Genomic DNA, 57,671 nt, shown 5'->3' with positions numbered 1-57,671 from the left:
AGTTGTATTGCCACCGTTTACAAAGTTTACAGTATCAAATGGTTTCACAAAATCACGAGCTTCGCCATTATTTTGTAAATTCCAACCAGCATTTAATACATCAGATACTGTAGCTGCATTGTTACCAGCAAAGTTAGGGTTAGGTTTTCCATCTTTTGTTGGTTTCAATAAGTCAGCTGCTTCCGTTGCTGTCAATGGAGCTTTGTTGATATTGTTTACATCTCCTGCAGTTCCTTTTTCTGTACCATCAGGGTTTGTAACTTTTTTATCAGCATCATTCACTGCTGGGATATTGTTTTTCACATTATTCAATGTTGTTGGAGTGGTTGTACCTTCAGGACCATTTAGAGATGTATTCACATCACCTGCTGGTACTGTTTCATCTCCTTTACCTTTTCCATCCGGAGTTGTATGGTAAGTTACATTGCCATTTTCATCTTTTACTGGATATACTTTTTTACCATCTTTATTAGTATAGTTCACAGGTGTTTGTGCATTATTCGTAGATACTTGGTCATCCACTTTTACAGTGATAGTACGTACACCGTTCTCATCTGTTTTACCAGTAACACTCGCTGTACCTTCACCTACGAATTTCACTTCGTTAGCATTACGCACTTGATCAGAGTATTTATTACCTTCTGCAGATACAATCCAACCTAAGTTTTGTAAATCACCTACCGTAGCTGCATTATTAGGGTTAGACTTGCTGAAGTCAATCAAACCTGCTTTACCAATGTTAGCTGGTACCTCTACTGGTGCTGCCCCTGTTTTAGGTTGACCATTAGGTTCAACTTGGTCAGCTGGATACCATTTACCATCATTAGCCATTTTTTTGCCATCTACTGGAGCAAATGTGTTAGCACCATTCGCTACATTACCCAATTGTGTTGGACTTGTAGTTTGGTTATTTGGCTTCTCTTTTGTATTTTCTACATTAGGGTTCACCAAATTGGATTGTAATGGATTTGCTTTTGTATCGATTGGTTCAATAACAGTACCATCTTCTGTAACTGGTTTACCTTCTGCATTAGTTTTTACAGCTGGTTTACCATCTGGAGTAATAGGTTGACCTTTTTCATTCACTGGATAGTATTTATCACCAATTTTAGATACTGGTTTACCATCTTTATCTGTGAACGTTACAGGCAATCCTGTTACATTGTAGGTAACATTGCTTGTTGTGCCATCTTCATTAGTAGTTACTACTGCTGTTGTATTCGCACCATCCACAAAGTTTACAGTGTCATATGGTTTTACAAAGTCTTTCGCAGTACCGTTGTTTTGTAAGTTCCAACCAGCATTCAATACATCAGATACTGTAGCTGCATTGTTACCAGCAAATTTTGGATTTGGTTTTCCATCTTTTGTTGGCTTCAATAAGTCAGCTGCATCTGCTGCTGTAATAGGCGCTGCTGTATTGTTTTTACCGCAATTGGATTACCATCTACATCAGATGCTTTTTTATCAGCATCGTTTACAGTTGGTAAATTACTTTTCACATTACCCAACTGTGTTGGAGTCGTAGTTTGATTATTTGGTGCATCTGCTGTATTAGCAACATTCGGGTTAACCATATTAGATTTCAATGGATCTTTTGCTGTATCGATTGGTTCAATAACAGTACCATCTTCTGTAACTGGTTTACCTTCTGCATTAGTTTTTACAGCTGGTTTACCATCTGGAGTAATAGGTTGACCTTTTTCATTCACTGGATAGTATTTATCACCAATTTTAGATACTGGCTTACCATCTTTATCTGTAAACGTCACAGGCAATCCTGTTACATTGTATGTAACATTGCTTGTTGTGCCATCTTCATTAGTAGTTACTACTGCTGTTGTATTCGCACCATCTACAAAGTTTACAGTGTCATATGGTTTTACAAAGTCTTTTGCAGTACCGTTGTTTTGTAAGTTCCAACCTACATTTAATACATCAGATACTGTAGCTGCATTGTTACCAACAAAGTTAGGGTTAGGTTTTCCATCTTTTGTTGGGTTCAATAAGTCAGCTGCTTCCGTTGCTGTCAATGGAGCTTTGTTGATATTGTTTACATCTCCTGCAGTTCCTTTTTCTGTACCATCAGGGTTTGTAACTTTTTTATCAGCATCATTCACTGCTGGAATGTTGTTTTTCACATTTTTCAATTCTGTTGGAGATGTTGTACCTTCAGGACCATTGATAGATGTAACAACATTATTATTTGGTACAACTTCATCATTATCACCTTTTCCATCTGGAGTTGTGTGATATGTTACAGTACCGTCATCACCTTTAATTGGATATACTTTCTTACCATCTTTATCTGTGTAGACTACAGGTGTTTGTGCATTATTTGTAGACACTTGGTCATCTACTTTTACAGTGATTGTACGTACACCTTTATCATCTGTTTTACCAGTGACTGTAGCTGTACCTTCACCTACGAATTTCACTTCGTTAGCATTACGTACTTGATCAGAGTAGCTATTACCTTCTGCAGATACAATCCAACCTAAGTTTTGTAAATCACCTACAGTAGCTGCATTATTAGGATTAGAATTGCTGAAGTCAATCAAACCTGCTTTACCAACAGTATCTGGTTTAGCTACTGGTTGTACATTCTCTTTCGGTTGACCATTTGGAAGTACGTCCGCTGCATTATACCATTTACCATCATTACCTAATTTTTTATCCTCTACTGGATCAAATGTGTTAGCACCATTCGCTACATTGCCCAATTGAGTTGGACTTGTCGTTTGGTTATTTGGTTTCTCTGTTGTATTAGCAACATTAGGGTTAACCATATTAGATTTCAATGGATCTTTTGCTGTATCAATTGGTTTAATTACATTTCCATCTTTATCTACCAAATCACCATCATTATTTGTACCTACAGCTGGATTACCTTTTTCACTTACCGGTTGACCTTTTTCATTCACTGGATAGTATTTATCACCAATTTTAGATACTGGTTTACCATCTTTATCTGTGAACGTCACAGGTAATCCTGTTACATTGTATGTTACATCACTTGTTGTGCCATCTGCTGCTGTAGTTACTACTGCTGTTGTATTAGCACCATTCACGAAGTTTACAGTGTCATATGGTTTTACAAAATCACGAGCTTCGCCGTTATTTTGTAAGTTCCAACCAGCATTCAATACATCAGATACTGTAGCTGCGTTGTTACCAGCAAATTTAGGGTTTGGTTGTCCATCTTTTGTTGGGTTCAATAAATCAGCTGCATCTGCTGCTGTAATAGGAGCTGCTGTATTGTTTTTACCGTCAATTGGATTACCATCTACATCAGATGCCTTTTTATCAGTATCATTTACAGTTGGTAAATTATGTTTCACATTGTCCAACGTAGCTGGAGTTTTTGTACCTTTTGGTCCGTTAATGCTTGTTTTCACTGGACCAGTTACAGTATCGCCAGTACCATCTGGATTTTTCTTGAAGATTGGGTTACCTTGTGGATCTTTTTCACCAGTAGGATATACACGATCACCATTTTCATCTGTGTATACTACAGGAGATACCGCATTATTTGCAGATGCTTGATCATCCACTTTTACAGTGATAGTACGTACACCTTTCTCATCTGTTTTACCAGATACTGTTGCTGTACCTTCTCCTACGAATTTCACTTCGTTAGCATTTTTTACAGCCTCAGAGTATGGATTTCCTAAGTTACCTGTTGTTTTATCAGAAGATACAATCCAACCCATATTACGTAAATCACCTACAGTAGCCGCTGTGTTATCGCTAACTTTTGGCTCACTACCATCTGCTGGTTTAGATAAATCTACTAATCCATTATTCGCCGGTGTAGATCCTGGTACTTGTGCACCATCAACTGTATCACCATATTTATTCAAACCAGATGTTACATTATTTAGTGCTGTTGGATCTGTTGTGTTTGTTTTATCTCCTGCTGGAGTTGGATTTACTAAGGCAGTTTTTAATGGTTTTGTAGTATCTACTGGCTCAATAACAGTTCCATCTTCTGCAACTGGTTTACCTTCTGCATTAGTTTTTACAGCTGGTTTACCATCTGGAGTAATAGGTTGACCTTTTTCATTCACTGGATAGTATTTATCACCAATTTTAGATACTGGTTTACCATCTTTATCTGTGAACGTCACAGGTAATCCTGTTACATTGTATGTTACATCACTTGTTGTGCCATCTGCAGATGTAGTTACTACAGCTGTTGTATTCGCACCATTTACGAAGTTTACAGTGTCATATGGTTTTACAAAATCACGAGCTTCGCCGTTATTTTGTAAGTTCCAACCTGCATTCAATACATCAGATACTGTAGCTGCATTGTTACCAACAAAGTTAGGGTTAGGTTGTCCATCTTTTGTTGGGTTCAATAAGTCAGCTGCTTCTTTTGCTGTAATAGGCGCTGCTGTATTCTTTTTACCATCAATTGGAGCACCATTTACATCGTATGCTTTTTTATCAGCATCGTTCACAGTTGGAATATTATTTTTCACATTATTTAACGATGTCGGGCTTGTAGTGCTTGTTTTATCAGCTTCCGGTGTTGGATTTACTAAAGCTGTTTTTAACGGTTTTGTTGTATCAACAGGGTCAATTACATTGCCTTGTGCATCTAATGGTTGACCTTTGTCATTCACTTTAGTACTTGGATTACCATCAGCATCTACTGGTTGACCTTTATCATTTACTTTGTAATACTTGTCGCCTACTTTTGCTACTGGGTTACCTTCTGCATCTGTGTATGTCACAGGCAATCCTGTTACATTGTATGTAACATTGCTTGTTGTACCATCTTCATTAGTAGTTACTACTGCTGTTGTATTAGCACCATTCACGAAGTTTACAGTGTCATATGGTTTTACAAAGTCTTTCGCAGTGCTATTATTTTGTAAATTCCAACCTGCATTTAATACGTCACCTACAGTAGCCGCATTATTAGGATTTACATAGTTAGGACCTGCTGCATCTGTCGTATTAACAGGAGCATGTTCCGTAGTTGGCGCTTTTGTATCTTTTTTAGCACCATCCAAGTTACCTGCTACATTGGATAATGTAGTTGGTGCCTTAGTACCTTCTGGACCATTGATAGATGCAATTACATTCTCTTTAGGGATCTCAGTGCCTTTTCCATTTGGCTCAGAATAGTATTTAACTTCTTTAGTACCATCTTCTTTTGTTACAGTTTTAGGATATACTTTTGTACCATCTGCAGTTGTATAACTTACAGGTTGCTCAGGCATTTCTTGAGCCTCTGCTTTCACAGTGATTGTACGAATACCATTCTCTGTTTTACCAGATACAGTAACGCCACCTTCTCCTACGAATTTTACTTCGTCAGCATTTTTTACTTGGTCTGTGTAGGCTTTTGTTAATTCACCTGTCGTTTTGTCCGAAGATACAACCCAACCCATATTACGTAAATCACCTACAGTAGCCGCTGTAGTATCAGGAACTGGAGTACCTGTAGCTGGTTTACTTAAATCTACAAGGCCTTCTTTTGGTGTTCCTGCTGAGTAATTTATCAAACCAGATGTAACATTTTTAATTGTTTTGCCACCATTATCTAAGCCCTCTTTTGTTAAAGATACTGGATTTGCTGGCGCATCTTTTGACGTGATTGTCATACCATTGCCATCAATCACAGTTGTGTCACCAGCAGCATTTTTGAAACCAGCACTCGTTAAACCTGTCAATTCAGGTTTTAGGGAATAGATAAAGTTTTTACCATCTTGTTTAATAGCAAGGTTGTCACCAGCTTTGAAAGTAACTACATCGCCAGCTTTAATTTTTTCTTCTGATTTACCTGTTTCTGTACCAGAATCAACGCTTCCAGCAGTTGCTTTCCAAGCAGCATTATTCACAGCATTTACCACTGTATCTACAGTGGCTAATTTATTTCCATCTCCTGTATTAGGAGCTGCTTTTCCATCATTACCAGTATTAATAGTACCAGTATTAGCTTTTAGTTTGCCATCTGCTGTTTTGCCAATTGTATCACCATCTGTATTCACAGAAATACCATTTGCATCTGATGTAATAGATCCATCTGCAGCTTTAACATCGAATTTTACATTCGCACCTTTAGCTGTGGTTATAGTATTACCATTTTTTACTTCTTCTTGTTTCGTAACAGTCACAGTAGTACCATTACCATTTACAAAGTTTACTTGGTCGTCTGTACCAATACCAGCCACTTTAGTTTTAGGATCACCAGCAATATTCCAGCCTGTAGCTAATTTTTTAGAAATAGCGTTTAACTGAGAACCATTGATTGCATCCGTGGAATCTTCTGCTACACGACCAGCTGCTACGTTTTTCAATTGACGTTCTGATCCAGAGCTACCAAAGGATACTACGTCACCTTCAGCTGTGTTTGTGCCACCAGCCCAGTTGAAAGTATACGCCTTATTTGGTGAGTTATCGTCAACAACATTGCCATCTTTATCATAGCTTACACTTAATTGACGTGTACCTACTAAATCAGTAGTAGAACCAGTACCAATAGCTACCGCATTTTGACGTGTTGCATGAGCACCTACACCTAAGGCTACAGAACCAATTGCCTCAGAACGAGAACCAGCACCAATAGCCGTACTTAAGTCACCTTTGGACAACGCATGAACCCCTAATGATGTAGATGCATGACCATTTTTATTTTTAGCAAAATCAAGTGCAGCTGTTTCCATAGTCAGTCCAGTTAACTCTTTATACGCTTCAGCTACAGTACCATTCGTACTAGTTGTACCAGCAAATGTGTATTCTCGGTTTACATTTTTACCATTGATTTTTTCAATAACTGTTTTTTAGTTACTGCGCCATTGCTTTTTTCAAAGCTTGTACTTTGAGCCGCTGCAGAGGCAATATTCGCACCACCGATCATGATGGAGGAGTCACCTTGTGCATTTGTAGCACGACCCATAGCAATCGCCCCATCTTTACCGCTTGCTTTCGCTTGGTAACCTAAGGCAATATCACCATATTCCGCCCAAGATGCTGTACCACCTGCTAAGGCATAGGCACCATTCGCTACGGAACCCATACCGACAGCTACTGCGGCTTCTGCATTTGCTTGTACCGTAGAACCCGCACCGATAGCTGTGGCACCGAAAGCACCCATACGTACTACGGAGTTAGTACCGATAGCTGTACCCAAAGCCGTTGTGGAATGGGCTTCCATACCGATAACTACGGAACCAGATTGACCATACGTGGATCGATATCCAGTTGGCATATCACGATTTACAAGTTTTTTGAATTGTCCTGCTACTGTTGTAGTGCTTTCAGTATAGGCTAAATTATAGTCATCAATGGTATTTACATTCGTTCTGTTCACTGCATCGTCTGTTACCACCTGGTATTTATTATTACGCAATTGATCTGTATCATTACCACCTAAGGCAACAACACCGTCACCAGCAACCACTTGTCCACCGATAGCAATAGATTGGTCACCGATGGCACGAGCCTCCGCACCTATGGCAGTCGCTTCATTGATATCACTTTTACGATAGAAACTTAAACCGTTTGCTATATCAGTGCTTTTTCCACTATCCCCCGTTTTATCAAGTCCATTATGTGCAAATCCAGCTTGTAAAAAGGCTTTGGTTTTATCCATCTCAACCTTTTGAGCTGCATCTTTAATATCTTGAAGCCCATAGCCTGCTTTTACCAATACATTTTCATTACTATCGGCATTTGTATTATTGTCAACTAGTTTATTATTAGCTTTACTATCCACACGAATACCTGAACCGGCTTGGAAACCAAGAGCTGTAGACGCGTTCATACGATACGACCCATTTGCACCAAATGCTGTGTAGGCACCACGACCCACTACTGTATTAGGGCGATCCGCTTTACCAGATCCTTCACTGAATGCATCACGGCCGATAACCACAGTACCTTCCGCATTATTTGTGGTTTTAGCATTTTTACCGATGACAATACTAGTGTTACCTTGTGCCTTAGTCTCAGTACCAATCGCAATGGTATCTTGACCACTACTAATTGTTGCCCCTTTACCTATAGCGACAGCACGTGCCTGATTTGCATTTGCCGCTTCACCAAGGGCTACAGCGTTATCAGAACCTGTACCAGCCTGATTCAGAGCTGCACCTACTGTACTTGTTAAAATAGGGCTTACTGCCATAGCCATGGCCGCTGTAGTCATCACAATCGCTTTAGCTTTATTGCGCCCTACACGCTTTGCTAATTCAGATACTACTACATAGCATCCCTTAGTTTTGTTCCAAACTACTTTATAAATCCGATTTAATCCCATATAAATCTCCTTTACAACATTACTTATAAACTAAGTCCTATACATCGACTACATAGAATAACTTATATTCCTCTCACCCAGTATTCTTCTACTATCAAAATAAACCTTCAGCTTCCTAAAGGTTCTTTCGTGGAAAGTAATATTTATACACGAACCATACACTCTACATATACTTGTTAGCCACGACCTAGCAAATAATCTGTTGTGTAAATCTAGTTCAAATTATTTCGATATCATTATACATGAATTTGTATACATTATCAACAACTAATTAAAAAAACTTTCACAATTTATCTGTAATCTATAGAATAACAATATTCTTACTATCTACCATTATCTTCATATACTATTTATTTATTACATATTAATTCATTTAAGTTTTAATTTTATGTATAAATAATCAATTTTAAGCAATAGTTCGCATTTTTATTCCTAAGTAAAATTAGACATCAACAGATATGTATTATTACATCCTAAGCTAACAATTTTACACCATTTATTCAAAATGTTTATAATTGAATTATTGTGTATATTATTGTAGAAGAATTTAGATATTATGTTTCTATTTTGCTGAAATTTCTTCATCAATTTACACGATTAAAATTTGCACAATATATTGTATATTGCATTCAAAAAAACTGTGTATTTATATAGTATAACTAGAGAAAACATTTATTGTCTTCCCTGAGAAACGCCATTACGAGTAATAGCCTTTATGGCATTCCTTTCTACCTAAATCACACAAACGCAAAAGACCGCAACATGCTCCTGAACAAACCTAACCACTGTATCAGTTTGAGAAGGAGTATGTTGCGGTCTTCCCTTTTCCCTATTTAGTTACGAACGCCACAAGCCTGCATAGCGGAACAAATGACGATTGTATTATACCTATAACCTATGCTATAATTAAGTCAATAAAAGAAGAGCCATCAACGTCTGCTAGCGTTAGGCTCATCTCTGGGAATTACAAATAAGAAATGGCCTAACGTGCTAAGGTGTATAAGACCTTATACGTTAGGCTTTTTCATTGTCTATATTACTAGATCAATGAGCTGAATTACTAAACTAGTAATAGAAATAATCAATGAGATTGCTTCATACTTAGTCATAGCAACCACCTCCTCCCAAACTAGGAAGAGATGAGCCTAACAACACGTCAATGACTCTTACAATTTCAATTATAGCACAATCTATTCGTACTGTTTATATGAACTAAATACTCTGAGGAACGCCGTTATGAGTAGCAGCCTATGTGGCGTTCCTACTACCTAAATCACACAAACGCAAAAGACCGCAACATGCTCCTGAATAAACCTAACCACTGTATCAGTTTGAGAAGGAGTATGTTGCGGTCTTCCCTTTATCTTATTTAGTTACGAATGACACAGACTGAATAGCATCACAAGTGACGATACATAGCGAAACAATTGACAATTGTATTTAACTCTGAACTATGCTATACTTGGGGTATCAAAAAGAGAGCCATTAACGTGCGGTTAGCGTTAGGCTCATCTCAAAACAACAAAATGTGATGATGCCTAACGTGTATAAGTACTGGTTATACTTATCTTTACGTTAGGCATTTTCATTATCTATTTAAATAGATCTTTAAACAGGTCAATGATACTTACTATTACAGAAATTAGATAAAGCAATAAAGTATACTTTTCATACTTTCTCATAGTATCACCTCCTCCTAAATTAGGAAGAGACAAGCCTAACTCACATTAGTGACTCTCATACCACCATTATACACCTAGATATACATTATGCGAATTAACAATATTATGAATATCATCTTAAGGAACGCCGTTACGCGTAGTAGCCTTTGTGGCATTTGTAATACTCCTATTAACTGTGCTATAATTAAACCAACAAAAGAAGAGCCATCGACGTCTGCTGGCGTTAGGCTCATCTCAGAAATTCAAAAGTGAAATTTGCCTAACGTGTTAAGGTGTGCTAGACCTTATACGTTAGGCTTTTTCATTGTCTATTTTGCTAGATCAATGAGCTGAATTACTAAACTAAAAATAGAAATAATCAATGAGATTGCTTCATACTTAGTCATAGCAACCACCTCCTCCCATAATAGGAAGAGATGAGCCTAACAACACGTCAATGACTCTTACAATTTTAATTATAGCACAATCTATTCGCACTGTTTATATGAACTTATTACCAATCCGAACAGGAAACCAAGCAAAGCACAAGTTTGTAAATGATACCGCCAGCAAGTAACAATTGTATTTAACTCTGAACTATGCTATACTTGGGGTATCAAAAAGAGAGCCATTAACGTGCGGTTAGCGTTAGGCTCATCTCAGAAGAATAAAGAGAAATGGCCTAACGTGTATAAGTACTGCGAATACTTATTGTTACGTTAGGCTTTTTCATTTCTATTGAAATGTGGCGTTCCCTTACTACCTAAATCATACAAACACAAGAAGAGCACGGTGTGCCTCGAACAAACATTATGAAATACCGTTTGTGAGAGGTATACCGTGCTCTTCCCTTTGCTTCTATTTAGTTACGAACGCCACAAACTGCATAGCGTCACAAGTTCCGTCACAAAAAGCACGCAACATGCTCCTGAGCAAACATTATGAAATACCGTTTGTGAAGGAGTGTGTTGCGTGCTTTCCTTATACTACTTCATGATTTATATGAAGGCTATTTACTTTTACTTTTTGATCCAAGGCATCAATTTACGTAATTCGCCGCCCACTTCTTCTACTTGATGTGCTGCAGATTGTTTACGTTGTTCGTTAAGGTATGGGTAACCTGCTGCATAGTCACTAAGGAATTGATCAGCAAATTTGCCATCTTGGATATCTTTTAATACACCACGCATTGCTTCTTTTGCAGATGCTGGGATTACTTTTGGTCCTGTAATATAGTCACCGAACTCAGCTGTGTTGGAGATGGATTTACGCATTGTTTCGAAACCACCTTCGTAGATCAAGTCGATGATTAATTTCATTTCATGAACACATTCAAAGTATGCGTTAACTGGGTTATAACCAGCTTCTACCAATACTTCAAAACCAGTTTGCATCAATGCACATACACCACCGCAAAGTACTGCTTGTTCACCGAATAAGTCCGTTTCAGTTTCTTGACGGAAGTCAGTTTCCAAAATACCGGAGCGGCCACCGCCTACACCAGATGCCCATGCTAAGGCCACTTCTTTAGTGTCTCCGCTTGGATCTGCATATACAGCGTACAAGCAAGGAACGCCAGAACCTTCTTGGAATGTACGACGTACTAAGTGACCAGGTCCTTTAGGAGCTACCATGAATACGTTTACATCAGCAGCTGGTTTAATTTTACCGAAATGAATGTTGAAACCATGAGCAAATGCCAAGTACGCACCTTTTTTAAGATTAGGAGCGATGGATTTTTCGTAAGTTTCTGCTTGCAATTCATCTGGAATCAAGATCATCACAACGTCTGCACCTTTTACAGCATCCCCTGTTTCTTTTACTACGAAACCAGCTTCTTCCGCTTCTTTCCAGGATTTGGAACCTTCACGAAGACCGATTTGTACGTCCATGCCGCTTTCTTTCAAGTTCAATGCATGCGCATGACCTTGGGAACCGTAGCCAAGAACTGTAATTTTTTTACCTACTAATGCTTGTAGATTGCAATCTGCATCATAAAATACTTGTGTGCCTAAAATGTTACCTGCCATTGTGATAACCTCCTACTTTGTAATACATGTGTTAATGTTTATAATTTACTAGATTTTCTAGTGAAATTCAACTGATTTTCAACCTTTCGGCTTACTGATTTACCATACTTAGTATGATAAATTGGTATAATTAAAAATATCTTTGTACACTCTATAAAAACATTTTATAAAAGTACTTGTAGCCAAGGTCGATCTTGGACCCAAGTCACTTTCACAGACAAACCATAGAGCGCCGATAAAATATCATCGGTAATGACCTCATATTTCGGCCCCGATTGAAAGATTTTACCTTCTTTTAATAGTGCCACATGGGTCACTGTGGGAAGGATTTCCTCGATTTGGTGCGTCACATAGATAAACGGACAAGGACTGTCCTGAGTCCCTCGTTGATTGAGATGACGGAGCAATTGTTCTCGGCTCGGTACGTCTAACCCATTGCATGGTTCGTCTAAGATGAGCAAATCTGGTCTCGTCATCAAAGCACGACCGATTAAAACACGACGTTGCTCCCCTGTGGAAAGTACCCCAAAGTGGCGATGTTGTAAATGTTGTAATCCCATACTTGCTAGGACCATATCACAGCATTGTTCTTCTTCCTCTGTCACTTCTCGATACACACCGATGGTACCATGCGCTCCAGATAGCAAAATTTGTCGCACCGTTTCATCTCGCATAGTACGTTCAAATTGCCCCAAGGTAGAGCTGACAAATCCAATACGATCTTTCACATCTTTCCAGACGCATTGTCCAAAGGTATGTCCTAGGACACGCACCTCACCGCGGGTGGCACAGGTGTAGGCCATAATCATGCCTAGCAAGGTGGACTTGCCTGCTCCATTAAGGCCGAGTAATGCCCAGTTTTCCCCTGTGTTCACATGCCAGTCCACACCTTGCAAAATCGCTTCCCCATTGCGGACAAAGGTAACTCCTTCATAATGTAACAACTCACCTTGCTTTGGTATAACCATTACATTTTTTCTCCACGACTCATAGCGGTGCAACCTGTTTTTGCAATTTCCAGAATACCATATTCTTTCATAATTTCTATGAAAGCATCTAGTTTCTGCGTTTCTCCTGTAATTTCCATCATGATAGAGTTAGGACCTACATCGAGTACATTACCACGATACACATCTGCTAATTGGATAATCTGCGGTCGCACAGACACATCTGCTTTCACCTTAATAAGCATCAATTCACGGCGCACCACTTGTTCTGGAGAGAAAATTTTGACCTTAATGACGTCAATCAATTTATAGATTTGTTTTTGAATTTGGTCTAATTGCACTTCGTCTGTTTCTACGGTCAATGTGATCCGTGCATGATGATTAGGAATAGATATGCCAGATGTCATTTGTGTAACGGAGTACCCACGACGATTAAAGAGGGACAGGATACGAGCCCCGATACCTGGTTTATTTTTTGTAATGACTAGCACTTGGTGTTGTCGTACTTTACTCATTGTCAGGGCCTCCTTTCAATCCAATCATATCTTTGGCACTGCAACCTGCTGGAATCATTGGGAACACATTTTCTTCTTTTTCCACAATGCAGTTAATCACCACTGGCTCATCGGATAAGATAAGGTCTCGTAATTGACTACGCAAGTCTTCGATGGTGGACAGTGTCACCCCTCGCACGCCATACGCTTGTGCCAACACTTCAAAGTCTGGACTAATGGATAAATCCACGAAGGAATAGCGATGGTTATTAAAGAGTTCTTGCCATTGGCGAACCATGCCCAAGAAACCATTGTTGATGATGACCACTTTCACAGGGATATTGTAAGCTTTTAATAGGAGCAATTCTTGGCTATTCATCTGTAGGCCCCCATCCCCTGTGATGAGCACTACTTTTGTATCTGGTTGTGCTACTTGCGCACCGATAGCTGCTGGCAAACCAAAGCCCATCGTACCAGCTCCACCAGATGTAATGATGGTATTCGGTTTCGAATAGGTGATGAATTGAGATGCCCACATTTGATGTTGCCCTACGTCTGTGACCACGATGGCATTGCCCTTCACAATATTATCGATTTCTTGAATTACTTTTTGTGGTAATAAAGACTCTCCCTCATGAGGACGAACGCGAATTGGGTATTCCTCACGCCATTCACGGATGCGTTCCAACCAATCTTCATGGGTTTGTGGTATTAGTTCATGATTCATTTCATTCAACACATGTTTCAAGTCCCCTACGATAGGTACGTCGATTAATTTATTTTTTTCAATTTCTGCTGGGTCAATGTCTACATGTACAATTGTTGCCTGTGGGCAAAATTCTTTTGGCACTCCTGCAATACGATCATCAAATCGTATACCCAATGCCAAAATTACATCCGCTTCATTGGTAGCATAGTTCGCATATACGGTGCCATGCATACCTAGCATTCCTAAGGATAATTGATGTTCTCCTGGGAAAGACCCCAATCCTAGTAAAGTATTTGTGACTGGAATTTGACAGGTAGTGGCTAATTTATATAACTCTTCTGTAGCGCCTGATATTAACACCCCATGGCCAGCGATAATCAACGGTCGTTTCGCTGCTTTTACAATTTCGATAGCCTTTTTGATTTGCTTTTTATGTCCAATATAATTTGGATCATAGCCTTCTAGGGAAATCGGTTCATTAAAGATTGCTTCAAATTCTTCATAAGAGATTTCTGCTAATTGCGCATCTCGTGTGATATCTACTAGCACAGGGCCTGGACGACCGGTTGTGGCCAAATAGTAAGCTTCTTTCACCGTTCTCGCAATATCTCGGATATCCTGTACCAAGTAATTATTTTTCGTCACTGGCATGGTAATCCCAATGATATCGGATTCTTGGAACGCATCTTTTCCTAGCAAGTGGCTAGCCACCTGACCTGTTATGGCCAAGAGAGGAATAGAATCCATATGCGCCGTCATAATGCCTGTCACAAGGTTCGTCGCCCCTGGGCCAGAGGTAGCTAAGCACACACCACATTTGCCAGAAGCACGAGCATAGCCGTCTGCCTCATGAGCCGCCCCTTGTTCATGGCGTGCTAAGTAATGGTTGATTCCCTCAAAATCATAAATTTCATTGTATATAGGAATTACGGCGCCGCCGGGATAACCAAATATGTCTGTCACTCCCAAGCGCTTCAATGTTTCTAGGAGTATGCGAGCTCCTCGAATCATCTTCTGTTCACTCATAGTTTATCCTCTTTCTATATCCATCTCATCCATTAGTCATGTTCACTAAATTCATTAGAACTGATACGGTGAATCGTATATCCACGGTCCGCCATGGCAGCCGTAATTTTTTTTATATGATCTTCCCCATTCGTTTCTACAGTCACCACCAACTCCACTTCATGGAAGCGATCTAGATTCTTAAACTGATTATGTTCTAGTTTAATGACATTCGCATTTTGTTCTGCTAAGATTTCAGATACTGCCACTAATTGACCTGGTTTATCTGATAAATTCACAGCAAATGTAAAAATACGACCTCGTACGACTAAGCCTTTAGTAATCATGGACGCAATGGTCAATACGTCGATGTTACCACCGCTCAAAATACTAACCACAGTTTTGCCTCGCACCCGTAATTTTTTCAAACCTGCCACTGAAAGTAAGCCAGCATTTTCACCGATGATTTTATGTTTTTCCGCCAATAATAGGAAAGCTTCCATCAATTCATAGTCCGATACGGTTACGATTTCATCCACATAATTTTGGATGTATTCCAAATTCTTGGAACCAATTAATTTTACGGCTGCCCCATCTGCAATTGTACTCACCGATGGAAGTGCTACTGGTTTTCCCTCTTCTACAGCAGCTCTTGCACTGGCTGCGCCCTCTGGTTCTACGCCTATAATCTTTACTTGTGGATTTTTTAGCTTAGCTGCTGCTGCCACGCCGGAGATCAATCCGCCACCACCAACTGGTACTAAAATAATATCTGCATTTGGTAATTCTTCTAAAATTTCTAAGGCAATGGTCCCTTGCCCTTCAATGACATCTTCATCATCGAAAGGATGGACGAACACATAGCCGTGCTTCTCTTGTAGTTCACAAGCCTTTTCATAAGCTTCGTCATAGACTTCGCCAGCGAGCACTACTTCTGCTCCGTATTGGCGCGTCGCCTCTACTTTAATGAGCGGTGTATGGCGTGGCATAACTATAACTGCTTTAATGCCCAATCGTTGTGCTGCTAGCGCCACACCTTGCGCATGGTTACCTGCAGAGGCGGCGATAACGCCACAGGCTTTTTCTGCTTCTGTTAATTTGGAAATTTTATTGTATGCGCCCCGTAATTTGAAAGACCCTGTGCGCTGTAAATTTTCCGGTTTAATATATACATGATTGCCTGTTTCTTGCGAGTACACAGAGCTATGAATTAATTTTGTTTTCACGGCGATAGTAGCCAATCGCTCCCTAGCCTCCATGAAATCGTATAATTTATGCATATAAATGTCCTTTCCTAAGTATGTATTCTATCTACGGACCTGTACTTCCCTCATAGATATGTATCCTGACTACATTCCCTCTTATGCTTCGTCTAGGATTTCGATGGCACCTTGTGCAGCAGAGGATACATGCATAGCATATTTTTTCAAGTATCCTGTGACATCTGATTTGTACGGTGCTAAGTTTGCTTTTCTTCGTGCAATTTCTTCCTCTGAAAGTTTCACATTCAAGGAACGATTTGGAATGTCGATTTCGATGATATCTCCATCTTCTACGATGGCAATAGTGCCACCAGATGCTGCTTCTGGAGATACGTGACCAATGGATGCGCCACGAGTAGCACCAGAGAAACGACCATCTGTAATCAAGGCTACGTCTTTACCAAGACCCATACCTGTGATCGTCGCTGTTGGTGTCAACATTTCACGCATACCTGGACCACCTTTTGGACCTTCGTAGCGAATGATGACTACATCGCCTTTCACAATTTTATGACCCATGATTGCTTCTACTGCTTCTTCTTCACTGTTGAAAACTTTTGCTGGACCAGAGTGAACCAGCATTTCTGGATCTACAGCACCTTCTTTGACCACGGAACCGTCCGGAGCTAAGTTACCTTTCAATACAGCAATACCACCTGTGGTGTACACTGGGTCACTCCAAGGATGAATCACATCTTCGTCTAGGACTTTCATAGTTTTAGCAATCGTACCTTGATCCACTAGGCTCACAGATTTTGCACTTTCATGTAAATGTCCTTGTTCTTGTAAACGATGCATTACCGCATACACACCGCCTGCGGCATGTAAATCTTCGATGAAATATTTACCAGATGGAGACAATTTAGCCAATTGTGGTGTATCACCTGCAATGCGGTTGAAATCATCCAATGTTAAGGACACACCCGCTTCATGAGCGATAGCTGGTAAATGTAGCGCCGTATTGGAAGAGCCCCCCAATGCCATATCTACAGCTACCGCATTTTCAAAGGCCTCTTTCGTCAATACATCTTTTGGACGTAAGCCTTCTTGTAACACTTCCATCACTTGCATACCCGCACGTTTTGCTAGACGTAAACGCTCGGAGTAAACCGCTGGGATCGTACCATTACCCGGCAATGCCATACCCAATGCTTCTGTTAAACAGTTCATCGTGTTCGCTGTATACATACCGGAGCAAGATCCGCAAGTTGGGCATGCTACGTTTTCAATATGTTCTAATTCTTCTTCGGAAATGAGGCCTGCTTCAAATTTACCTACTGCCTCAAATACATCGGATAAACCAATTTTTTTACCATTGTGCACGCCTGCTAGCATCGCACCACCAGAGACGAATACAGATGGTAAGTTCAAACGAGCCGCCGCAATCAACATACCTGGCACGACTTTATCACAGTTAGGAATGAATACCATCGCATCGAATGGTGTGGCCATAGCAGAGGCCTCGATGGAGTCAGCAATAATATTTCGTGTCACCAAGGAATATTTCATACCGATATGATTCATCGCCAATCCGTCACAAATACCGATAGTATTAAATTCCATAGGAATACCACCAGCCTCGCGAATACCATCTTTTACAGATTGAACGAGATTTTTCAAATGTACATGACCTGGAATGATTTCATTGAAAGAATTGGCAATCCCGATGATTGGTTTTCCAATTTCCTCGTTAATAAATCCTAATGCTTTTAATAATGAACGATGTGGAGCTCTTGTTGCTCCTTTTGCTACTCTATCACTGCGTACCATATAATGATCCTTTCTACTTATATAAACATGATTTATAACACTTGTTATAGTTATATATTGTTGTCTATATACTATGTGCATAACACTGAAATAATTGAATGGGATTTCTATTGGATAGTTCTATGATTTTATATCCAACAGGTTCCCAATCCACATCTAGTATTCTGACATACTATATTAGACATAAAAAAGGGCGATCCCTGAGGAATCGCCTTTTCATATATATGTATGCACGTTAATCAAATAGACTACAACAACCTAGATTCCTTATGTTGTACACAAAGAAACCTAAGATGGTAGCTCTACCGAAGAAAAGGCGACCTCTATGGAATTGTTAGTTCTAATGACGTTCACTAAAATGAACAGGACGAGCACGAGAATTGCTAACAATGCCATGATAATCTCCTTTCTGTACGATATGCGTACGAATCTTAACTATAAGTGTAATACTTTAAAAATAAAATAACTGTCTACTATTGTAACACCTTTGTCCACTGTGCGCAAGTAGATATCTATATTTTTTTACTCTTTCAGATGTATTATTTTCCACAATTTGTTATACTATAAGTGTTACTTCCCCTATACTGGTAACAGAAAGGGGGTGAACCTAGTGTTAACATTAATTATTACACTTTTTATCTCGATTACGGCAAATGTTCTCGCTTATTACATTTGTAAATGGTTAGATCGAGTATATAAGAAGTAACTAGCCTAGCCTTGTCAGCTATATAGACAAATAAAAACACCCAGGTCTCGCCACCTGGGTGTTTTTTGTGAACCTAATGTTAACTATTTTCACACTTTTTTCGCTTGCCAACATTATATCATAATTACAAAAAATTAAAACCCCACGGTTGGCAGACCGTGGGGTTTCTTTTGTTTGCAATTAGAAAATCCTCAAATTTATTCCAAATCCATTATATCACTTTCCTAGTATATTTTCTAGTATATAAGAAACACCCAAGTCTCGCCACCTGGGTGTTTTTTTTGGTGAGCTTTATGGAATCACCATTACTCTTTTTCGCTTGTCTTTATTATAGCATAGTTAAGTAAAGAATAAAACCCTATTCCCCTAAAAAGCGTTTTGCCTCGCAGTAGTTTACGATACCTTCTACTACTTTTTTAGCTTCACGCATAGCCAATACTACGGTAGCTGGTTTATGCACTACGTCACCGCCTGCGAATACACCTTGACGGCTTGTCATACCATATGGCATATCTCGTGTCACCACATAGCCAGACTCATTCACTTCAATACCATTACCAGGACCCACTAAGCGTGTGTTTGGTTTGTGACCGATGGCCACGATGATTTTATCCCCTGGTAACGTAAAGTCTTCGCCAGTGCTTTTCACAGATCCATCTTCTTGTAATTCTTGTCGTGTAAATGTCAACCCTTCCACGATATCTGAACCAGTTACTTCTTTTGGAGCGGCTAAGAATTCAAAATGAACGCCTTCTTCTTTTGCTTCTTCAAATTCAGATGGGTTTGCTGGCATTTGTTCTTCTCCACGGCGATACGTCACTGTTACACTTTCAGCACCAAGACGAACACAAGTACGAGCCGCATCCATCGCCACATTACCAGCACCGATGATGAGAACTTTATCACCTTTATATACAGGAATTAATGATTCTTCAGCTCTACCATTTTGTACTAATTGTACAGATGTCAATAATGCCATCGCCTGTAACATACCTGCTTTGTCATCACCTGGTAAAGAAATTTCCATTGGCACATGAGTACCGGTAGCAATAAAGATAGCATCAAAACCTTCTTCAAACAGAGCATCTAAGTTACGATCTGGACCGATAGTGACATTACATTCAAAAGTAACACCTAATGTTTCTAAACGCTTCACTTCACGACGTACAATTTCTTTGCCTAAACGGAACTCCGGAATCCCAAACAATAGGATACCACCTGGCTCATCTTGGCGTTCAAATACTGTCACATCATAGCCTAATTTTGCCATATCTCCAGCCACTGTTAATCCAGCAGGGCCAGAACCAATAATAGCGATTTTACCTTGGTCTTTACGATTTGGTTTTATCTTGCGAAGATTATTATTGCTTTCAAAATCTGCAGCAAAGCGCTCTAATTTACCGATATTAATGGGTTTGTTCGCACGATTTAAAATACATGCCCCTTCACATTGTTTTTCACGAGCACACACACGGCCGCACACCGCTGGCAAGCTGCTACGCTCTGCAATAATATCGTTGGCTAATCCAAAATTACCATGTGCAATAGCTTGGATGAAACGAGGAATTTCATTTTCAATAGGACAACCTGTACGGCACAATGGCTTCGCACAGTTCAAACAACGCTTTGCCTCTGCAAAGGCCTCTTCCATCGTATAATCTTTATCAAATTCTAGTTCATGTCTTAACTCCATAAAGACCTCCTTGCACCACTCTGGTGACACACTTTTTCTTTATATACTCTATGTATAGGTTCTTATTGATTCCGATATCATATCTATAGTATACCATAGGCAACTATACTTCACTGTAACAATGGCTACACCCTTGCTATATCTATGACTATAAGTGCTCCTTTTCTTAGTGAAAGTACTAAAAGATATATCCTATAGTATACCATATGTGCGCACTGTGTGTAACTATGTATTTTTATATATTATGCAACGATATGCCTATCGTTTCACTATGCTTGCAACGATGCAAAAAAGAGGTCCACCTCATGGATAGACCTCTATATTCATAGTGATTAGTTTGCAGATGTAATGGTTCCTTTGAAAGTTTCTGCAATGAATTGTTTAATGGCCTCAGACTGATAAATCTCTGCAATTTTTTTGTATGTTGCGTTGTCTTTATCTTGTTCACGTGTAGCCAAGATCATCACTGCTAATGGCTCATCTTTTGGTTCTAAGTACAATCCTTTTTCACCTACGTTGATACCTGCGCTTTGTACGTAGTTCATCGGAATTGTCGCTAATGTAACATCATCTAAACTACGAGGTAATTGTGCCGCCTCAAGTTCTTGGATTTTTAGGTTCTTAGGATTTTCCACAATGTCTGCTACTGTGGCTTTGAAACCAACGCCATCTTTCAATTTGATAAGGCCTGCTCGTTGTAACAAGGCTAAGGCACGGCCACCATTCGTTGGATCATTTGGAATTGCTACCGTGTCTCCGTCTTTCACATCGATAGGAGATTTTACAGAATTACTATAGATACCCATTGGCATTAAAATAGTTTTGCCGATTGGCACTAGTTTAGAATTATTTTGCTTATTAAAGTTTTCCAAGAACGGCACATGTTGATATGCGTTCAATTGGATATCTCCGTCTGCCAAGGCTTTATCTGGTGTGATATAGTCAGAAAATTCTACTACTTTCAACTGGATGCCTTGCTTTTGTGCTTCCTTCGCTACCGCCTCAGCCACTTGTGCATGAGGACCTGCCGTAGCACCAATTTTAATTTCTTGCGTTGTTGTCGATGTACTACAGCCCGCAATACCTAACGCCAATATACCCACTAATAGGGGTGTGAATAGTGATTTTAATTTCATAATTCTATCCTTTCATAACTACAAATATTACTAATAAAATTTATATTTCAATTCTGAGTATACAGAATATCATAAGAATCTTCTCTTGCCCAATATAATTTTTATTACACTATTAATAGGTAAAAACTATAAATTATATACATTGAAACTTTTTTTCATAGTCACAAATAATTGAATTTCTAAAATATTTGAGTTATTATAATCATGTTTTTATACGAAAGGAGTAACTATATGTCAACTTTTTACAAATGGCATAAGAGAATATCTATCTTTTCTATTATATTTTTTCTTATGTTTTGCATTACCGGTTTATTATTATTATTTAGAAACGAATTAAATGCTTGGTCTTTAGGACAAACCTCTCATAGTACATCTACTATGACAATGAGTCCATCCTCATCCTCTATATTTGATGCAGCAGATGCGGGTGCTGCATTGGTAAAACAACAATATCCATCCAAAGATATTTTGAATATTTCTCCAACTATGAATAGATCTAACCTATTACGCTATAGAATTATTGATTCATCAGCCACATCTGCCCCACCTGCACGAATGGGTATGGGAGGAGACTATACCTTATATAACCCAAGTTCTAATACACTTGTTGAATCTCATCGTGTCACCCCTACGCATCCATGGGTACGAAGTGCACTACACACAATTCATGAATTACATACTCGATTAGCCTTAGGAAAATTTGGTATTTATCTTGTAACTATTCTATCTATGATATGCTTCTTATCCATCCTTAGTGGTATCTTTTTATACGGCCCTTTCAGTTCCGCCTATAAACGAAGTACACAAACATCAAATCGATTACAAATCAGCGCTCTGCATCGTGAATTTTCTATGATTGCTTCTGTTTGGGGAATTATATTATCACTAACAGGTGTATGGATTGGAGGTTTTTTATTGCTAATGATTATTACACAAAAAATGTAGCCTCTATAGCAACACAAGAATTAGCTAATCATACATCCGAAATTTTATCTCCTTCTGAAGCAATTCAACGAATCCTATCAACCTATCCTAATCGTCAACTTATTTCTATGGATTATCCTTCAAGATTTAATAATTATCACTATGCCTTTTATTTAGGTAGCCAAAATGATGAGGATCCTGCCATGTTTTTAGGTCAGCCTGTATATGCCAATTTATATAGTGATTCAACCCTCGATCAATATGCAACAAAAGAAATTCCTTGGTATTTCACCGGAATGAAAACTATGATAAACTTACATATTCATAATCATAATTCCATGGTATTAAAAATATTATGGGCCATCTGGGATACTATTATCATCATTGGTATGTTATTAGGCATTATCCTAACGATTATGAAACGATATCATATCCCTATGAAAACTACATCTATAAAATCTACCTTATCTCCTACTCATATTTGGAGAATTCCTGCTATATCTAGTGTATTAATTGCTTGTGGTCTTATCATTCCAATGTGGCCTAATTCTATGACAGAAACAATTGGTGCTATCTGCTTATTGATTCCTTTAATACTATTTATATACTCTTTATATCAGCACTATACTCGAATCAAAGAAACTCTATAATATATTCATGGTAGTCTTTCTTATAAATCCACGAAAAAACCGATGTCACAGATATATCTTTCTATGACATCGGTTTTTATCTATGGTGCGCCCAGAGGGAATTGAACCCCCGACCTGCAGTTTAGGAAACTGTCGCTCTATCCTACTGAGCTATGAACGCAAGTATACATCTATTATAGTCTAACTGTACTATACCTAGCAATATGAAATCCAAATAAGATTCGATCTGTATCCTATGTGCATATCCACAATACAGAACATTTTTTCTAACCCTTTAAGATTCAATAAAGCCTTATTTTACAAGGGTTATTCACTTTTTGTGTATAAGATGTGTATAACTATAGAGTTATTAACATCAAATACACAAGGTATTAACAATCTACTCACAACCTATACTCATAGTTATACACTTAGTTATCCACAGTTTAGTGGATAACTGTTCCATATGTACGATAAAAGTATCTTTTTTGTTCTATTTTTACACTATATCCACTAGTATTGTCTATCTACCCATGACATAGATGTACTATTACTTACATATACGATAATACAAAGCTATATCTCATCATCTACTACATACACAATAAGCCTATAGAACATAGCTAACCTGTTCTATAGGCTTTATCATATACATGGTATATATCAGATTTTCTCTTACCAGGATACTTTCAGTATGCACCGCATCGTATCTTATAAGTACTGACTATCCACCATATGCTCTCACTTATTCAGCAAAGTGTAATTGACCATTTACTTCTACTGGAATGCCCCAATCAACTTGTACGCCATTTTTGTTCCACATGCGAGTTAAGGCTAATTTTAAGTTATCGTAGGAGTCCAATGGTTGCACTGTCAACTCATCATATGTGTTTAATCCTGTGGCATGCATTACTGTTTGTTCTGCTTGCAAATAAGATTCTACTTTCTCTTTCCAAGTTACATCCTCTAATACCACTTGGCATTCTTTTGTTTCTTTGTTATACGCAATATGACCTCGCTCATTATCTCCATAATGAATTGCTAAATATACCCATTCCATGGTGTACCCTCTTTCATGACTAACATAAGTTATGATGTATACTATACTCATACTTTGATGTATTCTGTTTCTATTATATCGTATCTTTCCAAGTAGTGGCAATATAGATACTTTTTACTTTATACTGAACTACTCTCCACCGCTACTTTCCGTGTCACCATTACTTTATCCACCCGCGTGTTATCCATATCCATGACCTCAAATTGCAATGGCCCATAGTGACAGCGATTAGCTTCTTTAGGAATACGACCGATTAAGTAGGTCACGAATCCCCCTAATGTTTTATACAGATCCTCTTCTTCACCTGGTAATAATTCATCCACTTCAAAGTATTCTTTCAGTTCTTCAATGCTGATAAGACCATCCACAAGATACGTACCATCTTCTCGTTGGACGATGCGATTTTCTTCTTCTTTCTTTTCCTCTTCCCCAGATGGCATCAATCCCACGATTTCTTCCATAATATCGTGGAATGTAATCATCCCACTCATACCACCATATTCGTCTAGCACAATGGCTTCATGAGTACCTTCTTCTCTGAAAGTAGATAATACTTTCATTAAGGACAAGGATTCTGGTACGAGCACTGGTTTACGCATGCAATAAGCTAGAATATCTTTCATCGGACGATGACTTTCTTTCATCTGTTGTGCCAACACATCTACAGAAGAGACTAAGCCTTTCAACTCATCTAAGGAATCATCACCTACTGGAATACGATGTTCGTTGCATTCCATAATGGTTTCTAGGATGTCCTCATCACTAGCGTTAATATCAATCCACGTCAACTGCGTACGAGGTGTCATAATATCGCTGGCATCGAGGTCAGCTAAGCGGAAAATATTTTCTACTAACACTGGCTCTTCCTCTTCATAAGCGCCTAGTTCCACACCTTGTACAAGCATTTTATTAATTTCCGATTCCGTTACCGGTGCTTCTTCCTTGTGTTTAACGCCTAATACTTTCAGTAGCACCGTTGTAGACATACTGAGAAGTGCCACAAATGGTTTTGTGATGGTGGCAAAGTATTTCATAGGGATGGCCATCATGATGGCAATGGATTCTGGAGAATTGTATGCCAACCGTTTTGGTACTAATTCCCCTATCACCAAAGATAAATAGGTTGTTAAGGATACGATGAAAATAGGGCTTATCGTATCGGCATAATCAGCTAGCCACAAGATATGTTCTTTGATATAGGTCGCCATAGGATCGGAAAAAGTAGCCCCTGAATACAAACCAGTGACGATACTAATTAAAGTAATACCAATTTGTATAGTGGAAAACATTTCATTCGGATCTTCCGCTAGCTCGATGGCCATGCGAGCTCCACGATTACCGGCTTCTGACTTTTCTTCTAATAATCCTTTACGAGCATTAATAATGGCTAACTCCGTCATGGAAAATAAACCATTTAAAATGATGAGTATGACTACAATTAAAATTTCTATACCTATGTCACTGCCCACTGATTCTATCTCTCCTTATCGATTCCTATCTATAAAACTATACTATATGTATCTAACTAATCATCTACTAACTTTAAATAGTTATGTATTCTAGTACAATACTTACTGTCTATTTTTACTAAATTATATTTCAATACTTAAAAATATATTGAAATACTTCTGCATTCTTATATAATACTTGTTTGCTATTTGTAAAAGTAACTCTAATACATACTAAATAACAACCGCTGTTCCTGTGCATGTTACCATGAGCATACCATTCGTTTCACCTAATGTTTCATAACTCACAGATACACCTACGATCGCATTAGCTCCCATATCTTTCGCACGTTTACTCATTTCTTTTAAAGATGCCTCACGAGCGCTAGATAAAGATGATTCATAACTATTATTACGACCCCCTACAACATCTCGAATAGAAGAGAAAAAGTCTTTCACAAAGTTACGACCTTCTACAACTTCTCCAAAGACGATTCCTTTATATTCTTTAATTGGTTGTCCTTCAATTTGCATCGTTGTTGTAATAATCATAGGTGTCTCCTTTATTCTCATATTGATATGATTTAAACCTTATTATTCGTATTATATCATATTTAGAATACTTCCATATAACACTATATAAATACTTGTTGAATCAGTACCATATACAGAATTGTTCCACCCCCAATGGATAGGAACATATTTCCTTTCCATTGGTGTAGTAATACTGTCACAGCTACTGCGATTATGTCCGGCATACCATGATATACGCCAGATACATCCACATGCCGTAAAGAAAATACTACTAACAAACTCATCGTTGCCGACGGCAATACTTTCCCTAAATACTGCACATAAGCAGGTGTTTTCGTTTTCGAATTAAATATGACAAATGGTAAAAACCGTGTTGCCATAGTGCCTAGCACAACAATGGCAATGGTTATGATTTGTTCCGTGAAAGTCATTGTTCTCCCTCCATTGTTCTACGTAACAAACTTAATATGACTACGATTCCAATCATAGCAGGAATCATAAAGTGTTCACTGCCAAATACAATCAAGGCAACGCCAGGAATCACTAATCCTATGCCAGAGCTAATCAAATTTCGTTGCATTTTATATTGCTCCAAAGCCAATACAATAAAGAGTGCAGTTAGTACAAATTCTAATCCTTTCGCATTAAAAGATAATACAGATACAAAAAGATTACCTATGACAGAACCCACAACCCAATATAACTGATTCAATAGAGTTACAAAAAAATAACACCATTTCTTGGAAATTTCAGCAGGAATTTGTGATGTATAGTTAATGGAAAAACTTTCATCCGTCATTCCAAATATGAGATATGGTGTTAGCCATCCCATATGTCTATATATAGTTAACATAGAAATTCCATAAAATATATGACGCCCATTGACCATGAGTGTAATTAAAAAAGCACCTACTGGATCGAAAGGAGATAGTAACATAGCTACTGTTACAAATTCCATAGATCCTGCATAAATGAGAGCACTCAATGCCAATGTATAGCCCCAGGAAAATCCCATAGAATGCATATAAATGCCATAGGATAGTCCTAAAAATAAAAATCCCAATAATAACGGTGTTGTTTTAAGAAAACCATATCGAAAGGCAGATATTATTGTATTTTTTGTTGGTTTAGGTTCCATATATACCATCCTTTCTTTCATCGTGTATCATTAGTATTACTAGATCATCAAATTTTATATAAACTATTAAATACATATATATTTAAAATATGTACATAGATACAAATAACTTAGTGCCACTTTTACTATACTATCAAATTCTAGAATACTTATATATTTATATAATATATAATAGGTTAATAAAAGATTATTTTTTAACCTATTTCCTGTAGTATCCTATTTTAATTATAAAATTAATGAACAGAAAAACAGCCCATGGGAACTTCTTCCCATAGGCTGTTTCTATTAATCCTCAAAATCGCGAGATAAATCCACTTCTTTTAGAGGAACTACTTTTGTTTTATGTTTTGCTTTATACCATAAGTATACAGCGAAGAATACTGGAAGACCAATATAAGCAACAGATACTCCGTACCAGTCAATACTTTCACCCATGAAGGCTGTATAGTTTTGACCAGCAATAATGATCAAACACAATGCTAAAGCAAACAATGGACCAAATGGGAACCAAGATGCTTTATAAGGCAATTTGGATACATCATAACCTTGTGCCACATAAGCACGTCGGAAACGATAATGTGCAATCGCAATCCCCACCCATGTGATGAATCCACTCATACCACTGATATTAATCAACCAAGTATAGGCTTGACCTTCCCCAATTAAGGATGTTAAGAAAGCAAACAAACCAAAGGCTGCTGTTGCTAACAATGCCGGAATTGGCACACCACGTTGGTTAATAGAGCTAAATAATTTTGGTGCATCTCCTGATTTAGATAATGCATATAACATACGTGTAGAGGAGAATAAACCAGAGTTACCAGCCGATAATACAGCGATCAACAAAATAGCATTGATGAAATGTGCCGCCCAGTCAAATCCAAAACGGTCAAATACCAATGTAAATGGACTGATGGACACATTTTCCACAGAACTGTTCAATAAATTTGGATCATTATAAGGGATTAAGAAACCGATGACTGTGAAAGAACCAATATAGAACAATAAAATACGCCAGAAAATAGAGTTAATGGCTTTAGGAATATTTTTTTCTGGATCCTCAGACTCACCAGCAGCAGTACCAATTAATTCTACCCCTTGGAAAGAGAAACCAGCAATCATAAAGATAGCTAAGATAGAGGAGAATCCCCCTACAAATGGAGCCTCTTCGATAGTCCAGTTATGGAATCCTGGAGATTCAGTACCAACCCCAAGAATCAATAAAGATCCTAATAATAAGAATACAATAACAGTAATAACCTTGATGCTAGAGAATAGATATTCACTTTCACCAAAAGAACGAGCTGATAAATAATTCAACACAAACAGAATCAATAAGAACAAAGCAGACCAAACAATAGCTGGCACATCAGGGAACCAGTATTTCATGATGAATGCACTGGCTACCAATTCCGCTGCTAATGTAATAGCCCAGTTAAACCAAAAGTTCCAACCTAAGGCAAAGCCCAAAGCTTTATCTACATAGCGAGAGGCATGAGTACCAAAAGAACCAGATACTGGCAAATACGTAGTCATTTCCCCTAAACTAGTCATCAAGAAATATACCATGATACCTATGAAGCTATAAGCAATTAACGCGCCACCAGGACCTGCTGTACTCACTACTTCACCACCGGCTACGAATAAACCTGTACCAATAGCACCGCCTAAGGCAATCATATTCATGTGGCGGGATTTCAAACTTCTTTTTAATTTGTTATTTTCCATGAGACTTCTCCTTATAAGTCAAGATTTCGTACATATTCTGCATTATCTTCGATAAATTTTCGACGAGGCTCTACCTTATCCCCCATCAAAACGCTAAATATCTTGTCTGCTGCAATACTGTCTTCCATGCTGACTTGTAGGATGGTTCTATGTTCAGGGTTCATAGTTGTATCCCATAATTGTTCTGCATTCATTTCACCAAGACCTTTATATCGTTGGATCGTAATGCCTTCACGGCCAATTTCATCCAATCTATCTGAAAGTTCTTGGTCACTGTAGGCATACCATTGTTTTTGACCTTTTTTAATTTGGTACAACGGTGGTTGTGCAATAAATACATGACCTTCTTCAATCAATGGTCGCATATAGCGATAGAAGAATGTCAATAATAAAGTACGAATGTGTGCGCCGTCCACGTCCGCATCTGTCATAATGATGATTTTATTGTAACGGCTCTTCGTAATATCAAAGTCTTGTCCGATACCTGTACCAAAAGCAGTAATCATAGAACGAATTTCTGCATTGGCTAATATTTTATCGAGACGAGCTTTTTCTACATTTAGAATTTTACCGCGCAATGGTAAAATTGCTTGGTAACGGCGATCACGACCTTGTTTTGCGGTACCACCCGCAGAATCACCTTCGACAAGGTAAATCTCTGTCATAGTTGTATCTTTTTCAGAACAATCTGCTAATTTACCAGGTAAGGAGCCCACTTCTAACGCATTTTTACGGCGTGTCAATTCACGAGCTTTACGGGCTGCTTCACGAGCACGACTCGCATTGGTTGCTTTTTCGATAATTTTCTTCGCTTCTGCTGGATGCTCCTCTAAGAAGACACGCAATCCATCAGACACGATAGTATCTGTAATCCCTTTGACTTCGCTATTGCCTAGTTTACCTTTTGTTTGGCCTTCAAATTGTGGTTCCAATACTTTTACACTTACCACAGCTGTCAAGCCTTCACGCACATCTTCCCCAGTCAAGTTGCTTTCATTTTCTTTCAAAATGCCAGCCTTGCGACCATAGTCGTTTAAGGTACGTGTTAAAGCTGTACGGAAACCGCTCAAGTGCGTACCACCATCAATGGTGTTGATATTATTAACGAAGGACAAAATCGTTTCGCTATAACTATCGTTATATTGTAATGCCACGTCTACTACCACATCGTCACGAGTATTATCGATGGAAATAACACTTGGTGTAATAGCTTCTTTCGCTTCATTTAAATATTCAATGAATTGTACTAAGCCACCTTCATAATGGAAACTTTCACTGCGACCTTCTCCACGTTTATCAGACAAAGTAATACGTAAACCTTTATTCAAGAACGCCAACTCTTGTAAACGAGTTTTTAATACATCAAACTCAAAGATGGTGGTTTCAAAAATTTGTGCATCTGGTTTAAATCGTACTGTCGTACCTGTGCGATCCGTCGTACCGATTTGTTTCAAATCAGATGTTTTGTTACCACGTTCAAAGGAAATTTCTTGAATTTTTCCATGTTGGTATACATCGACGATAGTCCACTCACTTAAAGCATTTACTACGGAAATACCTACCCCATGAAGACCACCGGACACTTTGTATCCACCACCGCCAAATTTACCACCTGCGTGAAGTTTGGATAATACTAGTTCTACCGCAGGCATACCTGTTTCATGCATCCCTGTCGGAATCCCACGACCATCGTCAATAACTTCAATACTATTATCTTCACAAATGGTCACTTCAATATGCGTTGCATACCCCGCTAGGGCCTCATCCACACTATTATCTACAACTTCATACACCAAGTGATGTAATCCACGGGCAGATGTGCTACCAATATACATACCAGGTCGCATACGAACGGCTTCTAAGCCTTCGAGGACCTGTATATTACCGGCATCATAATTTGTTTGTTCTGCCATCTGACATCCTCCTACTATTTATTTAATGACATCCCATACTGGTCACCATATTCTATATAATACATTCTATTATACAATACTTTACTATCTCTGTGAAAGTCTAAGCCTTTATTTCACTTGCATTTTATCTGTTTCATTCCAACGATACTTATTTGTAATATTTACAACTTGTTCATAAGACAATTCTTCTTGCGATTTCGATGTAATTAACATAGTAGCCCAATACATATCATTCGCATCCGTAGATCCTTGGAACAAGCGAGTTAAATAATAATAAATACTTTCTTCTTTTGCCACTTCATACCATTCATAGGTGCACCAAGGAGCAATTGCTTTCATTTGGTCATACTTATAATGAGGATAATCCTTCAATAAACCTTTTACCGTACGAATGATATGTCTATACTTTTTATATTCACACTGAGGGCATACCTTCGCAGAACCTTCCGATTGCCAACGACCACAGGTAGGACATTGATGAAAATGCTCTTGCTGTAGTACAAATTCTTTCTTCGCTTGCTCCATGCGTGTTTGTAATACTTTTTGTCGAAGTTCCTCATGGCGAATTACACGAACAGAATCTTCTATACTTTGCACAATCTCAGAGGGCAATACAATTTGTTGAAAGTCTATGATTTCCTCATAAACAGGTGTCATATCTAAGGCATCCCCTGATACAAGCTGATCTTGTAAAGCACGTCGTGGGAGCTGTACTTTGATATCTGTAATAATAGATTCTCCATAATACTCACACAATGCTTCTAATAACTGTGGTTTGCGCATAGTCATCTCTTGCATCCATACAGTATGACCAATTTCAACTACGATAACAGGTGGCTTTATGTGCACTAATTTTGCTTGTCCATTCACCATAGGTCCTACGACAGATTCCCAATCATGATAGAGTTTCATAAGTCGATACATTTCATAAATGCCTAGTTCTTGTAACATAGCATCACGAAGATCCATTACTCCTGTAAAAGATTCTAGATTACTCTCCATGTATCATTTCCTCCGTCAAGTCTATATACTGCACCTTGTCTAAGTCCATTGTATCTGTTGTATCAGTAGTAGTAATAATTGTCTGTACACGTTTATGAATGAATTTGATTAAATTAGATCGACGTTCCTGATCTAATTCACTGAGTACATCATCTAATAGTAAAATAGGATATTCTCCTACTTCCGATTTAATATATTCTAATTCACTTAACTTAACTGATAAAATTGCTGTCCGTTGTTGTCCTTGTGATCCAAATCGTTTTAAATCCATAGAACCTGAATAAAAGATAATATCATCACGATGAGGTCCCACTGATGTTTGTAACCGTCGCCGATCCTCTGATAAATTTTCTTGTAAAGCCTGTAATAAAGCATCTTTTGTTACTAATAGTTGTTTCTCACTATAAGGTTGAGTATATTGCAATCGCAAATCTTCTTTACCATTGGTTAGTTTCCGATTCATTAAATCCATTAATTGATTTAATTTTTTTAAACTTTCCAATCGTTTTTGAATAATTTGTGAGCCTAATGTAGCTATTTGTTCATCCCAATCTTGTACTGGTACCTTACTCGTATGACTATATTCTTTAAGTATACGATTTCTCTGTTGTACAGCTCGCTGATACATCGTAAGCTGATGATAATATTGAGGACTAGTCTGACTAATTTCCATATTTAAAAAACGACGACGTAAGGAAGGAGTTCCCTTAATTAAATCTAAATCTTCTGGAGAAAAAATGACTGTATTCAAAGTACCTACTAATTCTTTTTGCGATAGAGGATTATCATGCAAACGAATGACTTTTTTTCCTTGACGCCCCCATTTAATCTGCAACGTATGAGGCGTATCAGCTTTCATAAAGTGAACGATAATACTAGCCTCATCCTCATTCCAAGAAATGACATCTTTCATATCCGATGTACGATGACTATGTCCCATCGTGGCAATATAAGCAGATTCTAGGATATTTGTTTTCCCTTTTCCATTAGGACCATGGATGACAATGATTTCTGGTGTGAAAGTAATAGTTTTATGACGATGATTGCGAACATGTATGAGTTCCAATTCAGTCACATACACAATTAAGCCTCCTTCACCACAGTAATTCTTATTTCATTAGCAATGGTTACTACATCATTAGGATAGATTTTTTACGTTTTCTGTAACTACTACATCATTTAAAGTGATTTTATTTTCTTCTAATAACACTTTAACTTGACCACCTGTTGATAATACATTGGCATATTTTAACAGTTGATCTAATTGAATATACTCTGTATGAATGGATACAGTTTCTTGATTCATAATTTCCTCTTTTCTCTTAATTATGTGTATGAACTGGTGTTACCACATAGGTGTAATGGTCATTATTATCTTGACGAATTACCATAGCCCCTTGTTCTTGTAAGTACATATGAATTCTTTCACCTGTGCTATGTTTCAATAATTCATCTATATATTTACCATTAAAATTAATAGTGAAAGGATTTCCTTCAAAGGTACATAAAACAATATCTTTTACCATACCAATATCAGCACTTTGAGAACTTAATGTAACTTGATTCTCTTCCCAGTCATAGCGAATGGCAGAATAACTCATATCTTTCGCCATAAAATAGACACGATCTAAGGAACTAGCAAATTCACGACGATTTAAAATAGCACTAGCATCGAATTTAGCAGGAATAACACGTTTATAATCAGGATATGTACCTTCAATTAATCTTGAAATAATATATACAGTATCAAATACAATAGCTACTTGATTTCTATTCCAAATTAATTTAACCATAACAGGTTGATCCGATGGTAATACTCTGGATACTTCTTCTACAGTGCGTTTTGGAATGACAATACGCATTGGGTTTTCAAGAGCTGCATCTAAGGTTATTTTTTTAACAGCCATACGATGTGTATCAGTGCCTACCATAGTAAGCTCATTGCCTTCAATTTCCACTAAGGTACCACAGAAGATAGGCCGATCTGTATCCGTAGAAGTAGCATATACAGTTAAGTCGATTAATTGTTTTAGCTGTTCTCCGTCAATCATAATACTATTATCATCTTGGATTTGTTCCACCAAGGAAAAATCTTCTACTTGCATAGTCACAAGTTTAAATTCAGAATGATCGGATTTAATCTGTAATTGATTAGAATTGTCTGGCTTATATAATTCTACTTGTTCACCTGGTAATTTTTTTAGAATTTCTTGAAAGTATTTAGAACCTACTACAATAGTACCAGGTTCAAGAATAGTAGCATCTACTTGGGATCTCATTCCAATTTCAAAATCGTTAGCTTGTAATTCTACGTAGTTATCTTTTGTAGAAATGTAAATAGATCCTGGTAAATTAGAGCTTGTTTTATTACTTGCTACACGTTGGAATAGTGACATGGCTTTCACTAATTCATGTTTGTTAAATTGAAGTTTCATTATTAACTCCTTATGACTAATATAACTATGTTAAAGTTTTTATTTAAAGTAGTAGACGTAGTAGTAGGACGCGTGTATAAGTGGATAGGTCCATAAAACTTATAAATTTCAATGTTTTACACATGTTTACAACATTGGGATTAGAAAATTTTATATATCCACATAGTAACAGGTCTATAAATACCTTGTGTGTAAGTGTATGTTTGTTAACAATATAATCACAAAATGTAAACAAGTTAAACACATACTTATACACAAATTTAATATTACTTTGCTTCTTCTAATTCTTTGCGAATGCGATCGATAGTATGTCGTAAATCTTGGTCTTTTTCTATTTCTCTAGAAATTTTTTCATATGCATGTAATGCGGTAGTATGGTCTTTTTTACCAAAAGCAAAGGAAATTTGAGGGTAACTTTCATTAATTAATTCACGAGCTAAATACATAGCAATTTGGCGTGGATGAGCATATTGCTTATTTCGTTTTTGACTTACTAAATGTTCTAGCTTGATTTTAAAGTAATCTGCTATAAATTCTTGAATATACTTAATGGATAATACAATTTTTCTGTATGGATGATAAAGTCTTTAATTGCCTTATTTGTAAATTCTACATCAATTGTTTCTAATCGATTTGTAATAGCCGCTTGTGTAATTAATGTTTCAAAGGCGCCTTTTAGTTCACGAATATTTCGCTTATTAAAATACTGTGCAAATAGGTGGATAACCTCTTTTGGAACATATAAGGTTGGGTATTCACTACGACGATGATCGATTTCCTCATGGATGATGGCTTCAATCATCTCAGGATTTGGTGCTTCAATTTCTACAGTAAGACCACTGTTGAATCGTGTGATTAAGCGTTCTTCCATTTCTTTATAATCTTTTGGTGGTTTATCGCTAGACAGGATAACCGCTTTATTGTGACTCAATAAATGATTGAAGGTATTAAAAAACTCTTCTTGCGTCGTTTTCTTATTTTTTTCTTCTAAGAATTGTACATCGTCAATGATGAGTACATCGATATCTCGGAAGTTACGACGGAATTGATCCGGTGTTTTTGTCCGTAATGATTCAATAAAACTATTCATAAAATCTTCACTGGTAATAGACATAATTTTAGCAGATGGATTGAGGGCTAAAATTTCATTGCCAATAGCATGCATTAAATGGGTTTTACCAAGACCAGATTGACCGTGAATATATAGTGGATTGTAACGAAGTCCTGGATTTTCAGCTACTGCTTTCGCAGCACTGAAAGCCATACGGTTAGAATTAGATTCGATATAATTATCAAAAGTGAAAGCACGATTTAGATGTGATTTTGAAGAACTACTCATGTTTCGTTGTACAGGTGGTACAGGAACGGTTGTTTTAGAAGCAAATAAATCGGCAGGGACTGGTCTTTGAATGCCTTGTGAAGGAGAAGTATTTCTTTGAATGATGACAGGAGAATCATAACTAGGACGGCTTACTCCTTCTGGTAATACTTCATTATACTCTTCTGCATCCCAAGGGGGAGGGATGATAGGAGATGGAGAGCTTTCTATTGTTGTGTCTTCAATAGAAGGCATATCGATAGGCGGCATAGGGGGAATCTCTGTAGGAGGTGTACTCATCTGTTCCGCAGGAGATGCATTTACCGTTGCCGTATCTGTTAAATAGTCGATGGTCTGCAAGGTAGGGAGTAAACTTTTTGCTGCCTCTACGATTTGGTTATGGACTAATGGGGTTTGAATATATTTTAGCTTGCTAGGATCCATAACAAATAAAGTCAAAATAGTAGATGTCATAGAATAGGGCATCAATGAATTAACAACCAAGGAATCCCACATTTGCTGGGGCATTTTCGTTTTTGTTTTTTGCATCACTTGGTCCCATAGGGAGTAAAGATCTAAGTCACTCATAATAAACCTTCCTGCATGTGTATAAGAATTATTTGTCCACATCATCATAATGTGGATAACTAAAAATTAGACAAAGAAAAAGAGTTCATAAACAAGATAATAAGTAGAATTGTTTCTATCCACAATAATGTGAATAAGTCAGTGGATAACATGTGAAAAATAAAAATACTTGTTTATAACCCTTCGTTGGTGTATGTCATTATTATACCAAAAACTTTTTTTCTTTACTATGCATTCTCTGGGATTCATTTTTACTTTTCTATAGTTCTTCCCAAAAATCTTTACTTATTACTATAAAAGTTATAATGAAAGTAAAGAATTTAGCATAAGGAAATAAAGAGTATCATAAAAGATATGAGATATTTATAGATGTATATAGATATCTATTACAACAATATTACATATCGTTTATATATATGCTATTAAAAACAAGGTTTATATTGACAGAATTAGGGTTTATACATATAATTACTATGTTATGGTATACGAAAAAATAAACCTATCATGAGGAGGTGTTGTTGTAATGAAACGTACTTACCAACCAAATACACTTTGGAGAAAACGTACTCATGGTTTCCGTGAACGTATGAAAACCATCGGTGGCCGTCTAGTATTAAAACGTCGACGCGCTAAAGGCAGAAAACGCTTATCTGCATAATCAAATATACAGCTAGAGAACTTGGCCGTACAGCCAAGTTTTTCTGTATGTACGGTATTAAAGGATAACTATGAATAGTTTAACAAAAGATAGAAGAATACGGAAAAACAATGAATATCAATTAGTGTATAAGCACGGTCGCTATGAAGTGGGACGTCTTTGTGTGGTCTATCATATGCCAGTGGCAAAGCAAAAAAGTAAAATTGGTTTCGTCACAGGTAAAAAAGTAGGTGGCGCAGTACAGCGCAACAGAGCACGACGTTTGATGAAAGAAGTGTATCGTCTGCATCAACATGAATTGCGCGAAGGTCATCATATTGTAGTTGTAGGTCGAGGTTATTTAGCCAATGCTACGTATGAACAAGCAGAACGTGAAATGATGCGTCTATTCAAAAAATGTAAATTATTAAAGGATAGAAACTAATGGGTATTAGTAAACTTGTAAATTACTTGTTAATTGGATTAGTTCAGTTCTATCGATATGCTCTATCTCCTTTAAAGCCAAGTACTTGTCGTTTTTATCCCACCTGTTCGATGTACATGTTGCAAGCATTGCGACGGTATGGACCTTTAAAAGGTAGCTATTTAGGCATAAAACGGATTTTGAAATGCCATCCCTTTCATAAGGGTGGATATGATCCTTTGCCGTAGCACAGTTTTGGAAATACCTGAGTACCTGTATGGATGAAATATAGACCATACCATAACGTATATGGGTACACAAAGGTGTATACTACAGAGAACAAAAAAGGAGTAGACATGGAAATCTTTCAATATTTAGTAGATTTTATGAGAAGCCTTGTGGAATATTCGTTTTTGGCAACAAAATCGATGGGCTTCCCAAGTTATGGTATCGCGATTATTTTGCTTACCATTGTTATTAAACTTATATTAGCACCGTTGACACAAAAACAAGTGCAGTCTATGAAAGGCATGGCTGAATTACAACCTAAAATGAAAGCCATTCAAGACAAATATAAGGACAATCCACAAAAAGCACAGCAAGAAATTATGAAAATGTATAAAGAATTAGGTATCAACCCATTAGCTGGTTGTTTACCACTTCTTGTACAAATGCCATTCTTGATTGCTATTTTCTATGCATTACAAGGATATCCATATGATCCTCAATATGCACAATTCTTATGGTTACCAAATTTGAGTGATCCAGATCCAATCTATGTATTACCAGTATTGTCTGCGTTGTCTACGTATATTATGAGTAAACAAACATCTGCTAGTGGTAATAATCAACAAGCAAAGATTATGAACATCTTTATGCCACTATTCATTGGCTATATCAGTTTAAACTTTGCTAGTGGATTGGTAATTTACTGGGTAGTTTCAAATCTATTCCAATTAGCACAACAAACATTAATTTATCGTAATAACAAATAGGAGGCTAGGCATGGATTACATTGAAGTGTCAGCAAAAACGATTGAAGAGGCAACTTCACAAGCAACAGCGCAAATTGAATCTCAAGGTCGTGTTGTTACGTCTGTGAAAGTGTTAGAAGAACCATCAAAAGGTTTCTTAGGATTTGGTAAAAAAGATGCTCTTGTTCGCGTATACTTTGAAGAAGGAACAGCAGAGAATATTGCTGTTGCAGAAGAAGTAGTATCAGTTGTGGAAACTGTTACAGAATCAATGGTAGACACTGTGGAAACAGAAACTACTGAAATTCCTGTGGTAGTTGAAGATGGTATTACAAAAGCAGAACAAGATTTCATTGCCGATACAGGTAAAGAATTTTTATTAGGTATGTTTGGAAAGATGGGCTTATCTGTACAGATTGAAAAATTGACTACTAAAGATAAGATTACATTCCAAGTACATGGGGAAGACTTAGGTATTTTAATTGGTAAACATGGTCAAACATTAGATGCTATCCAATACTTAACAAACCTTGTGGCTAATAAAGAAGTTCGCCGTCGTTGCCAAATTGTTGTGGACGTGGAAAATTATCGTTCCCGTCGAGAAGAAACTTTAGTTCAATTGGCACATCGATTAGGAGCTAAAGTACGACGTACACGTCAAAAAATTGCGTTAGAACCAATGAATGCATTTGAACGCAAAATCATTCACTTAGCTTTGCAAAACGAAAAAAATATCAAAACAGATAGCGAAGGACAAGAACCATATCGTCATATTGTAATTTATTACAAACGATAGACTTCTACTATATATCATCAACTTTTATATTGATGTATATGCATATCTGTAGAGATGACAATAGATGATTTGTGGCATATAGTAACAGATTATCTATAACTATGAAGAGGGCCCTTCGGGGTCCTTTTTCTTAGAAATATAGAAAAAAGCTATGAGTTGAATATATAAAATCAACTCATAGCTTTTTTAGTTTAAGGGGCTGTTTTGTTACAGCCCCTTTTTATATGGTGTATATATTAAAAAGAAATAATATAGTTATTAGGTTTTATATAGCTATTTAGTGGTTCAGTTATATCCACGGTTATTAATTTCCCATAGGGTGATACTGATATTGTCAAGATCAGTTCCTACTGTCTACAGACTCTTTACGGCTCGATGGGGAAATAATCCGCAGGGACGGGGGCAAGGATGCCAACAAAGACAAAGTCCTTCGTGCCTGTATTTTTCATCCCGTGGCACATGCCCTTCGCTGAGACGATGACATCGCCCTTCGCGATGGGGTGCTCCTCTCCGGGGGTAGGGTAAAAGACGCCCTCTCCCTCAATGCAAATCCATATATCATCTGCATTGGCGTGACCGTGCGGCTGAATCGTCTGCCCAGGCTTTATGACCCAGACGACACCGCTCGTTGACTCCGTGCTGTAGATTGGCGTGCGCGTTGCGACATTGCCCGCCTTTGCCACATTTGCCACGCGAAAACGTCGCGTTGCAAAATCGTTTGTGATTTCATTTACCATGATGTTTGCTCCTTTCAAAAATTCGTATTTTATATCGTTTTAGGGTGCTCAGTTAAAGTAATCATCGTCATATCCTTCGCTATTCAACTTCATTTTACAACAAACCAATCCTTATGACAACAATGGGATTTGATATTGTCAAGATCAGTTGACAAATTTTCTTTAGAAGAATACAAATGCTGTAACTCTTTATAGTCTAATTCCTTCAATACAGCATCGAGTAACCGCATAGGAGCTGTTTCTTTTATCATCAACATGCCATAATCCAATGGTAAAACTAGTTGGCGAGGCATTACTAGTTTAGTATAATTAAATTCATTGGTATATTATTTCTTCACATAAAAGGTGGCTTTCCCTTTTCCGTGTCGTTCAATGTACTTTTCTTCTACTAATTGTTTCAACATATTTTCTATGGTGGATTTACTTAGGATTGGAACTGCATTCAATACTTTGAATCTTAGCAATTTCTACTAGTGTATTTAGCACGGCAGGCTTTTGTTGTATAAATAGTTCCTGTTTTCCTTTGTGTTCATGGATCTGTACTAATAAATTAATAATTTCACTATCCCATAGAGTATTTTCATAGAGTGAATAATTAAAGATTTTCATTCGCCTACTCCTTTCTATATTCGCCTAATTATACCATGTTTTTAGGCGATTTAATATTAGAATAGGCGAATCAATGGCAAATTCTAGTAATTTTCAATACAACTGATATTGTACGACAGAATCGTTAAGCATACAAAAAAGCACGGCCTGAACCGTGCTTTTTTTATAAGATTCAATTATACATTCATGTTAGCTGCTTTACGAACATAGAACCAGTAACATACAAATACTGTTACGATGTTGAACGCAAGTAATACTGCAAATGCTGGGTGGATACTTCCAAATGTTGTGTATACATAGCCAAAGATTTTTGGTGTAATGAAGGCACCGTACGCCGCTACAGCTGCTACGAAACCAGCAATTAAGGAAGATTGTAATCCATCTGTGAAGATGTGAGGAATCATACGGAATGTAGATCCTGTTACGAAACCGCAGGATACGAACATTAATACAGTCATTCCAAAGAAAAAGTCGAAGTGATGCATATCCACGCCTACAGCGATTAATACAGTAGTGATACATAAACCAATCAAACCGATGAAAGTAATTTTTGTACCGCTATTGATTTTGTCAGCTAACCAACCACCTACTGGACGAAGGCTGGCAGATACTAAAGGTCCCACGAATGCGATGTGAGCAAATGGAATTTCAGGGAACTCTGTTTTAACAAGTAGACCAAGTGCTGCTGCATATCCAGAGAAGGCACCGAAGGAACATGTATATAACAATGTCATAGCCCATGTGTGTTTGTTGCTAAAAATTTGAGCCAGCGCTTTAGGATTAGGTTTTGCTAGTGGCAAGTTATCCATGTAACGAGTCATGCACGCTAAGATAATTACTAAAGGCACAATCCACATAAACGCCGCGTTGGCTAAGTATACTGCATTGCCTTTAACGATAGCTGGTGTGACACCGAAGATATTACCTAATGTAGCAGAACCCATAGCGAATGGAGCTAAGAAATAGATAACGGAGATCCCAAGGTTACCAATACCACCATTAATGCCAAGAGCGGTACCTTTTTCAGATTTAGGGAAGAAGTTACCGATGTAAGCCATGGAGGAGGAGAAGTTACCGCCGGCTAAACCGATCAAAGCTGTTAAGATCATGAATGTTTCATAAGATGTTGTTGTATCTTGTACAGCATAGCCTAACCATACTACAGGTACTAATAAAATAATTGTAGAAATAAAAGTCCAGTTTCTACCACCTATTAAAGCTGGCATGTAAGTATAAATAAAACGGAATGTAGCACCTACTAAACCTGGGAAGGCAGCCAGTGTAAATAACTGTTCTGTTGTGAAATGGAATCCAGCTCCATTTAATTGTGCTGCGATGGTTGACCATAAATACCATACGCAAAATGATAACGTTAATGCAATGGTAGAAACTACCAAGTTTTGTTTAGCAATTTTTTTGCCAAACTTTTCCCAAAATTCGGGATTTTCTGGTTGCCAGTTCGCAATAATTTCTTTGCGGCTCGCACCCACTTGAGGCATTTTCATCTCTGACATGAGAACACTCCTTTAATCCTTTCAACGTACAACTTGTGATACTTTTTGTATCACAGTAAATCGAAGACACAAATTAGTATAAAAAAATATTGACTTATGCCATACTTTCATTATAATATGTGCCTAAAATCACACACTTATTATATAAGATATAATATAATGTGAATGTGATAAAAAGCACAACTTATATAATTATTAATAAGTTATAATAGTAACATACGCAAAATTTAAAATGTAATTGAGAAATTGATATAGCTAAGTTTATATCAACTTCATAAGTATGGGATGTTACTGAAAGATGTATGGTGACAGTATGGAACAGGAGTTAATCAATCAATTGCTAGCATTGCCAGGTGAAGTAATTCATCTGAAAAAAGGAGAATTTTTATTTCACGAAGGCGATAAGGCAGAACATTTTTATATCGTTCAGAGAGGGCGCCTCAGTATTAAGAAATTTGAATCCACAGGACATATTTTTGCATTACGATTAGTAGGTAAGAATAATGTGCTTGGGGAAATTCCTTTGTATGAGACGAATACGAGATCGTATGTATTTAATGCCATTGCAAGAGAAGATTGCTCAGTCTATTGTATACGTTACGATGTATTAGAACCTGCCATTGCTAAGGATCATTCCTTAGCCATTGCGATGATGAAGATTTATACGCTTCATATGCGTCGACAACAAGCTAAGTATAGAGACTTATTATTATACGGTAAGAAAGGTGCATTTTATTCTACATTATTGCGTTTAGCTAATAGTTATGGTATTAAGCGGGATGACGGTATTTATATCGACATTGCATTAAGCAACCAAGAGTTAGCTGAATTTACTGCCACATCACGGGAAGGTTTAAACCGCATGCTAAGTGAGTTACGAAAGTTAGGCTATGTAGCCTATGATAAACACCATCTGGTAATCTGTGACTTTGATGCATTAATCGATTTGCTAGATTTAGATATAGAAACTATCGATCCTAATATTAGCAATATTGAATGATTAAGGTTATCCCCCCTTGCTGTGAGCACTACGAAGGCAAGGGTTTTTTTGTATTTTTAAGGAGGACATGAGATGAGTCTTTTATCTCAAAAATTTAAGTTTCTTCGCAAGAAGGACGTATCTCCAACAGGCCATCAAATCACAGAAGAAGGTGGTCGTGAATGGGAAAATTTTTATCGTGACCGTTGGTCCTACGATAAAGTAGTCCGCACCACACATGGCGTAAACTGTACTGGTTCTTGTAGCTGGAATATTTACGTAAAAAATGGTGTTGTTGCGTGGGAAAATCAAGCAACTGATTATCCTAAAACACCAGATGATATGCCAGATTACGAACCACGTGGATGCCCTCGAGGATCTACTTTCTCTTGGTATTTATACAGCCCATTACGCGTAAAATATCCATATGTACGTGGTGAATTGATCGAGCTTTGGAGAGAAGCGAAGAAAACTGCTAAAAATCCTATCGAAGCATGGAAATCTATTGTAGAAGATCCTGAAAAAGCAAAACGTTATAAATCTGCTCGTGGTATGGGTGGCTTTGTACGTTCTACTTGGGATGAATCTACAGAAATCGTAGCAGCTTCCTTATTATATACAGCAAAAACATATGGTCCAGACCGCAACGCAGGATTCTCTGTAATTCCAGCTATGTCCATGTTGTCCTATGCAGGTGGTGCGCGTTTCTTGAACCTTATGGGTGGTACTCCACTTTCCTTCTATGACTGGTATGCTGATTTGCCGCCATCAAGCCCACAAGTTTGGGGTGAACAAACTGATACACCAGAATCTGGTGACTGGTACAATGCAGGTTACATCATTACATGGGGTTCCAATGTACCATTGACTCGTACACCGGATGCTCACTTCTTGGCAGAAGTACGTTATAAAGGTACAAAAGTAGTCTCTGTATCTCCTGACTATGCAGAATCCACTACTTTCTCCGATACTTGGTTGAATGTAAAAGCAGGTACAGATGCAGCGATGGCAATGGCAATGGGTCATGTCATTCTGAAAGAATACTATGTAGATAAAGGAACTCCATATTTCAAAGAATATGCGAAAGAATTTACTGACTTACCATTTTTAGTACGTGTAGAAGAAATCAATGGTGCTTTACAAGCGGGCCGTTTCTTGAACAATCAAGATTTAGGTAGCACAGAAGATGGCGCTGATTTCCACACTGTTGTTATCGATGAAATTACGAATACAGTAGTGGCACCAAATGGTACATTAGGTGATCGTCATACAAATCCTAAAAAATGGAATTTACGTCTTGAAAACCGTGCAACAGGAGAAAAAATCTCTCCTCGTTTATCTGTCATCGACCAACGTGATTCCGTAGCATTAGTTAAATTACCATACTTCGGTGACGAAGCTCATGAAGGTATTATTGAACGTGCTATCCCTGTTATGACAGTACAAACTAAAGAAGGTCCTGTACAAGTAACAACAGTTTACGACTTGATTCTTGCTAACTATGGTATTGATCGTGGCTTAGGCGGTGAAGTGGCTACTAGCTATGAAGAAGATACTCCTTACACTCCAGCATGGCAAGAAAAAATCACTGGTGTGAAAGCAGACGTAGTGATTCGTACAGCTCGTGAATTTGCAGATAACGCAGAACAAACAAAAGGTCGCTCCATGATCATCATGGGTGCTGGTATCAACCACTGGTATCATGCTGACATAATTTACCGTACGATCCTTAACTTGATCATGTTCTGTGGTACAGAAGGCGTTAACGGCGGTGGCTGGGCTCACTATGTAGGACAAGAAAAATTACGTCCTGTTGAAGGTTGGGCTGGCATTATGACAGCAAATGACTGGAGTAAAGCACCTCGTTTACAAAATGGTACATCTTGGTTCTACTTTGCTACAGAACAATATCGTTCTGACTGCATTGACCTAGCAGATCGTGTATCTAAATTAGCCACACCTCGTTACAGACACCCTGGTGACTATAATGTATTGGCTGCTCGTTTAGGTTGGTTGCCGTCCTACCCTACTTTCAACCGTAACTATCAAGATTTAATCAATGATGCTCGTGCGACAGGTGCAGGTACTGAAGCTGAAATTAACCAATACATCGTACAAGCATTGAAAAATAAAGAGTTGAAATTCTGCGTAGAAGATCCTTCTGCGAAAGAAAATCATCCACGCAACTTGTTCGTATGGCGTTCCAACTTGATTGGTTCCTCCTCTAAAGGTCATGAGTACTTCTTAAAATATTTATTAGGTACAAAAAATGGCGTATTAGAAGATGAAGATGCACCAGTACGTCCAGAAGAAATCAACTGGCGTGAAGCTCCTGAAACAGGTAAATTAGACTTGTTGATCGACATCGATTTCCGTATGGCTTCTACGGCGTTATATTCCGATATCGTATTCCCTGCAGCAACATGGTACGAAAAACAAGACTTATCTTCCACAGATATGCATCCATACGTGCACGTATTCCAAGCGGCTGTTGATTGCGCATGGGACACTAAATCTGACTGGGATACATTCCGTACTTTGGCAGAAACTGTATCTCGCGTAGCGAAAGAGTCTGGTTTCACTGAATACGAAGATATCGTAGCACAACCATTGGGTCATGACAGCCCAGGCGAAGTGGCTCAACCATTGGGTAAAGTATTAGACTGGAGCAAAGGCGAATGTGAACCAATTCCAGGTAAAACTATGCCAAATCTTGTACACGTAAAACGTGATTACAGTAAAATCTTTGAAAAATTCATTGGCTTAGGTCCTAATATTGAAAATAAAGTAGGCGCTCATGGTTTAGCATGGGATGTAACAGATGAATATCAATCCTTATATGAACAAAATGGAACAATCGACCAACCAGGTTTCGTATCTCATGGTCGTCCTAGCATCTACGAAGCACGTGAAGCTTGTAATGTTGTGTTAACCTTGTCCTCTTGTACGAATGGTAAATTAGCAGTTCGTTCTTGGCAGGCTATGGAAGAAAAAACAGGCTTAACAGATCTTCAAAAGAATGCAAAAGGTCGTGAAGAAGAACGCATTACCTTCGACGATATGGTACGTCAACCACGCTTTATCATTCCATCTGTGACAAGTACAGGTAAAAATAATAAAGACCGTCGTTATTCTCCATTTACAACATCTACTGAGGATAAAGTTCCATTCCGTACGGTTACGGGTCGTCAATCCTTCTATTGTGACCATGAAATGATGCGTGACTATGGTGAGGCTATGGCGCTTTACAAACCAGTCTTGTCCTACGCACCAGTGAAAGGTGATTATGCACAAGAGGGGGTTCCTCAAATCACATTGAAATACTTAACACCACATCATAAATGGTCTACACATAGTATGTACTTCGATAGCCAACAATTGTTAACATTGTTCCGCGGTGGACAAACAATTTGGTTGAACGAAGATGATGCGAAAGAAATCAATGTCCAAGACAATGATTGGGTAGAAGCTTTCAATAAAAACGGTATTGTTGCAGCCCGTGCTGTAGTATCCCCACGTATTCCTCGTGGTATTTCCTACATGCACCATGCCCAAGACCGTCACATCAACGTACCTGCTGCACAAATTAAAAAACAACGCGGTGGTACACACAATGCACCAACTCACATTCATTTGAAACCGACACATATGATTGGTGGTTATGGTCAATTAAGTTATGGATTCAATTATTATGGCCCAACTGGCAACCAACGGGATATGACTATTGTGGCTCGTAAAATGAAGGAGGTAGATTGGCTTGAAGATTAAGGCTCAAGTATCTATGGTCCTAAATTTAGACAAGTGTCTAGGCTGTCACACATGTTCTATCACTTGTAAAAATACATGGACAAACCGCGAAGGTGCGGAATATATGTACTTTAATAATGTGGAAACCCGCCCAGGTGTTGGCTACCCTCGTCATTGGGAAGACCAAGAAAAATGGAAAGGCGGCTGGACTGTTGGTAACGATGGAAAATTAGCATTGGCTACAGGTTCTAAAACAAATCGTCTGATGAAATTGTTCTATCATCCAGAACAACCTGAGTTGAAAGACTACTTTGAACCATGGACATATGACTATGAAACATTGATCCATTCTGGTCGTAAAAATAACCAACCAGTAGCACGTCCACGTTCGTTGGTAACAAAAGAAAAAATGGAAATCAAATGGGGTCCTAACTGGGATGACGATTTGGCTGGTGGTGAACACGCTCGCTCTGATGTTAACTTAGCTAAAATGGGCGAAGATATTGTGTTTGACTATGAAAAAGTATTCATGCGCTACTTACCTCGTCTATGTAATCACTGTTTGAATCCAGCATGTGTGGCAGCGTGCCCATCTGGTGCGATTTACAAACGTGATGAAGACGGTGTAGTTCTTGTTTCTCAAGACGTATGTCGTGGCTGGCGCCATTGCGTACCATCTTGTCCATACAAAAAAATCTTCTACAACTGGGAAACAAATAAAGCTGAAAAATGTGTATTTTGTTACCCACGTTTGGAAAATGGTTTACCACAAATTTGTGCGGAAACTTGCGTAGGTAGAATGCGTTATGTAGGCGTTGTTTTCTATGATATGGATAAAGTAGAAGCAGCAGCGGCTTCCAAAAACGATACAGATATTTACGAAAATACAGTGGATTTAATCTTAGATCCTCATGATCCAGAAGTAGTAAAAGCGGCTCGTGCAGAAGGTATTGGTGAAGCTTGGATTAAAGCAGCACAAAAATCTCCAGTTTACAAATTGATCAAGGAATGGAAAGTGGGCTTGCCACTACATCCAGAATATCGTACATTACCAATGGTTTGGTATGTGCCGCCATTGAGTCCAATCGTACAACGCATTACATCTGAAGTATACTTACCAGATGCAAACGAAATGCGCGTGCCTGTACAATATCTTGCGAATCTATTTACAGCAGGTAATGCAGATGCACTAGCTCGCGTATTACAACGTGTATTAGATATGCGTGAATATATGCGTCGTCGCGATGTAGGTGGAGAGGCTCCTGAGCATCCAATCGATTTAACAGAAGATCAAATGTACGAAATGTACAAATTATTAGCATTATCTAAATACAATGATCGTTTCGTGATTCCTACAGATATTAAAGCGTCTCGTGAAGGTCGTGCAGATATGCAACATAAACGTGGTTTTGCCTGTCCTACAGGGGGATGTCAATAATGAATGATGCTCAGAAAATAGCGCTTATCGCGTCATTTCTGCTTCGCTATCCCGATGCCACTTGGTACGATGAATTACAAGAATGGAAGGGGGACGCAACATCTGTTGCGCACCCTCAACTCCGTCAAGCCTTGGTAGAATTTTTCGACTATGTGGAAGAAACACCTCGTAAAGAGTTTGAAGATCAATATGTGCGTACCTTTGACTTTAGTCAAAATACGAATATGTATTTATCTACTTATGAATTACAAGGTACAGGGGAACAAGCAGAAGAACTTGTTAAATACAAAGCATTTTTCCTTGAAAATGGCTATGACTTACCAAAAGAAATGCCAGACTTTGTCCCAGCTATTCTTGAATTATGTGCGCTTATCGAAGAAGAAAAAGCAAAAGAAATTTATGAATACTGTAAACCAAAATTAGAATATATTCGGGAGCGTTTCATTGAAGCGAAATTACCGTATGCATTCTTATTTGATGTTATTTTATCTGTTGCTAATGGATTGGAGGACGGTGTACTATGAGTTTATTTCTATGGGGCGCACTGCCTTATATCGCTTTCACCTTCTTTGTCGTAGGGACTCTTGTTCGTTTCTTTTACTTTGAAAGAAACTGGACCACAAAATCAAGTCAATTTTTAGAAAAGAAACAATTGCGTATTGCTAACCCATTGTTCCACTTTGGTTTGCTTTGCGTTATCGGTGGCCACGTGGTAGGGGTATTGATTCCTAAAACTTGGACTGCTATGATTGGTATTGATGACCATATGTACCATCAAGGTGCGTTGTATATGGGGGCTGTGGCTGGTTTCCTATTTATCGTAGGATTCTTAATGCTTATGAAACGTCGTTTCACAACACCTGAATTACGTGCTAACACATCTAAAATGGATGTATGGTTGTACTTGTTCTTTACACTAGCTATCGTAAGTGGTATGGCTGGTACCTTATTGAATGCGTCTGGATTCTTTGACTATCGTGTATCTATTGGACCTTGGTTCCGTAGCGTATTGATGGCTATGCCAGACCCATCCTTAATGGAAAATGTTCCTGGTATCTTTAAGTTCCATATGCTATCCTGGATGATTGTGGCTATCGTATTCCCATTCAGCCGTTTAGTACATTGCTTAAGCGTACCATTTAATTACTTAGCACGACCATTTATCGTGTATAGAAAAAGAGACCGTCGCTAGGTCGTCACTTGTTCCGCTATGTAGCCTTGTGGCGTTCGTAATTGAATAGGGGAAAGGAAAGACCGCAACATACTCCTTCTCAAACTGATACAGTGGTTAGGTTTGTTCAGGAGCATGTTGCGGTCTTTTGCGTTTGTGTGATTTAGGTAGTAAGGGAACGCCACAAAGGCTACTACTCGTAATGGCGTTCCTCAGGGGATTCTGTGTTTATGTCATTTAGATAGTAAGGGAACGCCACAAGGATTTCTACGATAAAGGGGCGCTCCTTAGAGTTGTCACTTGTTCCGCTATGTAGCCTTGTGGCGTTCGTAATTGAATAGGGGAAAGGAAAGACCGCAACATACTCCTTCTCAAACTGATACAGTGGTTAGGTTTGTTCAGGAGCATGTTGCGGTCTTTTGCGTTTGTGTGATTTAGGTAGTAAGGGAACGCCACAAAGGCTACTACTCGTAATGGCGTTCCTCAGGGGATTCTGTGTTTATGTCATTTAGATAGTAAGGGAACGCCACAAGGATTTCTACGATAAAGGGGCGCTCCTTAGAGTTGTCACTTGTTCCACTATGTGGTCTGTGGCGTTTGTAACTGAATAGTGCAAAGGAAAGAGCACGGCATCCCCCCTCTCAAACGGTATTTCATAATGTTTGTTCGGGGCACGCCGTGCTCTTCTTGTGTTTGTTCAATTTTGTCAGTAAGACCCGCCACAAAGGCTACTACGCCTAACGGCACTCCTCAGGGGTACTAATATGTAAATGATATGTCTTATCTAATATGAATGCGTAAAAGGTCTGTATATTATGAGAAATTCATACTCTTAGATTCTTTACAATGATAATTGATATTGTTATACTTTAAGGGTATAAATTTTTTTGGTATTATTGGATAAGGAGTGTTATGTGACGATGGAAAGTTCAGGACAAAAGCAATTTAAGAGCAAGTATCATATTTTGGTATGGATTGCTCTATTATCATTAGCACTGATTGGTATGGTTGAGTATGGATATTATTTACAAAATAGACCTCCATTTAAATGGCAGATTTATTTAGGTTTGATTCCATTTTCATCTTGGGTAGTGTTGACGTATCTTGCGACAAAACCAAAATGGTTTACTACACGTTATAATGTAGGTGAAATGTATAAAGTGCATCGCATTGTAGGTGTTGTAGCTACTGCTATGGTAGGTGTTCATTGGTATGTATATTTTGGTAAGGCTAAAACAGCATTAGGCTGGTGGGGCGGCTACGTAGCTCTTGTAGGGATGTTTATTGCTTTTCTAGTAGGGATTTTATTCCTAACTCCTTGGTTTAAAGGTATCGCTACATCTATGCCTCGTAAAGTAGCTGTATGGATTCATAGATTGAATTTGGTAGCTTTAATTGGTGCTAATATCCACGTACATGGCTTTAAACGATTATCTGCTATGGTTCCATTCTTACAAGTATATGATATTCTTACATATGGGTTAGTGATCTATTACATCTATTGGATGTTCAAGAAAAGAAACTAAGTCGTCACTTGTTCCGCTATGTAGCCTGTGGCGTTCTTAATTGAATAGGGCAAAGGGAAGAGCACGGTATACCCCTCACAAACGGTATTTTATAATGTTTGTTCGGGGGCACGCCGTGCTCTTCTTGTGTTTGTTCAATTTTGTCAGTAAGATCCGCCACAAAGGCTACTACTCGTAACGGTGTTCCTCAGGGAGTTTTCTCCTATCTATCATTGATGTTACTTTGGTTGCGTGATATAATTTATATAAGGCCACAAGGCCTTTTCTTTTTATGTGAAATGGTATTACTCGATGTCAGATATGTTTTTTAGGAGTATCATGAAAGTGTCATAATGATATGTTAATGATACTATGTCTATATGGTATCCCCATAAAGGATATGTACTAGATATATCTTAAAACGACGGCATTGATGTAGACAGGAGATACTATGTTTTTAGATGACACGATTGCAGCGATTGCGACGGCTCCAGGGATTGGCGGTATTGGTATTATCCGCATCAGTGGTCCTGAGGCGTGCGATGTTGTGAATCGTATCTTTCACAGTAAACAATCTGTGCCACTGGGTGAGCGCCAGACGCGAACGATCCATTATGGACATATTGTTCATCCTAAGACGGGTAAAACCTTGGATGAGGTCATCGTGGTGTTGATGAAAGGCCCTCATTCCTATACGGCAGAGGATGTAGTAGAGATTCAATGTCATGGCGGTTTTGTGTCAGTCCGTGAAATACTGAAAGTCCTACTTTCAGAGGGGGTACGTCAGGCAGAAGAAGGGGAGTTTACAAAGCGAGCGTTCTTGAATGGTCGCATTGATTTAACCCAAGCAGAGGCCATCATCGACATTATTGATGCGAAGACGGAGCAATCTTTGGAAGTGGCAGTGAATCAATTAGACGGTACCTTATCCAAGTATATTCGCGCCTTACGAGATGAGTTAATCGCTATGATTGCCCACTTAGAGGTAACCATTGATTACCCAGAGGAAGATATTGAAGAGGTGTCAGCTCAAGAGGTGCGGACGGGGTTAGCTCCCATCCTAGAGAAGATGGATACTTTATTGGCAACGGCACAGCGTGGTAAATTATTGCGTGATGGTGTGATGGTGTCCATCATTGGTCGTCCTAATGCGGGCAAATCTAGTTTGATGAACGCTTTACTTCGTGAGGACCGTGCCATTGTGACGAACATTCCAGGCACGACCCGTGATAGTATTGAAGAATTTCTGACCATCCAAGGGATTCCCGTGCGCTTAATTGATACCGCTGGGATTCGTGAGACCGAAGATATTGTAGAAAGTATGGGCGTTGAAAAAGCACGTCAATACTTAGATAAAGCAGATGTAGTGGTCCTTGTCATTGATGGGTCTAAACCATTGGAGCCAGAAGAACAAGAGTTGCTACAGCTCATTACGAATCGTCCAAGCATTATCTTCTTGAATAAAGCAGACCAAGCGCAATGTGTTAGCAAAGAAGAGATTGCGGCACTGGGGACTTTCACAGAGATTGTCACCATCAGCGCAGCCCAAGGGGAAGGTATGGATGAGATGGCGAGGGTCATTACATCCTTGGTGCAAGGAGGTTCTGTGCAGGCTAGTCATGAGGCGATGCTCAGCAATGTGCGCCACATCACCTTGATGGAACAGGCGAAAGTTAGCTTGGACCAATCCATTCTTGCCATAGATAGCGGTATGCCTATCGATTTAATCGTCACGGACATCCGCGCTGCTTGGGAGCTACTGGGTGATATTACTGGTGAAAGTTTACGTGAATCCATGGTGGATGAATTATTTAAACGATTCTGTTTAGGAAAATAGGAGAATACATGTATTTAGTAGATACGTATGATGTGATCGTCATTGGCGGTGGTCATGCTGGTTGTGAAGCTGCTTTAGCCACAGCTCGCATGGGGCATCGTACCTTGATGGCTACATTGAATTTAGATAACATTGCTCTTATGCCGTGTAACCCAGCCATTGGGGGACCTGGTAAAAGTCATCTAGTGTGCGAGCTAGATGCATTGGGCGGTGAAATGGGCATTAATGCAGATGCGACAGCCATTCAAATGCGCATGCTCAATACGGGAAAAGGACCTGCGGTACATTCCTTGCGGGCCCAATCCGATAAAGTTGCCTACCAACGCCGTATGAAAGAAGTTTTAGAAAATACAGAGAACCTCAATGTGAAGCAAATCATGGTCAATGAGTTGCTCATTGAAGAGGGTGTTGTGAAAGGTATTGTGTCTGAATTAGGAGAAGTATACCAAGCCAAGGCTATCATCTTATGTACGGGTACGTACTTAAAAGGCAAGATTATTACTGGTGAATTGGCGTACACAGGTGGTCCTAATGGACAGCGAACAGCGGAATTGTTGTCTCAATCGTTATTGAACCATGGCATTAAGTTAATGCGATTCAAAACAGGTACACCAGCTCGTGTCGATAAACGAACCTTGCACACAGAGAATATGGAAATGCAACCTGGTGACTCTCACCATAGAGCCTTCTCCTTTATGTCTGATTGGATCGACCGCAATGAGCAAGTATGTTGGTTGACTTTTACAAATCAAAATACACATGATATCATTCGTGGCAATTTACATCGTGCCCCTATGTACACGGGTGTCATTGAAGGGACGGGCCCAAGATATTGCCCATCCATCGAAGATAAAGTGGTTCGCTTTGAAGATAAACAACGCCATCAATTATTCGTGGAACCAGAAGGCAATCACACCAACGAAATGTACGTCCAAGGTATGAGTACAAGTTTACCAATCGATGTACAATACGCGTTCCTACGCACTATCCCTGGTTTGGAAGATGTAGAAATCATGCGTCCTGCTTACGCCATTGAATACGATTGCTTAGATCCATTGCAATTGACACCTGCTTTACAAGTGAAGCATATCCAAGGTTTGTATTCTGCAGGTCAAGCGAACGGTACATCTGGCTATGAAGAAGCGGCAGCACAAGGCTTGATGGCAGGTATCAATGCAGCCTTATGGTTAGAAGGAAAAGAGCCATTTATCTTATCTCGTTCCGAAGGCTACATCGGTGTGCTTATCGACGATTTGGTAACGAAAGGAACGAAAGAACCGTACCGCATGATGACGAGCCGCAGTGAATATCGCTTGTTACTTCGTCAAGACAATGCAGATATGCGCTTAACAGAAAAAGGCTATGAAATCGGACTTGTTAAGGAAGAACGATATAGGGCTTTCAAAGAGAAACAAGGTAAGATCGAAGAGGCGATTCAATTACTAGCGGATACACCTGTAAATCCTAGCGAAGAAACGCAACAAATCTTAGATCGTATTGGTACACCTCGCATCAAAACGGGCATTAAGGCGTACGATTTGGTGAAACGTAACGAACTATCCTATGGAGTAGTGGCAGAGGCATTCGGATTGCCTCGCTACGAAGCACCGGTAGAAGAAGAAATCGATATTACCATTACCTATGATGGCTATATTAAAAAGCAACTAGAACAAGTGGAAAAAGTGCGTAAGTTAGAGGCGAAAATTATTCCTCAAGATTGGGATTATACAGCGATGAAAGGTATATCTTTAGAAGCCATTCAAAAATTGAACGCTGTACGCCCCCATTCCATTGGTCAAGCGAGCCGTATTTCTGGGGTGTCCCCTGCGGACATTTCTGTGCTCTTAGTGCAAATTGAGCAGTACTACCGTGAAAGAGGTTAATATGATATTTTCAGACTATGTGAAAGCCCACACCAACACTTATGGTTTGGACCTCACAGATACACAAATTGACCAACTGCAACGGTTTTATGAACAAGTAGTGACCACCAATGAGCATATGAATTTGACGGGAATTACTGAGCCAGAAGAATTTGCTTTAAAACATGTGGTTGACTCTCTATCTTGTTATGACCCTAAGTATTTTACAAAAGGTGCAACGGTCATCGATTTAGGGACTGGTGCAGGTTTTCCAGGTGTTCCCCTAGGCATCTATGATCCGTCCTTGCAGATTACTTTATTTGATTCCTTACAAAAGCGACTCCGCTTTTTAGATGGTGTTATTGAGGACTTAGACTTACAAGGATTACAAACTTTACATGGCCGTGCAGAAGATTTGGCACATCAAGAGTACCGGGAATCTTTCGATCTTCTCACTAGCCGTGCGGTGGCTCGTTTATCCATCTTATTGGGATGGGGACTTCCCTATGTAAAAGTAGGGGGCTACATGGTGGCATTAAAAGGCTCTATCGTGCAAGAAGAATTAGAGGAAAGTAAACGTGCTGTATCCATCTTGGGTGGTGAAATTGTAGAGGTCAAAGAAGTGACGTTACCGACATTAGAGGATAAACGAGCTATTGTGTATATCAAAAAGGTAAAACCTACGGCTAAGAAATACCCTCGAAAACCAAAAGAGATTAAAATAAAACCTTTATAGCTATGCACTATAACTCATAATAAAATATAGAAAAATGCTTATAAGTTATATCTATGATATACTTAATGAGTACTCTTTACATGTGCGGTCACGTTGTGTTCGCACATGTTTTATATTTGCAATACAAGATTGAGGTGAGACAATGGCAATCTATAACGGACGATTACCAAAACTCAATGAAGATGAAATAAAACGATACTCCGGATTAAAGCATGCGGAGGGATTTCCAGAGCAGTATGTGAAAGAAGCTGCCCTAGAAGTACAATTAGTGGCAGAACCTCGTGGCGTATACCAATGCTATGATTACGATGCGGAGACACATACAATCCTTAGTAACCCGCCTATGGTGCTGGATGCCACAGGCATCATTCGTCATTTAGGGAATGCTAAAAAAGTATATGTTCTCGCTGTCACCGTAGGAGAAGCCGTAGAAGAACGCAGTTCTGCTTTATTTAAAGAAGGCAAATCTACACTAGGTCTTCTTGTGGATGCAGCGGCTACAACCGCCGTAGAACAAGTGGCAGATCAGGTAAATGAACTTATCGACAGAGAGGCAAAAAAACAAGGCTTTAAAACGACATGGCGCTTTAGCCCAGGCTATGGCAACTGGCCTGTCACAGTACAGCAAGAATTTGCTAAGATTATTAAGACAGAAGAAATTGGATTGACGGTGACAGACACAAGCATGCTATTTCCACGTAAATCAGTAACGGCTATTGTGGGCTGTCAAACAGTAGATGAAGAAGGACCAAAAACACAACGAGGTTGCACATCTTGTAGCCAAGTAGAGTGCGCATCTCGTAAGTTGCCAGAGAAGGGGACAACTTCGTGCATTTAAACAAACGTATCGTTTGTGATAGATAGTACTGAAAAGGTATCCTATGTGGGATATCCTTATGATAGTTATACTTTTTTAAATATAAATTGATGTATAGATAAGTAGCGTGATGTACTGATACTGGGGAAGAGTATAGTCATCGTTATACGAAGTATATTGCCTTGGGCGAGCAATGTGCCTGATACATAAGTGAGGGACATATGGTATATATTATAGATGGCGGCATGGGTACCATGCTGCAAGCGGCAGGTCTTGGTGACGGGGCTTGTCCAGAATTATTTAACGTAGAACATCCGGACGTAGTGGAGCATATCCATGCAGAATATTTACGTCACGGTAGTGATATTATTACGACTAATACCTTTGGTGGAACAGCGTTAAAACTGGATGAATACCAATTGGGTCATCGTATGGATGAAATCAATCGTGCTGCCGTAAAAGTAGCACAAGCGGCTCGTGATAAGATTAATCCGAATGCAAAAATCGCAGGTGATATGGGTCCTAGTGGTCGATTTATGGCGCCATTAGGAGTGGCTCAATTTGATGAGATTTATGAGACTTTCAGAGATCAAGCAAGAGCCCTTATCGATGCAGGGGTAGATTACCTGATTATTGAAACGATCATCGATATCCAAGAAATGCGTGCTGCCTTATTGGGCGCGAAAGATGCTCGTGACGAGTTAGGAAAAACAAAAGAGGATGTGAAAATTATCTGTCAGTTCTCTTTCAGCGAAGATGGACGTACCATCACAGGCACACCACCAGAAGCAGCAGCTATCTTGATGGATGCTATGGAAGCAGATATCGTAGGTATTAACTGTTCCTTAGGACCTGAACAATTATTGCCGTTGGTAGAACGCATGGCAGCAGTAACGAACTTGCCAATTAGTATTCAGCCGAATGCAGGTATGCCACAACTCGTAGGGAAAGAAACTATCTTCCCATTAGGGCCAGAAGAGATGGGCAAATATGCACCTCGTTTCCTCGACGCAGGGGCAACGTATTTAGGTGCTTGTTGTGGTAGTACTCCAAAACACATTGAATCTATTGCCAAAGCGGCACGAGCACATACACCGGCAGAACGACCACATGTAGAACCGTTTACGGCTTTCACAAGTCGTACTAGCGTAGTGAAAGTAGGTTTGCAAGAAAAACCAATCATCATTGGGGAACGCATTAATCCAACAGGCCGTAAAGTGTTAGCAGAAGAAATTCGCAAGGGTAGCTTCTTGATGGTGAAAAAAGATGCCTTAGCCCAAGTAGAAGCTGGGGCAGACGTGTTGGATGTTAACATGGGTGTCACAGGCGTTGATCCAGGGGAAACGATGAAACGAGCTATCGAAGAATTAACGATGCTTGTAGAGGTTCCTTTATCCATCGACACATTGGATCCAGTGGCGATGGAAGCTGGTTTAAAAGCTTACCCAGGTCGTCCATTGTTGAACTCTGTNAACGCAGAGCC

At 38.7% G+C, this 57,671-nt stretch carries 46 protein-coding genes and 1 tRNA gene (1 of these 47 running past the window's edge); 18 read left to right on the top strand and 29 right to left on the bottom strand.

Annotation, left to right across the window (positions count from 1 at the left end; all coding sequences use genetic code 11):
- From HMPREF9200_RS06310 to HMPREF9200_RS06260, 11 genes are all read right to left on the bottom strand, one after another.
- Positions 1-1,380, bottom strand: partial view of an autotransporter adhesin gene (locus HMPREF9200_RS06310; RefSeq protein ID WP_009353969.1) — the beginning only. The gene continues 3,087 nt to the left of window position 1, outside the view; 1,380 of the gene's 4,467 nt are visible here — the first part of the coding sequence; its start codon is at positions 1,378-1,380; its stop codon lies beyond the left edge, outside the window.
- Positions 1,377-6,680, bottom strand: a complete 5,304-nt coding sequence (locus tag HMPREF9200_RS06305) for a hemagglutinin (protein ID WP_009353987.1) — start codon at positions 6,678-6,680, stop codon at positions 1,377-1,379. Before HMPREF9200_RS06305 ends, HMPREF9200_RS06310 begins: the two co-directional genes overlap by 4 nt.
- Positions 6,681-6,760: 80 nt before the next feature.
- Positions 6,761-8,275 (bottom strand): ESPR domain-containing protein, encoded by a 1,515-nt coding sequence (locus tag HMPREF9200_RS06300; protein WP_009353998.1) that lies wholly within the window; start codon positions 8,273-8,275, stop codon positions 6,761-6,763.
- 2,680 nt (positions 8,276-10,955) lie between these two features.
- Positions 10,956-11,966: a ketol-acid reductoisomerase gene (gene ilvC / locus HMPREF9200_RS06295; RefSeq protein ID WP_009353991.1), complete on the bottom strand. Its 1,011-nt coding sequence runs from the start codon at positions 11,964-11,966 to the stop codon at positions 10,956-10,958.
- Positions 11,967-12,130: 164 nt separating this feature from the next.
- The gene (locus HMPREF9200_RS06290; RefSeq protein ID WP_009353958.1) at positions 12,131-12,934 is read right to left on the bottom strand and encodes an ABC transporter ATP-binding protein; all 804 of its coding nucleotides are present in this window, start codon (positions 12,932-12,934) and stop codon (positions 12,131-12,133) included.
- Positions 12,934-13,428 (bottom strand): acetolactate synthase small subunit, encoded by a 495-nt coding sequence (gene ilvN, locus HMPREF9200_RS06285; RefSeq protein ID WP_009353959.1) that lies wholly within the window; start codon positions 13,426-13,428, stop codon positions 12,934-12,936. The genes HMPREF9200_RS06290 and ilvN overlap by 1 nt, the downstream gene beginning before the upstream one ends.
- Positions 13,421-15,142: a biosynthetic-type acetolactate synthase large subunit gene (gene ilvB / locus HMPREF9200_RS06280; protein ID WP_009353992.1), complete on the bottom strand. Its 1,722-nt coding sequence runs from the start codon at positions 15,140-15,142 to the stop codon at positions 13,421-13,423. The genes ilvN and ilvB overlap by 8 nt, the downstream gene beginning before the upstream one ends.
- A gap of 32 nt (positions 15,143-15,174) precedes the next feature.
- A complete protein-coding gene (gene ilvA / locus HMPREF9200_RS06275) occupies positions 15,175-16,401 on the bottom strand; it encodes a threonine ammonia-lyase (RefSeq protein ID WP_009353990.1) in 1,227 nt (408 codons plus the stop codon).
- An 81-nt stretch (positions 16,402-16,482) separates the two neighbouring features.
- Positions 16,483-18,153: a dihydroxy-acid dehydratase gene (gene ilvD, locus HMPREF9200_RS06270; protein ID WP_009353988.1), complete on the bottom strand. Its 1,671-nt coding sequence runs from the start codon at positions 18,151-18,153 to the stop codon at positions 16,483-16,485.
- 1,064 nt (positions 18,154-19,217) lie between these two features.
- Positions 19,218-20,552: an NAD(P)-dependent oxidoreductase gene (locus tag HMPREF9200_RS06265; protein WP_009353979.1), complete on the bottom strand. Its 1,335-nt coding sequence runs from the start codon at positions 20,550-20,552 to the stop codon at positions 19,218-19,220.
- Positions 20,553-20,884: 332 nt separating this feature from the next.
- Positions 20,885-21,688, bottom strand: a complete 804-nt coding sequence (locus HMPREF9200_RS06260; protein WP_009353952.1) for a MetQ/NlpA family ABC transporter substrate-binding protein — start codon at positions 21,686-21,688, stop codon at positions 20,885-20,887.
- A gap of 291 nt (positions 21,689-21,979) precedes the next feature.
- Here HMPREF9200_RS06260 and HMPREF9200_RS09035 point away from each other — a divergent pair, with 291 nt between their 5' ends.
- Both HMPREF9200_RS09035 and HMPREF9200_RS09030 read left to right on the top strand, forming a co-directional pair.
- Positions 21,980-22,633 (top strand): PepSY-associated TM helix domain-containing protein, encoded by a 654-nt coding sequence (locus HMPREF9200_RS09035; protein WP_255260735.1) that lies wholly within the window; start codon positions 21,980-21,982, stop codon positions 22,631-22,633.
- Positions 22,585-23,262 carry a hypothetical protein gene (locus tag HMPREF9200_RS09030; RefSeq protein WP_255260734.1) on the top strand — a complete coding sequence of 226 codons (678 nt, stop codon included), beginning with the start codon at positions 22,585-22,587 and terminating at the stop codon, positions 23,260-23,262. Before HMPREF9200_RS09035 ends, HMPREF9200_RS09030 begins: the two co-directional genes overlap by 49 nt.
- An 83-nt stretch (positions 23,263-23,345) precedes the next feature.
- Here HMPREF9200_RS09030 and HMPREF9200_RS06250 read toward each other — a convergent pair.
- From HMPREF9200_RS06250 to HMPREF9200_RS08140, 14 genes are all read right to left on the bottom strand, one after another.
- Positions 23,346-23,422 (bottom strand) — tRNA-Arg (locus HMPREF9200_RS06250).
- A gap of 564 nt (positions 23,423-23,986) precedes the next feature.
- Positions 23,987-24,301: a hypothetical protein gene (locus HMPREF9200_RS06245; protein ID WP_009353965.1), complete on the bottom strand. Its 315-nt coding sequence runs from the start codon at positions 24,299-24,301 to the stop codon at positions 23,987-23,989.
- A gap of 119 nt (positions 24,302-24,420) precedes the next feature.
- Positions 24,421-25,770 (bottom strand): hemolysin family protein, encoded by a 1,350-nt coding sequence (locus tag HMPREF9200_RS06240; RefSeq protein ID WP_009353970.1) that lies wholly within the window; start codon positions 25,768-25,770, stop codon positions 24,421-24,423.
- 213 nt (positions 25,771-25,983) lie between these two features.
- Positions 25,984-26,301, bottom strand: coding sequence for a YbjQ family protein (locus HMPREF9200_RS06235; RefSeq protein ID WP_009353986.1), 318 nt, complete (start codon positions 26,299-26,301; stop codon positions 25,984-25,986).
- 83 nt (positions 26,302-26,384) lie between these two features.
- The gene (locus tag HMPREF9200_RS06230) at positions 26,385-26,714 is read right to left on the bottom strand and encodes a branched-chain amino acid transporter permease (RefSeq protein WP_009353945.1); all 330 of its coding nucleotides are present in this window, start codon (positions 26,712-26,714) and stop codon (positions 26,385-26,387) included.
- Positions 26,711-27,421 carry an AzlC family ABC transporter permease gene (locus HMPREF9200_RS06225; protein ID WP_009353997.1) on the bottom strand — a complete coding sequence of 237 codons (711 nt, stop codon included), beginning with the start codon at positions 27,419-27,421 and terminating at the stop codon, positions 26,711-26,713. The genes HMPREF9200_RS06230 and HMPREF9200_RS06225 overlap by 4 nt, the downstream gene beginning before the upstream one ends.
- A gap of 285 nt (positions 27,422-27,706) precedes the next feature.
- Positions 27,707-29,149 carry an amino acid permease gene (locus tag HMPREF9200_RS06220; protein WP_009353946.1) on the bottom strand — a complete coding sequence of 481 codons (1,443 nt, stop codon included), beginning with the start codon at positions 29,147-29,149 and terminating at the stop codon, positions 27,707-27,709.
- Between the two features lie 11 nt (positions 29,150-29,160).
- The gene (gene gyrB / locus HMPREF9200_RS06215) at positions 29,161-31,062 is read right to left on the bottom strand and encodes a DNA topoisomerase (ATP-hydrolyzing) subunit B (protein WP_009353984.1); all 1,902 of its coding nucleotides are present in this window, start codon (positions 31,060-31,062) and stop codon (positions 29,161-29,163) included.
- A gap of 108 nt (positions 31,063-31,170) precedes the next feature.
- On the bottom strand, positions 31,171-32,064 hold the full coding sequence (locus tag HMPREF9200_RS06210) for a DUF721 domain-containing protein (RefSeq protein WP_009353971.1): 894 nt from the start codon (positions 32,062-32,064) through the stop codon (positions 31,171-31,173).
- Positions 32,054-33,145, bottom strand: coding sequence for a DNA replication/repair protein RecF (gene recF / locus HMPREF9200_RS06205; protein ID WP_009353960.1), 1,092 nt, complete (start codon positions 33,143-33,145; stop codon positions 32,054-32,056). Before recF ends, HMPREF9200_RS06210 begins: the two co-directional genes overlap by 11 nt.
- A 57-nt stretch (positions 33,146-33,202) precedes the next feature.
- The gene (locus HMPREF9200_RS08575) at positions 33,203-33,370 is read right to left on the bottom strand and encodes an RNA-binding S4 domain-containing protein (protein ID WP_009353972.1); all 168 of its coding nucleotides are present in this window, start codon (positions 33,368-33,370) and stop codon (positions 33,203-33,205) included.
- 16 nt (positions 33,371-33,386) lie between these two features.
- The gene (gene dnaN, locus HMPREF9200_RS06195) at positions 33,387-34,499 is read right to left on the bottom strand and encodes a DNA polymerase III subunit beta (RefSeq protein ID WP_009353983.1); all 1,113 of its coding nucleotides are present in this window, start codon (positions 34,497-34,499) and stop codon (positions 33,387-33,389) included.
- Between the two features lie 266 nt (positions 34,500-34,765).
- A complete protein-coding gene (locus HMPREF9200_RS08475; protein ID WP_255260736.1) occupies positions 34,766-35,011 on the bottom strand; it encodes a helix-turn-helix domain-containing protein in 246 nt (81 codons plus the stop codon).
- 14 nt (positions 35,012-35,025) lie between these two features.
- A complete protein-coding gene (locus HMPREF9200_RS08140) occupies positions 35,026-36,405 on the bottom strand; it encodes a chromosomal replication initiator protein DnaA (protein ID WP_009353962.1) in 1,380 nt (459 codons plus the stop codon).
- Between the two features lie 523 nt (positions 36,406-36,928).
- Between HMPREF9200_RS08140 and rpmH the strand changes: the two genes are divergently transcribed.
- From rpmH to jag, 5 genes are all read left to right on the top strand, one after another.
- Entirely contained in the window at positions 36,929-37,063 is a 135-nt protein-coding gene (gene rpmH / locus HMPREF9200_RS06185; protein ID WP_004692946.1) for a 50S ribosomal protein L34, read from the top strand.
- A 70-nt stretch (positions 37,064-37,133) separates the two neighbouring features.
- The gene (gene rnpA, locus HMPREF9200_RS06180; protein WP_009353996.1) at positions 37,134-37,487 is read left to right on the top strand and encodes a ribonuclease P protein component; all 354 of its coding nucleotides are present in this window, start codon (positions 37,134-37,136) and stop codon (positions 37,485-37,487) included.
- A complete protein-coding gene (yidD, locus tag HMPREF9200_RS06175) occupies positions 37,487-37,714 on the top strand; it encodes a membrane protein insertion efficiency factor YidD (protein WP_009353977.1) in 228 nt (75 codons plus the stop codon). Before rnpA ends, yidD begins: the two co-directional genes overlap by 1 nt.
- A 108-nt stretch (positions 37,715-37,822) precedes the next feature.
- Positions 37,823-38,461, top strand: coding sequence for a YidC/Oxa1 family membrane protein insertase (locus HMPREF9200_RS06170; protein ID WP_009353949.1), 639 nt, complete (start codon positions 37,823-37,825; stop codon positions 38,459-38,461).
- A 10-nt stretch (positions 38,462-38,471) separates the two neighbouring features.
- Positions 38,472-39,236 (top strand): RNA-binding cell elongation regulator Jag/EloR, encoded by a 765-nt coding sequence (gene jag / locus HMPREF9200_RS06165; protein ID WP_009353995.1) that lies wholly within the window; start codon positions 38,472-38,474, stop codon positions 39,234-39,236.
- Between the two features lie 365 nt (positions 39,237-39,601).
- On the opposite strand, the gene HMPREF9200_RS06160 is transcribed toward jag, so the two are convergent.
- The 4 genes from HMPREF9200_RS06160 to HMPREF9200_RS06150 all read right to left on the bottom strand — a co-directional run bounded on the left by HMPREF9200_RS06160 (position 39,602) and on the right by HMPREF9200_RS06150 (position 42,096).
- Positions 39,602-39,973: a cupin domain-containing protein gene (locus HMPREF9200_RS06160; protein ID WP_038145013.1), complete on the bottom strand. Its 372-nt coding sequence runs from the start codon at positions 39,971-39,973 to the stop codon at positions 39,602-39,604.
- Between the two features lie 89 nt (positions 39,974-40,062).
- Entirely contained in the window at positions 40,063-40,266 is a 204-nt protein-coding gene (locus HMPREF9200_RS08570) for a hypothetical protein (protein WP_009353953.1), read from the bottom strand.
- Between the two features lie 127 nt (positions 40,267-40,393).
- The gene (locus HMPREF9200_RS06155; RefSeq protein WP_009353993.1) at positions 40,394-40,582 is read right to left on the bottom strand and encodes a hypothetical protein; all 189 of its coding nucleotides are present in this window, start codon (positions 40,580-40,582) and stop codon (positions 40,394-40,396) included.
- A gap of 176 nt (positions 40,583-40,758) precedes the next feature.
- Positions 40,759-42,096, bottom strand: a complete 1,338-nt coding sequence (locus HMPREF9200_RS06150) for an MFS transporter (protein ID WP_009353948.1) — start codon at positions 42,094-42,096, stop codon at positions 40,759-40,761.
- A gap of 298 nt (positions 42,097-42,394) precedes the next feature.
- On the opposite strand from HMPREF9200_RS06150, the gene HMPREF9200_RS06145 reads away from it, so the two are divergent.
- From HMPREF9200_RS06145 to HMPREF9200_RS06095, 11 genes are all read left to right on the top strand, one after another.
- Positions 42,395-43,096, top strand: a complete 702-nt coding sequence (locus HMPREF9200_RS06145; protein WP_009353982.1) for a Crp/Fnr family transcriptional regulator — start codon at positions 42,395-42,397, stop codon at positions 43,094-43,096.
- Between the two features lie 72 nt (positions 43,097-43,168).
- Positions 43,169-46,843, top strand: a complete 3,675-nt coding sequence (locus tag HMPREF9200_RS06140) for a nitrate reductase subunit alpha (RefSeq protein WP_009353963.1) — start codon at positions 43,169-43,171, stop codon at positions 46,841-46,843.
- Positions 46,833-48,260, top strand: coding sequence for a nitrate reductase subunit beta (gene narH, locus HMPREF9200_RS06135; protein ID WP_009353956.1), 1,428 nt, complete (start codon positions 46,833-46,835; stop codon positions 48,258-48,260). The genes HMPREF9200_RS06140 and narH overlap by 11 nt, the downstream gene beginning before the upstream one ends.
- Positions 48,260-48,784 carry a nitrate reductase molybdenum cofactor assembly chaperone gene (gene narJ, locus HMPREF9200_RS06130; protein ID WP_009353985.1) on the top strand — a complete coding sequence of 175 codons (525 nt, stop codon included), beginning with the start codon at positions 48,260-48,262 and terminating at the stop codon, positions 48,782-48,784. Before narH ends, narJ begins: the two co-directional genes overlap by 1 nt.
- Entirely contained in the window at positions 48,781-49,452 is a 672-nt protein-coding gene (narI, locus tag HMPREF9200_RS06125) for a respiratory nitrate reductase subunit gamma (RefSeq protein ID WP_009353966.1), read from the top strand. The genes narJ and narI overlap by 4 nt, the downstream gene beginning before the upstream one ends.
- 899 nt (positions 49,453-50,351) lie before the next feature.
- Positions 50,352-50,957, top strand: coding sequence for a hypothetical protein (locus HMPREF9200_RS06120; protein WP_009353947.1), 606 nt, complete (start codon positions 50,352-50,354; stop codon positions 50,955-50,957).
- Positions 50,958-51,387: 430 nt separating this feature from the next.
- Entirely contained in the window at positions 51,388-52,773 is a 1,386-nt protein-coding gene (gene mnmE / locus HMPREF9200_RS06115) for a tRNA uridine-5-carboxymethylaminomethyl(34) synthesis GTPase MnmE (protein WP_009353974.1), read from the top strand.
- A gap of 8 nt (positions 52,774-52,781) precedes the next feature.
- Positions 52,782-54,656 (top strand): tRNA uridine-5-carboxymethylaminomethyl(34) synthesis enzyme MnmG, encoded by a 1,875-nt coding sequence (mnmG, locus tag HMPREF9200_RS06110; protein WP_009353588.1) that lies wholly within the window; start codon positions 52,782-52,784, stop codon positions 54,654-54,656.
- Position 54,657: 1 nt separating this feature from the next.
- A complete protein-coding gene (gene rsmG / locus HMPREF9200_RS06105; protein WP_009353950.1) occupies positions 54,658-55,371 on the top strand; it encodes a 16S rRNA (guanine(527)-N(7))-methyltransferase RsmG in 714 nt (237 codons plus the stop codon).
- A 142-nt stretch (positions 55,372-55,513) separates the two neighbouring features.
- Positions 55,514-56,209, top strand: coding sequence for a vitamin B12 dependent-methionine synthase activation domain-containing protein (locus HMPREF9200_RS06100; protein ID WP_009353589.1), 696 nt, complete (start codon positions 55,514-55,516; stop codon positions 56,207-56,209).
- A gap of 200 nt (positions 56,210-56,409) precedes the next feature.
- Positions 56,410-57,671, top strand: a 1,262-nt coding sequence (locus HMPREF9200_RS06095; protein WP_009353975.1) for a homocysteine S-methyltransferase family protein, incomplete at its 3' end; no start/stop codon positions are given.

Source organism: Veillonella sp. oral taxon 780 str. F0422, from assembly GCF_000221605.1.
Taxonomy (GTDB): Bacteria; Bacillota; Negativicutes; order Veillonellales; family Veillonellaceae; genus F0422.
The sequence above is the reverse complement of the archived record's forward strand: the minus strand, read 5'-3'. Positions and strand labels throughout refer to the sequence as shown.

Bases quoted from the DNA above. Each gene is read 5' to 3' on its own strand.
- HMPREF9200_RS06305 (WP_009353987.1), bottom strand. From the start codon at position 6,680: ATGGAAACAGCTGCACTTGATTTTGCTAAAAATAAAAATGGTCATGCA.
- HMPREF9200_RS06300 (WP_009353998.1), bottom strand. From the start codon at position 8,275: ATGGGATTAAATCGGATTTATAAAGTAGTTTGGAACAAAACTAAGGGA.
- ilvC (WP_009353991.1), bottom strand. From the start codon at position 11,966: ATGGCAGGTAACATTTTAGGCACACAAGTATTTTATGATGCAGATTGC.
- HMPREF9200_RS06290 (WP_009353958.1), bottom strand. From the start codon at position 12,934: ATGGTTATACCAAAGCAAGGTGAGTTGTTACATTATGAAGGAGTTACC.
- ilvN (WP_009353959.1), bottom strand. From the start codon at position 13,428: ATGAGTAAAGTACGACAACACCAAGTGCTAGTCATTACAAAAAATAAA.
- ilvB (WP_009353992.1), bottom strand. From the start codon at position 15,142: ATGAGTGAACAGAAGATGATTCGAGGAGCTCGCATACTCCTAGAAACA.
- ilvA (WP_009353990.1), bottom strand. From the start codon at position 16,401: ATGCATAAATTATACGATTTCATGGAGGCTAGGGAGCGATTGGCTACT.
- ilvD (WP_009353988.1), bottom strand. From the start codon at position 18,153: ATGGTACGCAGTGATAGAGTAGCAAAAGGAGCAACAAGAGCTCCACAT.
- HMPREF9200_RS06265 (WP_009353979.1), bottom strand. From the start codon at position 20,552: ATGGAGTTAAGACATGAACTAGAATTTGATAAAGATTATACGATGGAA.
- HMPREF9200_RS06260 (WP_009353952.1), bottom strand. From the start codon at position 21,688: ATGAAATTAAAATCACTATTCACACCCCTATTAGTGGGTATATTGGCG.
- HMPREF9200_RS09035 (WP_255260735.1), top strand. From the start codon at position 21,980: ATGTTTTGCATTACCGGTTTATTATTATTATTTAGAAACGAATTAAAT.
- HMPREF9200_RS09030 (WP_255260734.1), top strand. From the start codon at position 22,585: ATGGATTGGAGGTTTTTTATTGCTAATGATTATTACACAAAAAATGTA.
- HMPREF9200_RS06245 (WP_009353965.1), bottom strand. From the start codon at position 24,301: ATGGAATGGGTATATTTAGCAATTCATTATGGAGATAATGAGCGAGGT.
- HMPREF9200_RS06235 (WP_009353986.1), bottom strand. From the start codon at position 26,301: ATGATTATTACAACAACGATGCAAATTGAAGGACAACCAATTAAAGAA.
- HMPREF9200_RS06230 (WP_009353945.1), bottom strand. From the start codon at position 26,714: ATGACTTTCACGGAACAAATCATAACCATTGCCATTGTTGTGCTAGGC.
- HMPREF9200_RS06225 (WP_009353997.1), bottom strand. From the start codon at position 27,421: ATGGAACCTAAACCAACAAAAAATACAATAATATCTGCCTTTCGATAT.
- HMPREF9200_RS06220 (WP_009353946.1), bottom strand. From the start codon at position 29,149: ATGGAAAATAACAAATTAAAAAGAAGTTTGAAATCCCGCCACATGAAT.
- gyrB (WP_009353984.1), bottom strand. From the start codon at position 31,062: ATGGCAGAACAAACAAATTATGATGCCGGTAATATACAGGTCCTCGAA.
- HMPREF9200_RS06210 (WP_009353971.1), bottom strand. From the start codon at position 32,064: ATGGAGAGTAATCTAGAATCTTTTACAGGAGTAATGGATCTTCGTGAT.
- HMPREF9200_RS08575 (WP_009353972.1), bottom strand. From the start codon at position 33,370: ATGAATCAAGAAACTGTATCCATTCATACAGAGTATATTCAATTAGAT.
- dnaN (WP_009353983.1), bottom strand. From the start codon at position 34,499: ATGAAACTTCAATTTAACAAACATGAATTAGTGAAAGCCATGTCACTA.
- HMPREF9200_RS08140 (WP_009353962.1), bottom strand. From the start codon at position 36,405: ATGAGTGACTTAGATCTTTACTCCCTATGGGACCAAGTGATGCAAAAA.
- rpmH (WP_004692946.1), top strand. From the start codon at position 36,929: ATGAAACGTACTTACCAACCAAATACACTTTGGAGAAAACGTACTCAT.
- rnpA (WP_009353996.1), top strand. From the start codon at position 37,134: ATGAATAGTTTAACAAAAGATAGAAGAATACGGAAAAACAATGAATAT.
- yidD (WP_009353977.1), top strand. From the start codon at position 37,487: ATGGGTATTAGTAAACTTGTAAATTACTTGTTAATTGGATTAGTTCAG.
- HMPREF9200_RS06170 (WP_009353949.1), top strand. From the start codon at position 37,823: ATGGAAATCTTTCAATATTTAGTAGATTTTATGAGAAGCCTTGTGGAA.
- jag (WP_009353995.1), top strand. From the start codon at position 38,472: ATGGATTACATTGAAGTGTCAGCAAAAACGATTGAAGAGGCAACTTCA.
- HMPREF9200_RS06160 (WP_038145013.1), bottom strand. From the start codon at position 39,973: ATGGTAAATGAAATCACAAACGATTTTGCAACGCGACGTTTTCGCGTG.
- HMPREF9200_RS08570 (WP_009353953.1), bottom strand. From the start codon at position 40,266: ATGCCTCGCCAACTAGTTTTACCATTGGATTATGGCATGTTGATGATA.
- HMPREF9200_RS06155 (WP_009353993.1), bottom strand. From the start codon at position 40,582: ATGAAAATCTTTAATTATTCACTCTATGAAAATACTCTATGGGATAGT.
- HMPREF9200_RS06150 (WP_009353948.1), bottom strand. From the start codon at position 42,096: ATGTCAGAGATGAAAATGCCTCAAGTGGGTGCGAGCCGCAAAGAAATT.
- HMPREF9200_RS06145 (WP_009353982.1), top strand. From the start codon at position 42,395: ATGTATGGTGACAGTATGGAACAGGAGTTAATCAATCAATTGCTAGCA.
- HMPREF9200_RS06140 (WP_009353963.1), top strand. From the start codon at position 43,169: ATGAGTCTTTTATCTCAAAAATTTAAGTTTCTTCGCAAGAAGGACGTA.
- narJ (WP_009353985.1), top strand. From the start codon at position 48,260: ATGAATGATGCTCAGAAAATAGCGCTTATCGCGTCATTTCTGCTTCGC.
- narI (WP_009353966.1), top strand. From the start codon at position 48,781: ATGAGTTTATTTCTATGGGGCGCACTGCCTTATATCGCTTTCACCTTC.
- HMPREF9200_RS06120 (WP_009353947.1), top strand. From the start codon at position 50,352: ATGGAAAGTTCAGGACAAAAGCAATTTAAGAGCAAGTATCATATTTTG.
- mnmE (WP_009353974.1), top strand. From the start codon at position 51,388: ATGTTTTTAGATGACACGATTGCAGCGATTGCGACGGCTCCAGGGATT.
- mnmG (WP_009353588.1), top strand. From the start codon at position 52,782: ATGTATTTAGTAGATACGTATGATGTGATCGTCATTGGCGGTGGTCAT.
- rsmG (WP_009353950.1), top strand. From the start codon at position 54,658: ATGATATTTTCAGACTATGTGAAAGCCCACACCAACACTTATGGTTTG.
- HMPREF9200_RS06100 (WP_009353589.1), top strand. From the start codon at position 55,514: ATGGCAATCTATAACGGACGATTACCAAAACTCAATGAAGATGAAATA.